This is a genomic window from Streptococcus mitis bv. 2 str. SK95 (assembly GCF_000222705.1).
Classification (GTDB): Bacteria; Bacillota; Bacilli; order Lactobacillales; family Streptococcaceae; genus Streptococcus; species Streptococcus mitis_AY.
The window spans coordinates 1-57,671 of sequence record NZ_AFUB01000057.1 but is presented as its reverse complement, the minus strand read 5'-3'; the positions used below and the strand labels follow the sequence as shown (position 1 = coordinate 57,671).

At 42.5% G+C, this 57,671-nt stretch carries 48 protein-coding genes and 1 pseudogene (1 of these 49 running past the window's edge); 7 read left to right on the top strand and 42 right to left on the bottom strand.

Annotated features, from left to right (window positions below; all coding sequences use genetic code 11):
- The 3 genes in view from HMPREF9965_RS11345 to HMPREF9965_RS11335 are tightly spaced (at most 1 nt apart) and all read right to left on the bottom strand, a layout consistent with a single transcriptional unit that may run on beyond the window.
- Positions 1-316, bottom strand: partial view of a hypothetical protein gene (locus tag HMPREF9965_RS11345; protein ID WP_000588281.1) — the 5' end (the start) only. It extends 407 nt beyond the left edge of the window; the window shows 316 of its 723 coding nt (coding positions 1-316); it begins with the start codon at positions 314-316; the stop codon falls past the left edge of the window.
- Positions 316-1,104, bottom strand: a complete 789-nt coding sequence (locus tag HMPREF9965_RS11340; protein ID WP_000665380.1) for a lantibiotic ABC transporter permease — start codon at positions 1,102-1,104, stop codon at positions 316-318. The genes HMPREF9965_RS11345 and HMPREF9965_RS11340 overlap by 1 nt, the downstream gene beginning before the upstream one ends.
- 1 nt (position 1,105) lies before the next feature.
- Positions 1,106-1,813, bottom strand: coding sequence for an ABC transporter ATP-binding protein (locus HMPREF9965_RS11335; protein ID WP_000400709.1), 708 nt, complete (start codon positions 1,811-1,813; stop codon positions 1,106-1,108).
- A 263-nt stretch (positions 1,814-2,076) separates the two neighbouring features.
- Here HMPREF9965_RS11335 and HMPREF9965_RS11330 point away from each other — a divergent pair, with 263 nt between their 5' ends.
- On the top strand, positions 2,077-2,559 hold the full coding sequence (locus HMPREF9965_RS11330) for an S-ribosylhomocysteine lyase (RefSeq protein ID WP_000032553.1): 483 nt from the start codon (positions 2,077-2,079) through the stop codon (positions 2,557-2,559).
- Between the two features lie 55 nt (positions 2,560-2,614).
- Here HMPREF9965_RS11330 and HMPREF9965_RS11325 read toward each other — a convergent pair whose 3' ends face one another.
- Both HMPREF9965_RS11325 and pflB read right to left on the bottom strand, forming a co-directional pair.
- On the bottom strand, positions 2,615-4,720 hold the full coding sequence (locus tag HMPREF9965_RS11325; protein ID WP_001063361.1) for an ATP-dependent Clp protease ATP-binding subunit: 2,106 nt from the start codon (positions 4,718-4,720) through the stop codon (positions 2,615-2,617).
- Positions 4,721-5,137: 417 nt separating this feature from the next.
- Positions 5,138-7,453: a formate C-acetyltransferase gene (pflB, locus tag HMPREF9965_RS11320; protein ID WP_000260639.1), complete on the bottom strand. Its 2,316-nt coding sequence runs from the start codon at positions 7,451-7,453 to the stop codon at positions 5,138-5,140.
- Positions 7,454-7,689: 236 nt separating this feature from the next.
- Here pflB and dinB point away from each other — a divergent pair, with 236 nt between their 5' ends.
- Positions 7,690-8,751, top strand: a complete 1,062-nt coding sequence (gene dinB, locus HMPREF9965_RS11315) for a DNA polymerase IV (RefSeq protein WP_000904539.1) — start codon at positions 7,690-7,692, stop codon at positions 8,749-8,751.
- Between the two features lie 34 nt (positions 8,752-8,785).
- Here dinB and HMPREF9965_RS11310 read toward each other — a convergent pair whose 3' ends face one another.
- Together HMPREF9965_RS11310 and HMPREF9965_RS11305 are read right to left on the bottom strand one after the other, a co-directional pair.
- On the bottom strand, positions 8,786-9,631 hold the full coding sequence (locus tag HMPREF9965_RS11310) for an undecaprenyl-diphosphate phosphatase (protein WP_000273571.1): 846 nt from the start codon (positions 9,629-9,631) through the stop codon (positions 8,786-8,788).
- 61 nt (positions 9,632-9,692) lie between these two features.
- On the bottom strand, positions 9,693-11,582 hold the full coding sequence (locus HMPREF9965_RS11305) for a DUF2207 domain-containing protein (RefSeq protein WP_000750668.1): 1,890 nt from the start codon (positions 11,580-11,582) through the stop codon (positions 9,693-9,695).
- A gap of 134 nt (positions 11,583-11,716) precedes the next feature.
- Here HMPREF9965_RS11305 and HMPREF9965_RS11300 point away from each other — a divergent pair, with 134 nt between their 5' ends.
- Positions 11,717-13,279: an ABC transporter substrate-binding protein/permease gene (locus HMPREF9965_RS11300; RefSeq protein ID WP_000732051.1), complete on the top strand. Its 1,563-nt coding sequence runs from the start codon at positions 11,717-11,719 to the stop codon at positions 13,277-13,279.
- The gene (locus HMPREF9965_RS11295) at positions 13,279-14,019 is read left to right on the top strand and encodes an amino acid ABC transporter ATP-binding protein (protein ID WP_001075500.1); all 741 of its coding nucleotides are present in this window, start codon (positions 13,279-13,281) and stop codon (positions 14,017-14,019) included. The genes HMPREF9965_RS11300 and HMPREF9965_RS11295 overlap by 1 nt, the downstream gene beginning before the upstream one ends.
- Positions 14,020-14,112: 93 nt before the next feature.
- Here the strand turns inward: HMPREF9965_RS11295 and HMPREF9965_RS11290 are convergent, their stop codons facing one another.
- The 27 genes from HMPREF9965_RS11290 to HMPREF9965_RS11160 form a co-directional block, all read right to left on the bottom strand.
- Complete coding sequence (locus HMPREF9965_RS11290; protein ID WP_001130035.1) at positions 14,113-14,328, bottom strand: hypothetical protein; 216 nt, start codon at positions 14,326-14,328, stop codon at positions 14,113-14,115.
- 102 nt (positions 14,329-14,430) lie between these two features.
- Positions 14,431-15,327 carry an SPFH domain-containing protein gene (locus tag HMPREF9965_RS11285; protein WP_000242875.1) on the bottom strand — a complete coding sequence of 299 codons (897 nt, stop codon included), beginning with the start codon at positions 15,325-15,327 and terminating at the stop codon, positions 14,431-14,433.
- A 77-nt stretch (positions 15,328-15,404) separates the two neighbouring features.
- Positions 15,405-16,655 carry a threonine ammonia-lyase IlvA gene (gene ilvA / locus HMPREF9965_RS11280; protein WP_000947307.1) on the bottom strand — a complete coding sequence of 417 codons (1,251 nt, stop codon included), beginning with the start codon at positions 16,653-16,655 and terminating at the stop codon, positions 15,405-15,407.
- A 79-nt stretch (positions 16,656-16,734) separates the two neighbouring features.
- Complete coding sequence (gene ilvC, locus HMPREF9965_RS11275) at positions 16,735-17,757, bottom strand: ketol-acid reductoisomerase (RefSeq protein WP_000290683.1); 1,023 nt, start codon at positions 17,755-17,757, stop codon at positions 16,735-16,737.
- A 65-nt stretch (positions 17,758-17,822) separates the two neighbouring features.
- Complete coding sequence (gene ilvN / locus HMPREF9965_RS11270) at positions 17,823-18,299, bottom strand: acetolactate synthase small subunit (protein ID WP_001253806.1); 477 nt, start codon at positions 18,297-18,299, stop codon at positions 17,823-17,825.
- A complete protein-coding gene (locus HMPREF9965_RS11265) occupies positions 18,292-19,992 on the bottom strand; it encodes an acetolactate synthase large subunit (RefSeq protein ID WP_000411729.1) in 1,701 nt (566 codons plus the stop codon). The genes ilvN and HMPREF9965_RS11265 overlap by 8 nt, the downstream gene beginning before the upstream one ends.
- Positions 19,993-20,255: 263 nt before the next feature.
- Positions 20,256-22,337, bottom strand: coding sequence for an elongation factor G (fusA, locus tag HMPREF9965_RS11260; protein ID WP_000090337.1), 2,082 nt, complete (start codon positions 22,335-22,337; stop codon positions 20,256-20,258).
- Positions 22,338-22,724: 387 nt separating this feature from the next.
- Positions 22,725-23,195, bottom strand: a complete 471-nt coding sequence (rpsG, locus tag HMPREF9965_RS11255) for a 30S ribosomal protein S7 (protein ID WP_000087874.1) — start codon at positions 23,193-23,195, stop codon at positions 22,725-22,727.
- A 19-nt stretch (positions 23,196-23,214) separates the two neighbouring features.
- Positions 23,215-23,631, bottom strand: coding sequence for a 30S ribosomal protein S12 (gene rpsL, locus HMPREF9965_RS11250; RefSeq protein WP_001142333.1), 417 nt, complete (start codon positions 23,629-23,631; stop codon positions 23,215-23,217).
- A gap of 317 nt (positions 23,632-23,948) precedes the next feature.
- A complete protein-coding gene (locus HMPREF9965_RS11245; RefSeq protein WP_000772056.1) occupies positions 23,949-24,548 on the bottom strand; it encodes a response regulator transcription factor in 600 nt (199 codons plus the stop codon).
- A gap of 1 nt (position 24,549) precedes the next feature.
- A complete protein-coding gene (locus HMPREF9965_RS11240; protein WP_000890230.1) occupies positions 24,550-25,647 on the bottom strand; it encodes a sensor histidine kinase in 1,098 nt (365 codons plus the stop codon).
- 4 nt (positions 25,648-25,651) lie between these two features.
- Positions 25,652-26,386 carry an ABC transporter permease gene (locus HMPREF9965_RS11235; protein WP_000794227.1) on the bottom strand — a complete coding sequence of 245 codons (735 nt, stop codon included), beginning with the start codon at positions 26,384-26,386 and terminating at the stop codon, positions 25,652-25,654.
- 12 nt (positions 26,387-26,398) lie between these two features.
- A complete protein-coding gene (locus HMPREF9965_RS11230; RefSeq protein ID WP_000216043.1) occupies positions 26,399-27,274 on the bottom strand; it encodes an ABC transporter ATP-binding protein in 876 nt (291 codons plus the stop codon).
- The gene (locus tag HMPREF9965_RS11225; RefSeq protein WP_000709164.1) at positions 27,261-27,455 is read right to left on the bottom strand and encodes a hypothetical protein; all 195 of its coding nucleotides are present in this window, start codon (positions 27,453-27,455) and stop codon (positions 27,261-27,263) included. Before HMPREF9965_RS11225 ends, HMPREF9965_RS11230 begins: the two co-directional genes overlap by 14 nt.
- On the bottom strand, positions 27,452-27,658 hold the full coding sequence (locus tag HMPREF9965_RS11220) for a hypothetical protein (RefSeq protein ID WP_025170873.1): 207 nt from the start codon (positions 27,656-27,658) through the stop codon (positions 27,452-27,454). Before HMPREF9965_RS11220 ends, HMPREF9965_RS11225 begins: the two co-directional genes overlap by 4 nt.
- Before the next feature lie 122 nt (positions 27,659-27,780).
- Positions 27,781-28,350 (bottom strand): SP0191 family lipoprotein, encoded by a 570-nt coding sequence (locus HMPREF9965_RS11215; protein WP_000756546.1) that lies wholly within the window; start codon positions 28,348-28,350, stop codon positions 27,781-27,783.
- Between the two features lie 7 nt (positions 28,351-28,357).
- Positions 28,358-30,025, bottom strand: a complete 1,668-nt coding sequence (locus tag HMPREF9965_RS11210; protein WP_000036652.1) for a DAK2 domain-containing protein — start codon at positions 30,023-30,025, stop codon at positions 28,358-28,360.
- A 2-nt stretch (positions 30,026-30,027) separates the two neighbouring features.
- Positions 30,028-30,393: an Asp23/Gls24 family envelope stress response protein gene (locus tag HMPREF9965_RS11205; RefSeq protein ID WP_000216441.1), complete on the bottom strand. Its 366-nt coding sequence runs from the start codon at positions 30,391-30,393 to the stop codon at positions 30,028-30,030.
- Between the two features lie 152 nt (positions 30,394-30,545).
- Positions 30,546-30,734, bottom strand: coding sequence for a 50S ribosomal protein L28 (gene rpmB, locus HMPREF9965_RS11200; RefSeq protein ID WP_001140948.1), 189 nt, complete (start codon positions 30,732-30,734; stop codon positions 30,546-30,548).
- A gap of 105 nt (positions 30,735-30,839) precedes the next feature.
- On the bottom strand, positions 30,840-31,514 hold the full coding sequence (locus HMPREF9965_RS11195) for a LiaF transmembrane domain-containing protein (RefSeq protein ID WP_000725754.1): 675 nt from the start codon (positions 31,512-31,514) through the stop codon (positions 30,840-30,842).
- A gap of 5 nt (positions 31,515-31,519) precedes the next feature.
- Positions 31,520-31,966: a LytTR family DNA-binding domain-containing protein gene (locus HMPREF9965_RS11190; RefSeq protein WP_000776576.1), complete on the bottom strand. Its 447-nt coding sequence runs from the start codon at positions 31,964-31,966 to the stop codon at positions 31,520-31,522.
- Between the two features lie 113 nt (positions 31,967-32,079).
- Positions 32,080-32,583, bottom strand: coding sequence for a phosphatase PAP2 family protein (locus tag HMPREF9965_RS11185; protein WP_000800919.1), 504 nt, complete (start codon positions 32,581-32,583; stop codon positions 32,080-32,082).
- Between the two features lie 97 nt (positions 32,584-32,680).
- Positions 32,681-34,441 (bottom strand): ABC transporter ATP-binding protein, encoded by a 1,761-nt coding sequence (locus HMPREF9965_RS11180; protein ID WP_000428265.1) that lies wholly within the window; start codon positions 34,439-34,441, stop codon positions 32,681-32,683.
- Positions 34,431-36,200, bottom strand: a complete 1,770-nt coding sequence (locus HMPREF9965_RS11175; protein WP_000731800.1) for an ABC transporter ATP-binding protein — start codon at positions 36,198-36,200, stop codon at positions 34,431-34,433. Before HMPREF9965_RS11175 ends, HMPREF9965_RS11180 begins: the two co-directional genes overlap by 11 nt.
- On the bottom strand, positions 36,184-36,645 hold the full coding sequence (locus HMPREF9965_RS11170) for a MarR family winged helix-turn-helix transcriptional regulator (RefSeq protein WP_000360514.1): 462 nt from the start codon (positions 36,643-36,645) through the stop codon (positions 36,184-36,186). Before HMPREF9965_RS11170 ends, HMPREF9965_RS11175 begins: the two co-directional genes overlap by 17 nt.
- Before the next feature lie 179 nt (positions 36,646-36,824).
- On the bottom strand, positions 36,825-37,541 hold the full coding sequence (locus HMPREF9965_RS11165) for a YebC/PmpR family DNA-binding transcriptional regulator (protein WP_000532895.1): 717 nt from the start codon (positions 37,539-37,541) through the stop codon (positions 36,825-36,827).
- A 102-nt stretch (positions 37,542-37,643) separates the two neighbouring features.
- A complete protein-coding gene (locus tag HMPREF9965_RS11160; protein WP_001036200.1) occupies positions 37,644-39,008 on the bottom strand; it encodes an MATE family efflux transporter in 1,365 nt (454 codons plus the stop codon).
- A 109-nt stretch (positions 39,009-39,117) separates the two neighbouring features.
- Here HMPREF9965_RS11160 and HMPREF9965_RS11155 point away from each other — a divergent pair, with 109 nt between their 5' ends.
- Positions 39,118-39,672, top strand: coding sequence for a GNAT family N-acetyltransferase (locus tag HMPREF9965_RS11155; protein ID WP_000060279.1), 555 nt, complete (start codon positions 39,118-39,120; stop codon positions 39,670-39,672).
- A gap of 56 nt (positions 39,673-39,728) precedes the next feature.
- Here HMPREF9965_RS11155 and recA read toward each other — a convergent pair whose 3' ends face one another.
- The 8 genes from recA to rpoB all read right to left on the bottom strand — a co-directional run bounded on the left by recA (position 39,729) and on the right by rpoB (position 52,490).
- On the bottom strand, positions 39,729-40,871 hold the full coding sequence (recA, locus tag HMPREF9965_RS11150; protein ID WP_001085444.1) for a recombinase RecA: 1,143 nt from the start codon (positions 40,869-40,871) through the stop codon (positions 39,729-39,731).
- Positions 40,872-40,925: 54 nt separating this feature from the next.
- On the bottom strand, positions 40,926-42,182 hold the full coding sequence (locus HMPREF9965_RS11145) for a competence/damage-inducible protein A (protein ID WP_000642696.1): 1,257 nt from the start codon (positions 42,180-42,182) through the stop codon (positions 40,926-40,928).
- 73 nt (positions 42,183-42,255) lie between these two features.
- Entirely contained in the window at positions 42,256-43,290 is a 1,035-nt protein-coding gene (gene brpA / locus HMPREF9965_RS11140; RefSeq protein ID WP_004244126.1) for a biofilm formation/cell division transcriptional regulator BrpA, read from the bottom strand.
- A gap of 4 nt (positions 43,291-43,294) precedes the next feature.
- Entirely contained in the window at positions 43,295-43,816 is a 522-nt protein-coding gene (locus tag HMPREF9965_RS11135) for a GNAT family N-acetyltransferase (RefSeq protein ID WP_000455507.1), read from the bottom strand.
- On the bottom strand, positions 43,806-44,249 hold the full coding sequence (tsaE, locus tag HMPREF9965_RS11130; RefSeq protein ID WP_000288227.1) for a tRNA (adenosine(37)-N6)-threonylcarbamoyltransferase complex ATPase subunit type 1 TsaE: 444 nt from the start codon (positions 44,247-44,249) through the stop codon (positions 43,806-43,808). The genes HMPREF9965_RS11135 and tsaE overlap by 11 nt, the downstream gene beginning before the upstream one ends.
- 103 nt (positions 44,250-44,352) lie before the next feature.
- Positions 44,353-44,976, bottom strand: coding sequence for a hypothetical protein (locus HMPREF9965_RS11125; protein WP_000597398.1), 624 nt, complete (start codon positions 44,974-44,976; stop codon positions 44,353-44,355).
- 204 nt (positions 44,977-45,180) lie between these two features.
- Positions 45,181-48,846, bottom strand: a complete 3,666-nt coding sequence (gene rpoC / locus HMPREF9965_RS11120) for a DNA-directed RNA polymerase subunit beta' (RefSeq protein WP_000228785.1) — start codon at positions 48,844-48,846, stop codon at positions 45,181-45,183.
- 32 nt (positions 48,847-48,878) lie between these two features.
- Positions 48,879-52,490, bottom strand: a complete 3,612-nt coding sequence (gene rpoB / locus HMPREF9965_RS11115; RefSeq protein ID WP_000907171.1) for a DNA-directed RNA polymerase subunit beta — start codon at positions 52,488-52,490, stop codon at positions 48,879-48,881.
- Positions 52,491-52,930: 440 nt separating this feature from the next.
- Here rpoB and HMPREF9965_RS11110 point away from each other — a divergent pair, with 440 nt between their 5' ends.
- Positions 52,931-56,647, top strand: coding sequence for a pullulanase (locus tag HMPREF9965_RS11110; RefSeq protein ID WP_000723749.1), 3,717 nt, complete (start codon positions 52,931-52,933; stop codon positions 56,645-56,647).
- 309 nt (positions 56,648-56,956) lie between these two features.
- A pseudogene (locus HMPREF9965_RS12900) lies at positions 56,957-57,603 on the top strand (transposase).
- The last annotated feature ends 68 nt before the right edge of the window (positions 57,604-57,671 follow it).

Genomic DNA, 57,671 nt, shown 5'->3' with positions numbered 1-57,671 from the left:
GCAACAAGCTCAAAAATAAGATTTTCCCAGCCAACCAAACTTTTCTATTTGATACAGCTAAAAAATTCGTTCGCATCCCTGACTTGACAAACTCTTGCGCAAAATAGAGCGAAGTGAAGATAACGACAACAGGCTGTGCCAGATAGAGAGCATGCAAAGCCTCACTCAGAGCCTTTGCCTGGCCAACTGCTGTCTGACTGTAGTCAAGATTCATCAGAAAAAATGGAACAGCTACTAGAGCTACCAAGGCTGCACCAAGAGCGAGATAGTAAGAACGAAACTTAATCCATTCACTTCTAAGCAAAGCTTTTATCATCAGTAGCGTCCTCCTAAATCCGTCTTCAAAAAGCGCAGAGAGGCCATGCCGCCGATGACTAGCAACCATGCACCAAGTATCAAGAGCCCTTGCAAGGGATTGTTGACATATTGGGAAGTTGGCGTTGCAGTAAACAATTCTCCTGCTGGCTGGGGCAAATAAGCTCCCCAACTCGTGTGAGCTGCCAGATAGTTTCCCAGATTATAGATCTGGGGTACGAGAAAAAGCAGAGGAACTAGCATGGTCCGAGCCAATAAACCTAACAAAAACGAAAGGATTCCCAATAAGGTCAGAGATAAGGTTTTCCACAAAATCAGACTCCAAGCTGCCTGATTGAGCAGAATCGGATCAAGCCCTTCCTTTCCTAAAGCCATGTGCATGGCCATATAACTAAAGCAAATTGATAAAAAGCTAGTAGCAAGAGAAAAGCAAGCAAAGGTCATGAGTTTCCCCACAAGCAGCTTCAGGCGGTTATTACAGGTCAAGAGGCTAGTTCTCAAGCTATGAGACTGAAATTCCATAGCTCCCAAAATTCCAGCTAGAATGACCAAAACCATGCCTGCCATGGAGGCTCCGTTGAGACCCAGATATTCCAGCGGATCAATGGCATTTATCAGATTAGGAACCGTCTCAGGCGTAGCATCCAAGCCGATAGACAGATACTGTCGGCCCTCCAACCAGGATACGACAGGCACCAATAGCAGCATGAAGGACACACTCACTTTGAAAGCCTTGATTGAGCGGATTTTCAACCATTCTGAATGCAATAAAGACATCGTTTCTTTCATCTTAAACCTCCTCTGTCAAATCAAAGAAGAGATCTTCTAGACTGTCTGAATCTTGCAGCACCTCTTCCAATCGTCCTTGCTCAATAATTCGCCCATGATGAATCAAGACCACATCATCTGTCACCATTTGCACCTCTGACAGGATGTGGGATGATAGAAGTACCGTTTTCCCTAAATCAGCCTGCTGACGGATGAACTTTCTAAACCACTTAATCCCACTTGGATCCAGTCCATTGGTCGGTTCATCTAATATAAGAAACTGAGGATCACCTAGCAAAGCTGCTGCCAAACCCAACCGCTGACCCTCCCCCAGAGACAGGCTTGACAAGAGGTCCTTCCTCTTATGAGCGATTCCAGTCATCTCCAAAACCTCATCAACCCGAGACTTGGGAATAGCATTACTCGCCGCAATAATTCTCAAGTGGTCATAGACCTTTCGATTTGGCAAACCGCCAATGCCGTCAAAGGCTGCACCTACCGTTCTGAGCGGATAGATCATTGACTGATAGGTTTGCCCATCAAAAGTCGCCGCTCCTGCTGTCGCCCGATCTAACCCCAAGAGAATCCTCAAGGTCGAACTTTTCCCTGCACCATTCGGGCCCAGAAAAGCTGTAATCCGCCCGCTTCTAGCTGTAAAAGAAATATCTTCTAAAATCTGCTTACTGCCATGCTTTTTGCAAACGCCTTCTATTTTCACCATATGTTCCATACTGAACTCCTTTATCTTTATTTTCTACAGTATATCCAATCTAGTTCAGAATTAGTTCAGAAATCAAGCAAAAATTCTAAAAGTTAACTCCACCTTTCAAAAGTCGCTCTAGCTTCATTAGAAAGAACTCAGTTTTTCTTTATAATTCTGCGAGTTTTGTATGGAGACTTTGTTATAATGCTAGTCTCAAAAAGTCATTTATCAAACCTCATCAAGAGCAGTCTTTATGATATAATGAAAGAAGAAAACGGAAAGGAACTACCATGTCAAAAGAAGTTATTGTTGAAAGTTTTGAACTTGACCACACCATTGTCAAAGCACCCTATGTCCGCTTGATTGGGGAAGAAACAGGGCCAAAGGGAGATGTCATCTCCAACTTTGATATTCGCTTGGTGCAACCAAATGAAGACTCTATCCCATCCGCTGGCCTTCACACTATCGAGCACCTCTTGGCCAAACTCATCCGTACCCGCATTGATGGCATGATTGACTGCTCACCCTTCGGTTGCCGTACAGGTTTTCACATGATTATGTGGGGTCACCATACCAGTGCTGAAATCGCGGCTGTTATCAAGGATTCGCTCAAGGAAATCGCTGAAACCACTACTTGGGAAGATGTCCCTGGAACAACCATTGAATCTTGCGGAAACTACAAGGATCACAGCCTCTTTTCTGCTAAAGAATGGGCGAAACTCATTCTGGAACAAGGAATCTCAGATGATGCCTTTGAGCGTCATGTCATCTAAACAAAAAAGGAACCAGCTTTTAGCTAGTTCCTTTTTTTATTCTCAAAATCGCGAGTTAGGCTTTTTCACGAATGACCAAGACACCATCTTCCATATCCGCTTCCAGATGTTTAGCATCTAGATGATCCAAGTGGAAGTCCGTCACCTTATCACGGATTTGTTGTTCAACCACACGGCGGAGTGGACGAACACCCATGACTTCGTCATAGCCTTCTTCTGTGATAAAGTCCTTAGCTGCTTGGCTGACTTCCAAATCAATGTCTTTCTTAGCCAAGGTTTGATTGACTTCAGCCAACATCAAGTCCACAATCTTAGAAAGATCTTCCTTATTCAAGTGGGAGAACTCGATAACTGCATTAAAGCGGTTAAGGAACTCTGGACGGAAGAATGGTTTCAAACGATCCATCAATTCTGGTTTATCCGCATCTTCTGTCAAGTTGGCTTCATAGCCAAATCCAGCATTTGATGTTGCGATAATGACAGTGTTTTTAAAGTTAACGGTATTTCCTTGACCATCAGTCAAACGACCATCATCTAGGACTTGGAGGAGAAGGGTAATTACTTGAGGATCAGCCTTTTCAATCTCGTCCAAAAGAATGATAGAGTAAGGATTGCGACGAACACGTTCTGTCAAGGTATTGCTATTGTCATCATAACCCACATAACCTGCTGTTGTACCGATCAGCTTAGATACAGCTGTGCGGTCACTGTATTCAGACATATCCAAACGGATAATCGCATCCTTAGTTCCAAACATATCCAGTGCCAATTGTTTAGCAAGTTCTGTCTTACCAACCCCAGTTGGACCTACGAAGAGGAAGCTACCGATTGGGCGATTGCCTTCATCAAAACCAGCACGGTTACGGCGGATAGCACGAGCCACTGCTTCTACTGCCTTATCTTGGCCGATAACCTTGTGTTCCAAGCGATGGGCCATATCTTTCAAACGTTCGATGTCTGACGCTCCCATTTGTGATACTGGGATACCCGTCATTCGTTCTACAGATTCGGCCACATCATTGACAGTGGCAGTCACTTTCATATCTTCTGTGTGGTTTTCAACTTTTTTCTCTAATTCTGCAATGCGTGTCTTAGCATTGAGAGCTGCTTCAAAGTCCTCTGCCTCAACCGCTTTTTCTTGCTTGTCTTTTTCTGCCTCAATTTCACGTTCAACAGCATGAACATCTGTTACTGGATGTTGAGCTGCCAAGTGAGCCGCCGTTACATCGACAAGGTCGATAGCCTTATCAGGCAAGCTACGTTGAGGAATATATTGGATTGAGTAATCCACTGCTGCCTTCAAGACTTCATCTGGCAAGATAACATTGTGGTGTTGTTGATAGAGGTCACGAATTCCTTGAAGGATTTTAAAGGTATCCTCAGCTGAAGGAGCATTGACCTTAACTTCGTTGAAACGACGAGCAAGAGCTGCATTCTTCAAGATAGTATTACGGTATTCGTCCTGAGTTGTTGCCCCAATAACGGTCAACTCACCACGAGAGAGGGCTGGCTTGAGAATGTCCGCAAGTCCCTTAGAACCACTGTCTCCACCAGTGCTACCAGCACCGAGAATTTGGTGAATTTCATCAAAGAAGAGGATAATATTTCCTGCTTCTTTTACTTCGTTGACTAGATTTTGCACATTTTCTTCAAAGCTACCACGGTATTGAGTACCAGCCTCAAGACCTGAGATATCAATGGAAATGATTTCCTTGTTCTTAATAGCGGCTGGAACATCTCCATTCACAATAGCTTGTGCCAAGCCTTCGACAACTGCGGTCTTACCAACACCTGCATCTCCGACCAGAACAGGATTATTTTTCGTACGACGTGAAAGGATTTCAGATGTTTCTTGAATTTCCTTGTTTCGTCCGATAACAGGATCCAACTTGCCCTCACGAGCTTCCGCTGTCAAGTTACGACCTAGTTTAGCAAGGACACCGTCTTGTTTCATACCTGAAGCGTGTTGTTGCATTTGTGCATCAGATTCTGCATTTCCTGGTAATTGACCAGTTGCACGATAGTGAGCAAATTCCTCAGGTGTCACTTCGCGTCCATTAATCAAGTAGCGACGGTTTTCAGAACTGTATCCTCGCATACCACCCATCAATTGGTTAAACAAATCATCCATGTTGTTAAAGTTATTAAAGTTGTTATTCATATTCTTTACCTCGTTTATTGTTAATTATTTACGATCTCTGATATTGACTATCTTTGACCTTTGTTTTAAAAATTTTAGACTAGCTAACTCGCTACTCTACGTATAATTTCTGGTTTTTCTTTTTAAATAAGCCTTCTATCATCTTCTTTTCAAAATCTGTTAGATTTAACATAGGCCTCACCCCTTTCTAGGGTATCTATCGTACATTTTCAAGAAATAGAATCATTGGAAATGTAGTTTTCTAAGGAATTCATTTTCCTTATGTTTCTACTATATCACATTGGTCAGTAAAAGTCAACACTTTTTTGACTAAATTTGACTATTTTTTAAAAAATTTTTGAAGTCTTGAATAGATAATGTAAGTGCACAAAAAAAGCCAGTCCTATAGACTAGCTTTCTTTCTATTCTAATTGAATCTTAGCTCAATGCGTCATCCATTGAAAGAACTTCGTGGAAGACACGTTGTGTCAATTCAGTTTTTTGTTCTGGAGTGAGGTATTTAGTGTTTACACAGTATCCAGAGATACGAACGATAACATCTTCACCTGACATGATCTTTTCGTAAACATCGTTCAAGTCCATAACGTTCAAGTTAACGTGTTGTCCACCGTTTTCGAAGTAACCATCAAGGATTGTTACCAAGTTATCAACTTGTTCGTCACGAGTCTTACCAAGAGCACGAGGTGATACTTGAGTAGTCAATGAGATACCATCAGCTGCGTAACTGAAGTCAAGGCTAGCAAGTGAATTCAAGTTTTGCAACCATCCACCTTTAGCTTTGTTAGATGGGTTAGCACCTGGTGAGAAGAATTCAAGTTTAGACAAGTTCACAGAACCATCTTCGTTGAGGTATACACCCTTGTGGACTGGTGAGTTACCAGTTTGTTTAGAGTAAGCAACGTTAGATGTGATGGTCAAAAGTGATACTGTAGCTTCTGCGTCTTTGTATAGTTTGTGGCTACGTAGACGAGTTGTGTAAGCTTCGATCAACCATTCTGCTAATTCGTTTGAACGTGGGTCATCTTCACCCCAACGTGGGTATTCACCGATTGTTTCGTAATCGTAGATGTATCCATTTTCGTCACGGATTGGTTTAACTGTAGCGTACTTGATCGCTGACAATGTATCAACAGTGTTTGCAAATCCACAGATACCGAATCCCATGTTGGCACGTTGTTTAGTTGGCAAGAATGCCATTTGAACAGCTTCGTAGTTGTACTTGTCAGTCATGTAGTGGATGATGTTCAAAGCATCTACGTAAGTGTCAGTCAACCAGTCAAGAGATTTTTCAAAGTTCGCTTTAACTGATTCGAATTCAAGAACTTCGTCACGGATAGGATCGATGTCAAATACTTTGTAGTCTTTATGAACATCGTCGTAACCGCCGTTCAATCCAGTAAGAAGAGCTTTAAGAACGTTTACACGAGCACCGAAGTACTGGATGTTGTGGCGTTGTTCTTCGTTTTCTGGGTCAAGTGGTGACACACAACATGAGATACAGCTCATTTCTCCGTATCCGTCTTTAGCCATTGTTGTTACACCTTCGTATTGGATTGAAGAGTGTTTGTGGCTCATATGCATACAGTAGCGACGGAAGTTGTATGGCAATTTATCAGTCCAAAGAACTGTCAAGTTTGGCTCTGGAGAGTTACCGATGTTGTCAAGAGTGTTCAAGAAACGGTAGTCCATCTTAGTAACACGGTGACGACCGTCGTTACCCATACCAGCCATAGAAGTTGTGATGAAAGTTGGGTCACCTGAGTACAATTGGTCATAAGCTTTTGTACGAGCAAATTTAACTGTACGAAGTTTCATAACGAAATCATCAACGAATTCTTGGATTTCTGATTCAGTAAATGTACCACGAGCAAGGTCACGTTCTGCAAAGATGTCCAATACGATTGGCACACGTCCGAGAGATGTAGCAGCACCGTTGATAACACGGCAGACAGCCATGAAGGCGATGTTAACCCATTGGATCGCTTCTTTAACGTTCATCGCTGGTTTACGAACATCAACTCCGTAAAGATCACCCAAGCGAACAACTTGTTGCAATGCTTGGTATTGAAGGTTTACTTCTTCACGAAGACGGATTGTTTCTTCATCAATTTCTTTGATTGCATTCCAGTCGTTTACTTTTTCTTGCATCAAATAGTCTGCCCCGTAAAGAGCAAGACGTGCGTAAACACCGATAATACGTCCACGTGAGTAGGCATCTGGAAGACCAGTTACAGTGTGAGCGTGACGAGCGCGACGGATGTTTGAAGTGTAGGCACGGAAGATACCGTCGTTAACTGTTGTTACGTATTTAGTAAAGATTTCGTGAACAGCTGGGTCTGGTTCGTATCCATTTTCTTTCAAAGTCGTTTCAGCCATACGGATACCACCTTTTGGCATGAAGTTCAATTTGAAGAGTTCATCGTTTTGGATACCGAAGATAACTTCGTTTTCTTTGTCGATAAATCCAGCAGGAATATCAGCAATAGATGTTGGACGAGTGTCCATTGGGAAACGAGTTTCTTCGTAGTGAGCCTTAGTTTCTTCTACAATCTTTTTGATGTGAAGTGAACGTTCTGTTGGTCCAGCAAGGAAGCTTTCATCTCCATCGTAAGGTGTGTAGTTAGCTTGAACGAAGCGAGAAACGCTTGCCTTTTCTTTCCAATCTACGCCTTTGAAGCCTTCCCAAGCTTTGTCAAAAATGTCTTGTGCTTCAACAACTGTCTTAACAACCATGTTAATGTCCTCATTTTTCTTTCTAGCAACAGTCATCTGTTACATTCATGAGATCAGTATACCATACAGTAACCGATTTCAACAAGCGAAAGAAGGCTTTTTTATCACTTTCTTTTCTAATACAGTCTGTTTTTCGGCGCAATCTGTGTTATATATTTGAAAGAGTAAGTACTCTTTTCCATTTTTTCAGAAAAAAAGGTATAATGAATAAAAAATGACATTAGAAAGGAAGCAAAATGCTCATATTTCCATTGATTAACGATTTGTCCAGAAAAATCATCCATATCGACATGGATGCCTTTTTTGCTGCGGTGGAAATAAGAGACAATCCTAAGTTAAAAGGAAAACCTGTCATCATTGGGAGCGACCCCAGACAAACTGGCGGACGGGGAGTTGTGTCTACTTGTAGCTACGAGGCGCGAGCCTTTGGCATTCACTCTGCCATGAGTTCTAAAGAAGCTTATGAGCGTTGTCCTCAAGCCATCTTTATCTCCGGAAATTATGAAAAATACAAAACTGTGGGACTTCAGATTCGAGCTATTTTTAAACGTTATACTGATTTGATTGAACCTATGAGTATTGACGAAGCCTACTTGGATGTAACAGAAAATAAACTCGGTATCAAGTCAGCTGTTAAAATTGCCCGATTGATTCAACAAGATATCTGGCAAGAACTGCACTTGACTGCTTCTGCTGGCGTTTCTTACAATAAATTTTTAGCTAAAATGGCCAGCGATTACCAAAAACCACATGGTTTGACAGTCATCCTCCCTGACCAAGCCCAAGAATTTCTCAAACAAATGGATATTGCCAAATTTCATGGTGTAGGTAAGAAAACAGTAGAAAAGCTTCATGAAATGGGCATTTATACTGGTGCAGACTTATTGGACGTCTCAGAAGTTACTTTAATCGATCGCTTTGGCAGGCTTGGTTATGATCTTTATCGAAAGGCTCGTGGTATTCACAATTCTCCAGTCAAGTCCAATCGCATTCGTAAGTCCATTGGCAAGGAGAAAACCTATGGGAAGATTCTTCGGGATGAAGAAGACATCAAAAAAGAGCTGACTCTTCTCTCGGAAAAGGTAGCTCTCAATCTCAGTAAGCAAGACAAAGCTGGAAAAATCATCATCCTAAAGATTCGTTACGCTGACTTCTCCACTCTAACTAGGCGGAAAAGCCTCCCGCAAGCTACACAGGACGCTAGTCTGATTTCTCAAATTGCCCTTCAACTCTACGAAGAACTAGCTGAAAAAGAGAAAGGCATTCGTCTACTAGGAATTACAGTGACAGGATTTTAAAAAGCTTGAAGGAATCTCCCTTCAAGCTTTTTTCTTATACAAATAAACGCACAAAACTATAGAGCAACAAGACACTACCGAGTACGATACGGTATTTCCCAAATAGTGTAAAGTCGTGCTTCTTCACATAGCTGGTCAAGAAACGAATAGCAACCATGCTGACCGCAAAGGCTACTCCCATAGCAACCAAGAGCAGGAATAATTGCCCAAAACTCAAGAGCTGACCTGCCTTAATAAATTTGAAAATCTTTAAAGCACTAGCTCCGAACATAACAGGAATTCCGAGATAGAAGGTAAACTCCGTTACAACAGAGCGGCTTGTTCCATTCAACAAACCACCGACGATAGTAGCACCTGAACGGCTCGTTCCTGGAAAGAGGGCGAGGACTTGGAAGAGTCCAATGTAAAGGGCTGTTTTATAAGGCAACTTGTCTAAATCAGTTACTGTTGGCTCAATAGCTTGGGCCTTATTTCTTTTTTCAAGATAGATAAAGGCAACACCATAGATAATCAACATAATGGCAACCGAAACCATGTTATGGAAGTTGGCATCAAACCAATCATCTAGTTTAAAAACCAATAGTAAAGGCAAGGTTGCAACGAGAACTTTTGACCACAATTGCCAAGTTCTACGAACTTCTACCTTAGTTTTACCAGGTTTGAAAGGATTAAGCTTGTTAAAGTAAATCACCATAACTGCTAAAATAGCTCCCAGCTGAATGACAACATTAAACATAGACATGAAGGCTTCATTCTGGTCCTTGTATTGGACAAATTCTTCAACCAGGATCAAGTGGCCAGTACTTGATATAGGCAACCATTCTGTAATTCCTTCAACAATCCCAAAAAAGATTGACTTCAAAATTTCAATAAAATACATACATTACTCCTTTTTCTGTCCTCTATTATAGCATAATTTCGGATGTTGCGATAGATTTTTTCTAGAAGGCTCCGATACTACCACCGCCTCCGCCTCCTGAGAATCCTCCGCCAGAACTTCCACTTCCAGAAGAGACGGAGTAGGTACTTGCTGTGTTTGCAATACTAGCATAGTGACTCATTTGAGCAGTTGAATGATAAAACATACTGTGCCAGCCATAAGCTACGTAAAGATTGATATCTGGGTTCTCAACTTGAATCTGATAAGATTTCATCAAATGACTCACCTTGTCCGCATAACCAAATAAAGTAGCATAGACAAGGAGGCGATTCCAAAGAACAATACTCTCTAATTCGGCCTTGTCTAGATGGGCGATATCGCGAAGCATGTTTTCAAAACTAGTCCAGAGATAGTATGCTTCTAGTCCTTCTTCGTTTAAAACACCATCACGAGTATCAAATCGGGTCGTCCAATAATAGACGGCAGCTAACATCAAGCTCACAAACCCAAGGATAGGAAGTGGCAGAGAAAGGTACCCGTGAGCATCCAAACTATACAAGAACCAGCCAAAACCAACGAAAGCAGGTAGAAGCGTAGAGACACCTATCGTCAATCGCAGGATTTTTTCCCCATTACTCAGTGGACGATAATAATCTGGAAGTTGCAAAGAGGAAACCCGCTTTCTCACCCCATCCTGCATCTGCTTCAGAGCTTGCTCGAAAGAAGACTTAAGCTTACGTCCTGTTTTCTGAATCCTTTTTTCATCAGCTGCTTTGGCACCTTGGTAAAGACTAGTTGACACTTGGTAATCTGCAAACAAATCTGAAACAAGCACTTCTTCTCTTCCTGAAAAGGCCAAATTAAGGCAATCTTTTTCAAAACTTGCCAATCCTTTTTCTTTTACGACTTTTAGACGGACCTCATCTCCATTTGAGATGATTGAAACATTTCCACGGTCAATCACATCCAATAAAGTGGCCTGAACGAGTTGGTCAAAGGTGAACTTCCCTCCTCCCTTGGTCAAGGGGCTGACTTCCTCTAAAGAAGTAGAGTAAACAGCTTCCGATAAAACCATCGGTTCTAAGTCCATTGGCGGTTCATAGAGACGGTGATTTTTGGCATATTTCTTCGATGGGAAGGTTTTTCTTCTGTAAATGTGGTAGAAAATGGCACTTAAGACTAAAGAAATCGAGAGCAGTAAAGGGATGATCCACATAGCCAGAGCTTTACTTTGAGCTTTTTCAGCAGTGATGGATTCCTCTATTTTTTCAAATTCTGCTAAACGATTGCCTTTCAGTCCCTGATCCAAAGCTGTTTCAAAATCTTTTCTAGGCCAATAGGCATGCAATTCAACCCCACGCTGACGAGGTAGGTTCTGTAAATGAACACGATAAACACTATCTATCTTCTCTACCTTGCCCTCTGTAAAGAGTTTCCCTGTATGAAAGAAAAGTTTTTCTGCTCCATTAAAGCCCGTTACTCGAAACTCAAAATTTTCGATAGGTTCTGAACTATCCGTCAGAGGTTGCCAATTAAGTTCCGCGATATCATCATATAGAAATAGGAGATTTTTTAATTGCCATGTGATTACCACTTCAACGGTATCCCCTTCTTGGCCTGGATTATACACTTTTACAGTATAACCTTCCGATTCTTCTATCACTTCACTATTGACATTCTCAATGGCACTAGCATTTTTCCATACCTGAACCTTTGGACTGGAATCTATTTCAAAGCCCTTTGGCATCTTACCAGAACGGCCAAGTCCTACTAGTTGTCCATTAAAATCCTCATCAAAATGATAGACTACTTTCTCCCTGAATTCTGCTGTATTATCTGCATGAATATACAAATCGCCTTGATAAGAGCGAATCTTGAAATCAACCGCAAAAACAGAGAGTGGTAAAATACAAAACAAGCTAAATAAAAGCACGAAAAAAGTCTTTTTCACAACACAAGCCCCCCTTTTTATCTTCGCTATCATTATATCATTTTTTAAAAGTAAAGGCTTACTTGTATTGAAAATCTCACTATTTTTAGATACAATAGAGAGAAGTCATTTTTAGACTAGAAATAGGAGAAAACATGAAAAAATTATGCTTATCTATCCTTGCTAGCCTAGCCCTTACCTTAGGACTAGTTAGCCAAGTCCAAGCCGACGAATATTTACGCATCGGGATGGAGGCAGCTTACGCCCCCTTCAACTGGACCCAAGACGATGATAGTAACGGTGCTGTTAAAATTGACGGTACCAACCAATATGCCAATGGCTACGATGTCCAAATCGCTAAAAAGATTGCCAAAGATCTAGGTAAGGAACCTTTGGTCGTTAAAACCAAGTGGGAAGGACTTGTTCCTGCTCTTACTTCTGGCAAAATCGATATGATCATTGCAGGTATGAGCCCAACGGCTGAACGTAAACAAGAAATTGCCTTTTCAAGCAGTTACTATACTAGTGAACCTGTTCTATTGGTCAAAAAGGACTCTGCCTATGCCAACGCCAAATCTTTAAACGACTTTAGCGGGGCAAAAATCACTTCTCAACAGGGTGTTTACCTTTATGACCTGATTTCTCAAATTCTAGGTGCCAAAAAAGAAACAGCTATGGGAGACTTTGCCCAAATGCGTCAAGCTCTAGAGGCTGGTGTTATTGATGCCTATGTTTCTGAACGACCTGAAGCAATGACCGCTGAATCTGCCAACGCTAAGTTCAAAATGATTCAACCCCAACCAGGTTTCAAAACTGGCGAAGAAGACACCGCTATTGCCATTGGTCTTCGCAAGGACGATAGTCGCATCAGTCAAATCAATGCCAGCATTGAAACCATTTCTAAGGACGAACAAGTAGCCCTCATGGATCGCATGATTAAAGAGCAACCAGTGGAGGCGACAACAACGGAGGAAGAAAGCAGCTTCTTTAGTCAAGTCGCTAAGATTCTTTCTGAAAACTGGCAACAACTCCTGCGTGGTGCCGGTATCACACTCTTGATCTCCATTATCGGGACCATAGCAGGGCTTATTATCGGGCTTGCAATCGGAGTCTTCCGTACAGCCCCTCTGTCTGAAAACAAGACAATCTATAGCTTGCAAAAACTACTTGGCTGGATCCTCAATGTCTATATTGAAATTTTCCGTGGTACGCCAATGATTGTTCAATCGATGGTTATCTACTACGGTACAGCACAAGCCTTCGGAATCAACCTTGACCGTACACTGGCTGCTATCTTTATCGTCTCAATCAACACGGGTGCCTACATGACAGAAATCGTCCGTGGAGGTATCCTAGCAGTCGACAAGGGACAATTTGAAGCCGCAACTGCTCTTGGTATGACCCATAATCAAACCATGCGCAAGGTTGTCCTCCCTCAGGTCGTTCGCAATATCTTACCTGCTACTGGTAATGAGTTTGTCATCAATATCAAAGATACCTCTGTACTGAATGTTATCTCTGTGGTGGAACTCTACTTCTCTGGTAATACTGTGGCCACCCAAACTTATCAATACTTCCAGACATTTACAATCATCGCCGTGATTTACTTTGTCCTCACTTTCACAGTGACCCGTATCTTGCGCTTCATCGAAAGACGCATGGACATGGATACCTACACTACAGGTGCTAATCAAATGCAAACGGAGGACTTGAAATAATGAATCAACCCATTCTTGAAATTAAACACCTCAAAAAATCCTATGGACAAAACGAAGTCTTAAAAGACATGTCTCTATCAGTCCACAAAGGAGAGGTTATCTCCATCATCGGCAGCTCAGGAAGCGGAAAATCAACCTTCCTACGTTCTATCAATCTACTTGAAACACCTACTGAGGGGGAAATTCTCTACCGCGGACAAAACGTCCTTGCAAAAGGCTATGACCTTACTCACTATCGTGAAAAGCTCGGAATGGTTTTTCAATCCTTCAATCTCTTTGAAAATCTCGATGTTCTCGAAAATACGATCGTCGCCCAAACGACTGTCCTTAAACGAGAACGCTCTGAAGCTGAAAAAATTGCCAAAGAAAATCTTGAAAAAGTTGGCATGGGAGAACGCTATTGGCAAGCCAAACCAAAACAACTCTCTGGTGGCCAGAAGCAACGTGTGGCCATCGCACGCGCCCTCTCCATGAATCCTGACGCCATCCTCTTCGACGAACCAACATCTGCCCTTGACCCAGAAATGGTCGGAGAAGTCCTTAAAATCATGCAAGACCTGGCTCAAGAAGGTCTGACTATGATCGTCGTCACCCACGAAATGGAGTTCGCCCGCGATGTCTCACACCGTGTCATCTTTATGGATAAGGGTGTCATTGCCGAAGAAGGCAAGCCAGAAGACCTCTTCACGAACCCTAAAGAAGAACGGACACGAGAATTTCTTCAGCGCTATCTCAAATAACAAACAAAGGCTGCATAAAATATGCAGTCTTTTTACTAACTCTTTTCAAAACAAAAGGCAGATCCATTTTAAGAATCTGCCTGTAAGCCTAATTTAATCTTCAAATTTTTCATGATTCTTGTCATAAAAATCAATCAAGCCTAGGGCTGTTTCAAATGAAATATTTTTCACTTTTGCACGACCTTGTGCCAAAGCAATAATTGACATTTCACGTGCATTTGTTTCCTTAGAGATACGGTAACCTGTGATTTTCTTATCACGAACCCAGCCAACAACTGATTCTACTTTTTCAAAGTTTGATTTAGCCATGTTCTTCTCCTATTTTGTTCTTTACGATACTGAAATATATCCATTCTTTTAGGATTATCCAAAAAAAACATCTACTTATTGAAAACAAATAATGAATTGTTATTACTTAGCTTTTAAAGCTGATAATATGCTTGTTCGTATATCTTCAACTCCATCAGGATTTGCTGGTAGGAAGATAGTGTTATTGCCCTTATTGTCTGCGAAATTATTCAAAGTATCCAAATACTGATTTGTTAATAGAATGGACATAATCTGGGCTTCCGTGAGTTCAACATTGGCTCCTTTTAATTCTTGAATAGAATCAGCAAGTCCGTCAACAATAGCCTTACGCTGTTCTGCAATCCCTACCCCGTGTAGGCGATCTTTTTCTGCCTCTGCTTCTGCCGCTGTCACGATTTTAATCTTATCTGCTTCTGCAAGTTCTTGCGCAGCGACTCTCTTACGTTGGGCAGCGTTGATTTCGTTCATTGATTGTTTTACTTCGGCGTCAGGCTCAACCTTCGTAATCAGTGTTTTTACAATGATGTAACCATATGTAGACATTTCTTCTGCTACTTGTTTTTGAACTTCTAATGCGATTTCATCTTTTTTCTCAAATAGTTCATCCAAGGTCAATTTCGGTACAGACGAACGCAAGGCATCCTCAATATAGGATTTGATTTGAGCTTCTGGTCTCATTAGTTTATAGTAAGCATCTGTGACATTGTTCTCATTCACTCGATACTGGGTCGCCACATTCATGGTCACAAATACATTATCTTGTGTTTTTGTTTCCACGATGATCTCACTTTGCAATAGACGCAACTGCACCCTGGCCGCAATTCTATCAATTCCAAAAGGTGCTCGTACATGAATACCACTATTACTCAACTTTTGGTATTTACCAAAACGCTCGATAATAGCGACAGACTGTTGCCTTACAACGTACACAGAGCTGACAATAATCGCTGATGTAATCAGCACTAGAATAAAGAGAACAAGTAAAACATGTAAAACCATGGGAATCTCCCCCTTTCGTCACAATCATTATAGCATCATTATAGGAAATTGGCAAATAATATGATAGCAAATTTATTTTAGACTAGCATATTATACAAAGTCTCATTTCCGTTCAGATTGATATAAGATGGGTCAAACTTTTCCATCCGATGAATCAAGCCAGCATAATCATGCTTATTGGCGAGAGCAATCCCAATCAATACCGGCCCTGTCCCCTTGCTGGCTCGTTTGATATACTCAAAACGAGTGATGTCATCATTTGGTCCCAAGATGTCATTTACAAACTCCCGTAGAGCTCCTGGACGTTGTGGGAAATTGACTACAAAGTAATGCTTGATGCCATCATAAATCAAGGCACGTTCTTCCATCTCTGGCATACGGTTGATATCGTTATTTCCCCCAGAAATGATACAGCAAATCGTCTTGCCTTTGATATAGTCTGATAGAACTTCCAAGGCTGCAATGCTGGCCGCTCCAGCAGGTTCGGCGACAATCCCTTGCTTAGAATAAAGATCAATCAAGGTCTCCGAAATCAAACCCTCATCTACTCCAATAAGTGTTTCAACATTCTTACGTGTCGCTTCATAGGTCAACTGCCCAACTTTCTGCACAGCTATTCCATCAGCAAACTTATCAATTTCTTTGAGCTTAACTGGTCCCCCAGCTTCAAAGGCAGCTTTCATCGAACGAGCTCCATTAGCTTCTACACCAATTACTTCGATAGCGGGATTGGTTTCTTTGATATAGGTCGAAACCCCTGCAATCAGTCCGCCACCACCTACCGGAACTAGTACTGTATCAAAATCAATAGACTCTTTACGGGCTTCTTCAAGAATTTCGTAGGCCACAGTTCCTTGACCGGCCTGTACATGCGCATCATCAAAAGGATCGATAAAGGTTCTATTTTCTGAAACGGTAAATTCTTGTGCTGCCTTAGCAGAAGCATCAAAGGTATCCCCAACCAATTTGATTGTCACAAACTCTCCACCGAAAAAGCGAACCTGCCCAATCTTTTGTTGCGGTGTTGTGATGGGCATAAAGATCGTTGCAGGAATCTTCATCTCATTACAGGTATAGGCGACACCTTGGGCATGATTTCCCGCAGAGGCACAGACTACACCACGCTCACGTTCTTCTTTTGACAGTTGAGAAATGGCATAATAAGCTCCGCGAATTTTAAAAGAGCGAACTCGTTGCGCATTCTCCTTTTTTAAATAGATTTTAGCTCCATATTTCTCTGATAAATAATGATCATATTCTAGCGGTGTATTGACTACTACACCACTTAAAACTTTGTGGGCTTTCACCACATCTTTTGCACTTAGCATTGTCTCCTCCTCAAATACTTTTTAAGATAAAAAGCGAGTTAGGTACCCCCAACTCGCCTTCTGTTTTTCTTCACAAGAATTAGTTGTAGATTTTGAATGCGTCGTCGTCGTTTTTACCAACGAATGGCATTGCTTTACGCAATTCAGCACCAACTTTTTCAATTTCAAGGTTAGCTGCTTGTTCACGGTAAGCTGTGAGTTTTGGACGACCAGCCTTATAGTCATTTACAAAGTCATTTGCAAATTTACCATTTTGGATATCTGCAAGAACTGCTTTCATGTTTTCTTTAACTTGCTCAGTAATCACACGTGGACCTGATACATAGTCACCGTATTCAGCAGTGTTTGAAATAGATTGACGCATTTTCTTGAATCCACCTTCATAGATCAAGTCAACGATCAATTTCATTTCATGAAGAACTTCAAAGTAAGCCAATTCTGGGGCATAGCCTGCTTCTGTCAAGACTTCAAAACCTGCTTCGATAAGGGCAGTCAAACCACCACAAAGTACGGCTTGTTCACCAAACAAATCTTCTTCAGTTTCTTCTTTATAAGTTGTTTCAAGCAAACCAACACGAGCTGCCCCAACACCTTTACACCAGTCCATAGCAATGTTTTTCGCATTTCCTGTGGCGTCTTGGTAGACTGCATAAAGAGCTGGAACACCAAATCCTTCTTCATAAGTACGGCGCACCAAGTGTCCTGGCCCTTTAGGAGCACACATGAAGACATCTACATCTGCAGGAACTTTGATAAATTCAAAGTGAATGTTGAAACCATGAGCAAATCCAACTGCATTTCCAGCTTCCAAGTTTGGAGCGATTTCTGCTTCGTACAATTCTTGTTGAATTTCGTCTGGTGCCAAGATCATGATAACGTCAGCCAACTTAGTTGCTTCTGCTACTGTGTACGTGTCAAAGCCATCTTCTTTTGCTTTGTCAAAAGATTTACCTGGACGCACACCGATGATGACATCACGACCTGAGTCACGCAAATTTTGCGCATGCGCATGTCCTTGTGAACCATAACCGATAACGGCGATTTTTTTACCGTCAAGCGCTGCTACTTTAACATCTTTTTCGTATTCCATTTGAACTGCCATAGTTTTTCTCTCTTTTCTATTATTTATTGCCTCTTAGGCGATTTTACCAAATTTAAGCTGGATTTTTAATCGCGGGTAAATCCAGTTGCACCCGTACGAGCGATATTTTTAATACCGTATGGTCGAATCACTCGCAATAAAGCTTCACTCTTTTCAGCATTTCCCGTCATCTGAATAGTGATGGAGCTTGGAGCCACATCTACTACCGTTGCACGGAAAGGTTGGATAATAGCCAAGATTTCTGCACGCTTTTCAGCAGGAGCAGATACCTTCACCAAGATAACTTCTCTTTCCAAGTGTGGTTTATCTGTGATATCTCGAATGCGAATCACATCAATCTGACGATTGAGTTGCTTGATAATTTGCTCCACTTCATCATGAGAAGCCACATCAATAATGATGGTAATCCGTGATACATCAGGATTCTCTGTCGCACCAACTGAGATACTCTCAATGTTGACCTGACGACGAGAAAGGACACCTGTAAAGCGATTGAGGACTCCTGAACGATTTTGTAGTTTTGCTGTTAACATTCTACGCATGGAACTTCACCCCCAACATCTCATGATTGCTCTTACCGGCTGGTACCATTGGTAAAACTTGTTCCTTACGAGAAATATCCACCTCGATAAACATCGGCACATCTTCCAGAATGACTTCTAAATCCTTCTCTATCGTCTCTGGATTATCAAATTTATAATTTTTGATGCCGTAAGCCTGTGCCATCAGCTGGAAGTCTGGAAGTGTATCAAAGACTGATTCGGAAGTTCTACCCTCATAGAAGGATTCCTGCCACTGACGGACCATTCCTAGGGAGTGGTTATTCAACATGACAACCTTAATCGGCACCTTGTAGATGTTTAGGATAGCTAGTTCTTGGTTGGTCATTTGGAAGCCACCGTCACCGACAAAAAGGATAACTTCTTTTTCTGGATTGGCAATCTTGGCTCCGATAGCTGCAGGAACTCCGAATCCCATGGTACCCAAACCACCTGAAGTGACTAACTGACGCTCATTTTGGTAAGGATAATACTGAGCCGTCCACATTTGGTGTTGTCCTACGTCTGTGACAACAATGGCATCTCCATTCGTCAACTCGCCGATGCGTTCAATAACGGCCTGAGGTTGAACCACACGTTCTTTCTTATCATAAGAACGAACGCGGTTCTTGTCCTTGGTGACTTTGTCAATCCACTTTTCAGTATTGTTATGAACAGTTGGTTCTGCTAAAAGCATCTGCAAGGCTTTCTTAGCGTCCCCAACCACTGGAATATCTGCACTGATAATCTTACCAATCTCAGCTGGGTCAATGTCAATATGAGCAACCTTAGCATTCTTAGCAAAGGTCTTAGGATTGCCAGTCAGGCGGTCATCGAAACGGCAACCAATACTAATCATAAAGTCCGCTTCGGTCATTGCAATGTTGGCCGCGAAAGAACCGTGCATACCTCCCATTCCTAGGAAGAGCGGATGGCTAGTCGCAATCGTACCTTGCCCTAAAAGACTGGTCACCACTGGAATTTGGTAACGTTCAGCAAATTCATTGAGCTCGGCAGCTGCTTCTGCATAACTAACCCCACCACCAGCTAGCAATACGGGTTTTTTAGCCTTTGACAATTGTTTCAAGATTTTCTTGATTTGCATGTCATTCGGATCAAGCGTTGGTTGGTAACTTGGTAAATTCACCTCTGGTGAATAGATGAAATCTGTCTCTAGAGCTGATACATCCTTTGGCAAGTCAATTACAACTGGACCTGGACGACCAGTCGTTGCGATATGCACAGCTTCCGTAATGATACGAGGAATGTCAGCCGTTTCACGGACTTGGTAATTGTACTTGGTAATGGGCATGGTAATACCGACAATATCCGCCTCCTGAAAGGCATCCTTCCCAATGCCTGCTCGAGCGACTTGTCCCGTAAAGACCAAGAGGGGAACGCTATCGCTCATGGCATCCGCGATTCCTGTAATGGCATTTGTTGCTCCTGGTCCACTCGTGACGACGGCAACGCCCAATTTTCCAGTTGATTTGGCATAACCTTCAGCTTCATGTAAACACCCTTGCTCATGGCGACCTAAGATGTGGCGTATACCTTTGAAATTATAAATCGCATCATATAAAGGCAAGACAGCCCCACCAGGATAACCAAATATGGTATCAATTCCTAAATCACGGAGGGTTTCCAAAACTAGATCCGATCCCGTCTTAGGAGCGTCTAAACTGATTTTCTCCATTGTTCCCCTTTCTCTTCTCTTAAAAATAGCTTGTTACTATCATACCATTTTTTCAAAAATTTTAAAGACAAAAGAAGCAATTTTCTGAATTTTCTATCTAAACGTGTTTTTATGAATGTTTTTCCTATTTTTATAAATATGAATAGGGAATTGAACGATTTTATTACTACCAAATTTAGTTTAGGGTATATTTTTCTAACCTTCCTTGATATAGAACATAAAAAGGAAGCCACTAAGTGACTTCCTTCTAGAGTGAGGACTGATTAGTCTTCACCTTTGTTTTTCTTAATGATTTCTTCTTGTACTGACTTAGGTACATCTTCGTAGTGGTCAAATACCATCATGAATGTACCACGTCCTTGAGATGCAGAACGAAGAACTGTTGCGTAACCGAACATTTCAGCAAGTGGAACGTAAGCACGAACGATTTGGCTGTTACCGTGTGCTTCCATACCATCAACACGTCCACGACGAGCAGTTACGTGACCCATAACATCACCAAGGTTTTCTTCAGGAACAGTGATGGTTACAAGCATCATTGGCTCAAGGATAGCTGGTTGTGCAGTCTTAGCAGCTTCTTTAAGAGCAAGTGAAGCCGCGATCTTGAAGGCAGTTTCAGATGAGTCGACATCGTGGTATGAACCATCGTAAAGTTTAGCTTTAACGTCAACCATTGGGTAACCTGCAAGAACACCGTTAGCCATAGATTCTACCAAACCTTTTTCAACCGCTGGGATAAATTCACGAGGAACCACACCACCGACGATTGCGTTTTCGAATTCGAATCCTTTACCTTCTTCGTTTGGACTAAACTCAATCCATACATCACCAAATTGACCTTTACCACCAGACTGACGTTTGAAGAATCCACGTGCTTGAGTAGAAGCGCGGAATGTTTCACGGTAAGATACTTGAGGAGCACCTACGTTCGCTTCAACTTTAAACTCACGACGCATACGGTCAACAAGGACGTCAAGGTGAAGTTCACCCATACCTGAGATAACTGTTTCACCAGTTTCAACGTTTGTCTCAACGCGGAATGTTGGATCTTCTTCAGCCAATTTTTGAAGGGCGATACCCATCTTATCTTGGTCAGCTTTAGATTTTGGCTCAACCATCAACTGGATAACTGGTTCTGGAACGTGGATTGACTCAAGGATGATTTTAGCTTTTTCATCTGTCAATGAATCACCAGTAGTTGTATCCTTCAAACCAATAGCAGCTGCAATATCACCAGCATAAACAGTTTCGATTTCTTGACGACTATTGGCATGCAATTGCACAAGACGTCCGATACGTTCACGTTTACCTTTAGAAGTGTTCATTACGTAAGAACCTGATTGAAGAACACCTGAGTATACACGGAAGAATGTCAAACGACCTACAAATGGGTCTGTTGCAATCTTGAAGGCAAGAGCTGCGAATGGCTCTTCGTCAGATGCTGGACGAGTTTCTTCTTCGTCTGTATCTGGGTTGATACCTTTGATTGCTGGGATGTCAAGTGGGCTTGGAAGGTAGTCGATAACCGCATCAAGCATCAATTGAACACCCTTGTTCTTGAAGGCAGAACCACACAATACTGGGAAGAATTCAACGTTGATAGTTGCTTTACGGATAGCAGCTTTCAATTCTTCGTTAGTGATTTCTTCACCTTCAAGGTATTTCATCATCAAGTCTTCATCAGTTTCAGCAACTGCTTCAACCAATTTTTCACGGTATTCTTGAGCTTGGTCAAGGTATTCAGCTGGAATATCTTCTTCAAGGATATCTGTACCAAGGTCGTTAGTATAGATTTCAGCTTTCATCTTGATCAAGTCGATGATACCACGGAAGTCATCTTCAGCACCAATTGGCAATTGGATTGGGTGTGCGTTTGCTTGAAGACGGTCGTGAAGTGTGCTTACTGAGTAAAGGAAGTCAGCACCGATTTTGTCCATTTTGTTAGCAAATACGATACGTGGAACTCCGTACTCAGTTGCTTGACGCCAAACTGTTTCAGTTTGAGGCTCAACACCTGATTGTGAGTCAAGAACAGTAACCGCACCGTCCAATACACGAAGAGAACGTTGTACTTCGATTGTGAAGTCCACGTGTCCTGGTGTGTCGATGATGTTTACGCGGTGGTTGTTCCATTGAGCTGTTGTCGCAGCAGATGTGATTGTGATACCACGTTCTTGCTCTTGCTCCATCCAGTCCATTTGTGACGCACCTTCGTGAGTTTCACCGATTTTGTGGATTTTACCAGTGTAGTAAAGAATACGCTCAGTAGTTGTTGTTTTACCAGCATCGACGTGAGCCATGATACCGATATTACGAGTTTTTTCAAGTGAAAATTCGCGTGCCATGAGGTTAGTTTCTCCTATTTTTTATTTTACAATCTATTATAACATTATTTAGAAAAAACGGATAGGCAGGACCTACCCGTTCTCAATGTTTATCTTGTTTTTGTTGGTTTCAACTTACGAGCTGGTAAGTTGAATTGAACTCGGGCTATAGTTAGCCGATTTGATCTGGAACGGGATGCTGGGTGAAAAAGATAAACTTCCTTGTATTCATCGAATACTGCGTCAGTTTCCTATTTTCACTATGCATCCTTACCGTTCCTAGCATCATAATCTAGTTGAGCTCAAGCTAAAAGTCTGGAGAAAAAGATGAATCTCATTGGTTGCAATCGCAACCTGCTTTGATTCCCTATTTTCTCTGGGACTTTCTTAACGCTTTCGCATCCTATCTTACCAACGGAAGTGTGCGAAGGCACGGTTAGCTTCAGCCATACGGTGAGTGTCTTCACGTTTCTTAACTGCTGCACCAGTGTTGTTCGCAGCATCCATGATTTCTTTTGCAAGACGGTCTTGCATTGTGTGTTCACCACGAAGGCGAGCGATTGTTACCAACCAACGAAGTCCAAGTGTTGTACGACGTTCTGGACGAACTTCAACTGGGACTTGGTAGTTAGATCCACCAACACGACGTGCACGTACTTCAAGTACAGGCATGATGTTTTCCATAGCTGTTTCAAATACTTCAAGTGCATCGTTACCAGTAGCTTCTTTGATTTGCTCAAAAGCACCGTAAACGATTGAAGCAGCTGTACCACGTTTACCGTCAAGCATAACGCGGTTGATAAGACGAGTAACTAATTGTGAATTGTAAAGCGGATCTGGCAATACATCACGTTTTGGAGCTCTATTTTTACGACTCATTTCTCTTTATCCCCTTTCCTTATGCTTTTTTCGGACGTTTAGTACCGTATTTAGAACGGCCTTGTTTACGATCGTTAACACCTGCAGTATCAAGTGCACCACGGACGATATGGTAACGTACCCCTGGAAGGTCTTTTACACGTCCACCGCGAAGAAGCACCACGCTGTGCTCTTGCAAGTTGTGTCCGATACCCGGGATGTAGGCAGTAACTTCGATAAGGTTGCTCAAACGTACACGAGCGAATTTACGAAGGGCAGAGTTAGGTTTTTTAGGTGTCATTGTTCCAACACGAGTTGCTACACCACGTTTTTGTGGTGAAGAAACGTTTGTTTGAACTTTTTTATGACTGTTGTAACCAACGTTCAAAGCTGGTGATTTAGATTTTTCTACTTTTGATTTACGCGGTTTGCGAACCAATTGGTTAATTGTAGGCATCTACATTCTCCTGTGTTTTTTTATTTTTGGTGATGATACACTTGGTGACAGCTACCATCTGTGTGTACTTTTGCAACATTTGTCAGCACGTCCCTGTACACTTTTGAGAGACCAAAAGTAAAAAGTACCGTCTATTATTGTAACACAATTTTTCCTTCATTGTCAAGATATTTTTCATTTTTATTCTGATCTTTTAACTCTTTGACACTAGTTCTTACCGCTTTTCTAAACCAGAAAAGGAGGCAAAATTGCCTCCTCCTTTCTTGTATGGATTTCCTTCGATTAAGCATTCGTTTGGGATATTTTTATCTTTCTTATCAAAGCCAACCAGATTCTTTTGCGATGTTGGCTGCCTCTGTTCGATTACCAGCATCTAGTTTCGAAAGAATATTGGTGACATAGTTTCGGACGGTTCCATTTGATAGATAGAGCTGATCTGCGATTTCTTGGTTAGACAAGCCCTGAGCGATTCCCTTTAAAACAGCGATTTCTTGCTCTGTTAACGGATTGGGGTGCGTCATCACCACTTCCATCAATTCAGGCGAATATTCCTTGCGTCCTTCGAGAACAGTATGCAAGGTTTGCATGAGGTCTGCAATGCTTCTTTCTTTTAAGACATAAGCATCCACTCCAGCCTTGACCGCACGTTCAAAATATCCGGGGCGCTTGAAGGTCGTCACCACAACCACCTTTGTTTCTAGCTTTTCTGCTCGTATCCACTCCAAGACTTCGAGGCCGGTCTTAACAGGCATTTCTACGTCAAGAATGGCGATATCCACAGACTCTTTTGCTAAGAGTTGGATTGCTTCTTGGCCATCCTTGGCTTGTAGGACAGAATCTACATCTGGTTGAAAGGTAAGCAACTGGCACATAGCATCTCGCAACATACTTTGATCTTCTGCAACAAGTAATTTCATCTTAGTTTCTCTCCTTATAAGGTAGCCGAACCTGCACTTCAGTCGGATGTTTCTGACTGATCACCTTCACTTCTCCTGAAAAAGGAAGGACACGGTCTCGAACAGTATGGAGTTCATCTCCTTTTAGAGAAGCAAAGCCACAGCCATCATCTCTCACTGTTAGAATGAGTTCTTTCTCTGTCCGTTCTAATTTTAAGTAGGCTTTAGACGCTTTGGCGTGTTTGATGATATTGGTCACTAACTCAAGCAAAATCATGGAGGCTGTTGACTCTAATTCCTGAGTTAAGCTAGCTGTATCTAGTTGATTAGCTATTTCCACCTCAATTCCAGCAATTTCTAACATCTTTTTCAAAGTCTCTAGTTCTGATGTCAAAGTTCTAGACTTAAGATTTTCCACAATGGTTCGAACTTCACGCATTGATTCTTTGCTAATTTGCTGTATTTCTCTTAATTCCTTTTCCACCTGTGGATAAGCCTGCATCTGAAAAAGTTGGAGGGCAAGATCCGTCTTCACACTCAACATAGCAAATGTATGGCCTAGACTGTCATGGAGATCCTGACCGATACGATTGCGTTCATTTTCAGCCAAGAAAAGATTAAGCTTAGCATTTTGCTTTCTCTTTTCTTCTTTTATGTCCTCCGACAATCGAATTCGATAAAGACCAAAGGTCATTGCATCGGAAAAGATAAAGGTCACCAAGAAAAAGAGTAGCTGCCAGGGACTAACATGATTGACCATATAGATTCCGGTCAGAATGAACGGTTGCAGGACAATAAAACTGACAAAACGCCAAGAGTGAAAAGAAATCTCATCCAGCTCATAAATAAGGAGATTGGATAAATAGAAGATAAACCAGGTGAAACCCGAACTCAGCCAAACCGATGTATAAAAAATGTAGGCAAGCATGATCCACCAAGCCATCCACAGCACAGTGCGACTCTGACTGGCTAAAACCGAATAGAAGGCAAGTACAAATAGTAGGGTCCATAGCAAGGTTAAAAGCGGGTAATCTCCAACGATGACACCCGCTATAGGAAAGATGATAAACACTATTGAAATATGAAACATATAATGAATGTTTTTAAATTTTTCCAACATAGATTTATTTTACCTCAATCCTTTTTTTCAGCTGGATTACCAGTACACCAAAGAAAACTGTATAGCCTAGCACAACCAAGGCAGAAAGAATATTAAATTCATGGTGTTCCAAATAAGTAGAGACGACCTGCATCAGTTGATAGGTTGGAGTCAGCTTTCCAATAGATTGGAGCCATTCTGGGAAGGAATCCAAGGGGAACCACAGTCCACCTAGAACAGCCAAAGCAATATAGGCAATATTTCCAACAACCGTCATCAGTTGAGCACTGGGTAGCAAGCTCACCAAGACCCCCATGCTGATAAAGACCACGCTTCCGATCAGCAAAATAGCACCAATTACCATCCAGTCAAGCCAAGGCAGAGTCACTCCACGGACAAAATGACCAACTGAAAAGACAACTGTAATTGATAACAAGAAAGTCAGTAGGGTACTGAACAGTTTTGATACATAATATTCTACCATAGATACGGGAGAATGTTGAATCAATTTTTGCCAGTTGTTTGTCTTATCAGACTCGAGTGTGCTTGGGATACTGAAAAAAGCACTTGACATGATACTAAAGAGCGTCATGGCAAAAAGATAGGCTTGAAGAGCAATTTCTGGAATATCTGACCCTGACATCATACCAGAAAAGATAAGGTAAAACACACTTGGAAGTCCGATGGATAGCAAGTAGTAGACTGCTTGCCGTTTCATCAGAATGATTTCCACTTTCATGAGACTTGTCATATTTTTCATCGTCAATCTCCTTTAGTCTTGAGTCGTTTCGAAGATACTGTCTAAGAGAGTTCGATTGCGAACTTCAATTTCTTCGATCATGCAGCCCTGTTCTTGCAAGACTTTCCATACCTGGCTGGCTTCTTTGGTTGTGAAGGAAAGAGCATTTTGCTTGATTTCAAGCCCTTGAATCTGGTCCAAAGTGCTGATAACTTCCTGATAAGTTAGTGGTACCGTAAAATGTTTTTCTTGTTCTTCACCACGCATGGCATAAGGTGTCGTATCCCGGATCAATTCACCCTTGTGGAGGACCAAAATGCGGTCAGCCGTATGTTCTACCTCTTCGATATAGTGAGAAGAGTAGACAATGGTGACACCATTTTTCTTTAACTGATTGACAATTTCCCAAAAATGCTGACGTGTCGAGGTATCCATGGCAGCAGTTGGTTCGTCCAAAAATAGAATTTTCGGACGACCTATTAGTGCCAACACGAAAGAGAACAAACGTTTTTGCCCACCAGACAACTTGCCCGCTAGCTGATTTTTCTGTTTGTCCGAAAATCTCAGCAAGTCATCAATTTCTTGATTGGAGAGACTGTTTGGATAGATTGATTGAAAGAAGGATAAGAGTTCTTTCACTTTCAAGTCTTGAACCACCGTATTTTCTTGAGGTAAGATAGAAATAAGTTGCTTTAATCGAGGATCTGTTGGTGCAAAGCCTTGAATGGCTATTCGACCTGAGCTCATGAACTTGTCTCCCAAGAGGCAATCAATCAAGGTTGTTTTTCCTGCTCCGTTAGGCCCGATCAAGGCGACACATTCACCATCGTTGATTTCAAAAGAGATGTTCCGCAGGATTTCCTTGTCTTTTATTTTCTTACTTAATTTCTCAACTTTAATCACAGTCATGAGATTCTCCTTTCAACCACTTCATTCCCATAGGGAAAACAACGAAAATCATAAATCCAAAACCCCAAGCACCACGAATGAATTGGCCAAGCAAGGTTTGATCAAACCAACCAGTAAACATTTCCACTAACCATACCAAGAGTGACAGGCCGATAAAGAAATAAATGATTGCTTTTTTCATTCCTCAAACTCCTTTTTCACATCTCTGACCAATTTCAAACCTTCTCTGACAAGCCAAGACATCATTCCAAAGCCAGCAAAGAGCTCCCAAGGAAAATGATAGAAGCCTTCATCCAATCCTGAAAACATGAGATAAGTCATGACTCCTGCTGCTACTAAACTCATTGCGACAATCATTTTATTTTTCATTTCTTCTTCCTCCAGTTCCTACTTCAATTATAGCCTTTTGAAGTTAGCGGAGCTAGATGCTTCTGTCACTAGGAAATATGACAAATGTCATAAAAAAAAGAAAGTTGAAAAATCAACTTTCTTATTCAACGATATTTTTATACAGCAGAGGTTGTACTCTCTTCTTTGAAACCTTCAACTTTTAATCCAGCGATGAAAATATTAGGTTTTTTAAAATCTTCTACATCCTCCAGAAGATCCTTAAAATAATAAGTATTTTTAATCTTATCTACATTTGCCTTTTCAAAATCAAGACTAAGTATCGCTTTCCAGTTTTTGTCTTCTGTGACAAAATAGTCCATAGAAACCCCTGGTTCATCTTTAATTTCTAAATATTCTGGACTAGTAGCCATTTCCCCACGCAGAAGAGCTTGCAATTCCTCTGCACTCACTTCGGCAGGGATTTCATTTCCAAAATCACCCATCAGTTCCATCGTAAATTGTTTGACAACATCTGTGTAAACAACCATTATACGAGCATCGGTATCTGCGACTTTTCCTACAAAGACTTTGGTTGTTTCCTTGATTTCTTCTTTTACCTGACTGGACTGACTAGATGAATCAACCGAACTTGCTGTACTACTTGACTCTGTTGTTGCGGTATTGGTTTGACCACAGCCAGCAAGAGCAAGTAACGCTGCAAAAATCAATCCTAAAACTTTTTTCATAAATCTCCTATTCCACACTAAAAAGATATGGATATACAGGTTGTTGACCTTGGTGGATTTCGACTTCAACGTCTTCAAATTCTTCTGCGATTTCTTGGGCAATTTCATTGGCAAGTTCTTCGCTTCCGTCTTCACCGACATAGAAAGTCACGATTTCACTATCTTCGTCCAACATATGTTTCAAAGTTTCGGTCAAGGTTTGGTGCATGTCAGGGTTTGACACAAGGATTTTCCCATCTACCATACCAAGATTGTCATTTTCATGAATTTCCAAGCCATCGATAGTTGTATCACGAACGGCTGTTGTTACACTACCGCTGATAACATCACCAAGGGCTGAAGTCATGCGTTCTTGGTTTTCTTCGATTGATTTGCTTGGATCAAAGGCAAGAAGGCTCGTCAACCCTTGAGGAATTGTACGTGCTTCTACCACAACAGCAGGTTGTTCCAATACCTCTGCGGCAGATTGAGCTGCCATAAAGATATTTTTGTTGTTTGGCAAGAAGATGATGTTGCGAGCATTGACCTGTTCAACAGCCTTGATAAAGTCCTCTGTTGAAGGGTTCATCGTTTGACCACCTTCGATGACATAATCCACACCTTGAGCACGGAAGATATCTGCCAAGCCTTGACCAGCTACTACTGCGATAAGGGCATATTCCTTCTCTTCAGCTGGCTTGCTGACTTGTGCTGCTTCTTTTTCAACTTGTGCTTCGTGTTGGTTGCGCATGTTGTCCACTTTAACCTTGACCAAGCTACCATATTTAAGCCCTTCTTGCATGACAAGACCTGGATCTTCTGTATGGACGTGAACTTTGACAATCTCATCATCGTTGACGACAAGTAGAGAATCCCCTAGGTCATTCAAGTAGTTGCGGAATTCATCATAGTCAAAATCTTTGGCATAAGTTGGACCTTGTTTAAGGGCAACCATAATCTCCGTACAGTAACCAAATGTGATGTCTTCTGTTGCAACATGACCAGCTACAGACTTGTGGTGTTCAGCATTGATCATTTCACTCATGTTGGCAGGCGTTGCTACAAAGTCCTCAGAAGCGCTGTATTCACCAGTAAGAGCTGAAAGGAATCCTTCGTAGATGAAGACCAAACCTTGACCGCCTGAGTCTACCACACCAACTTCCTTAAGAACTGGAAGCATTTCCGGTGTCTTAGCTAGAGCCCTCTTAGCACCTTCTAAGGCTGCTTGCATGACCTCAACAGCATCATCTGTCTCCTCGGCTTTTTTCTTAGCCCCAATGGCCGCACCACGAGAAACTGTCAAAATAGTTCCCTCAACTGGTTTCATAACTGCTTTATAAGCTACTTCGACACCAGATTGGAAAGCAAGAGCCAAGTCTTGACCTGTTAACTCGTCTTTATCTTTGATAGCTTGGGAGAATCCACGGAAAAGTTGAGACGTGATAACTCCTGAGTTTCCACGCGCACCCATTAAGAGCCCCTTAGCAAGAATGCTCGCCACTTCTCCAACTGTAGAAGCTGGCTTGTCTGCTACTTCTTTAGCACCATTCTCGATGGTCATTCCCATGTTTGTCCCAGTATCTCCATCTGGAACTGGAAAGACGTTTAATGAGTTGACATATTCTGCTTGCTTATTCAAACGAGTTGATGCAGCCTGCACCATCTCTTGAAATAAGCTGGTAGTAATTTTTGACACGATTATTCTCCTACAACTTTGATATTTTGAATGTAGACATTCACAGTCTGAGCAGTGATTCCTAGTTGGTTTTCCAAACTAAAACGAACACGCTCTTGGATGTTTTTTGAGACTTCACTAATTTTTGTTCCGTAGCTCAAGACGGTATAAACATCAACTGCAATGCTGCCATCTTCGGCTGCCTTCACGACAACACCTTTTGCATAATTTTCCTTACCAAGAAGGGCTTGGAAATTATCTTTGAGGGTATTTTTGCTAGCCATACCGACCACACCAAAAATCTCAGTTGCTGCACCGCCTACAACGGTTGCAATCACTTCATCTGTCAGTTCGATTTGACCATCTTTTGTATTAATTTTTACAGTCATTTTTTTTACCTCAACTAGTTGATACTCTATTTTATCATATTTCATTCCAAGTGTAAAAGCAGAATGCTGTATCGGCAGATATTTACTCTATTTTTCAAATGGTTTTATCTATAGAGCAAAAGAAAAAGACCAGTTAGGTCTTTTCATTTTTATTAAACGCGTTCAACTTTACCTGATTTCAAAGCACGAGCTGAAGCCCAAACTTTTTTAGGTTTACCATCAATAAGAACAGTAACTTTTTGAAGGTTTGGTTTTACGGCACGTTTTGTTTGGTTCATCGCGTGTGAACGGTTGTTTCCAGATACAGTCTTACGACCTGTAAAGTAACATACTTTAGCCATTATGTTTTCCTCCTATTAGATCTAATATAGCGGATGTGCTAGCACCACATACCGTACTATGTTATCACACTTTCTTGAATTTATCAAGAGAATTAAAATATTTTTTTATTTGACGTAAACAACACCAAGTTTACCAAAAGCGACTTCTCCACGGATAATCAAGGTTTTGTTAGTCGGCGCTACAGGAGCGTCCGCCTTGGCTGCACCAAAGGATGTTTCTACTTTCAAGTCTACACGCCAGTGTTGTGGAACATAGACAGTTGCATTACCAAAAGCCACTTCGATATTCAGAGTGGCAAAATCACCTAACATCTCTGCGTTATCATAGTAGATTTTTGCGTCACCAAAAGCGACTTCCACCTGATCGTCGACAAGATCTTGATCTTGTTTATAGAAGGTTCCACTACCAAAAGCGACTTCCTTATCCGTGATGACTGTTCGCTCACCACTGTACCACCATTTTTTGCCATACCAAAACTTACTTGAGTGAGTGAGATAGCCGACACCTAGCACTGCTAAGATGCTAGCCCAAAACAAGGACTGGTTTGGAATAGGAAAAATTTTATAAAAATGATTCGCAATCATTAAGGCTACTAGAGCGGTAAAAACTGCCGATGTCAGGTGACGACGAAGCAAAGCTTCAACTGATTGGTAGGCAAAAAAGACGATACCAAGTAAAGGCCATATTTTACCATCCAAAGAAGGAATGCCAAAATTTCCTTGCAGCAAGATCCAAGCTGCTAAAACCAATAAAACAATACCAAATGCTTTCTTTTTCATGTTTTTTACCTCATGTTTCTTAGATTTTCTTTTAGGAGGGATTGGTAATGCCGTGAGACATGAACCTCCTTGTGCGTCTGATAAAAGGAAATGGTGCCCGTTCCTGAAAAGGACTTGTCCACTGAGTAAATCTGACGGATGTTTGCGATAGTTGACTTGGACACTCGACTAAAATAACGAGGCAAGATGGACTCCAACTCATAGAGTTTGAGGCGAACCTCATAGGCTTCCTTATGGGTATGGGCGTAGATTTTGCTACCATCCGTTTCAAAGAAGAGAATCTCTGATAGGTCTAGATAATATTCACCTGTCCCCTTGTAAAAAATCAACCTCGGAGCTGTCGACTCCTGCAAGAGCCGTTGCAAGTCCGCAATTTCATCTGTCAAAGCAGGGGTCTTGATGACAATTTCAGTTTCTTCTAAATTGTCGTCAATCTCAATTCGTAACTTCATCACATCTCCTTTCTGACTCTACTATATCAAAGCTGAATTAGGAAAACAAGGGCAAAAAAGCAAGTGGTCAATATGAAGCAGTAAGTGGTTGTAAGACTAGCTTGACTTACATGTCAGAATAGGAAGAAAAGGAACCCCCACATGAGACCACAAGCGTAACCAACGAGCACATCCTTGGGATAATGAACACCACCTAGCACTCGAACTAAGGCTAAGATTCCTGAGCAAAAGAGCAAGATAGCTCCTATCAAAGTCCAAGCATGGAAACAGGCCATGGAGATGATAGTTGCCGAAAAGACATGGCGACTGGGCATCGACCGTCCCGAGCTATCCTTATCAAGAAGGGGACGGATGTTCCAAGTTTCATAAGGTCGCGGGTGATTAATTTTCTTACGAAACAGTGATAACATCACAAAGCCTGTTGCAGGGATAAGCACATAAACCCCAACTTGCTGACTAAGTCCTAGTTGCAGGTAAGTGGTGACTAGCAAGATCAGATAGACCAGGGGCATGGCGACTGTCATCAAACGATTGAAACTGCGTAGTAGAAATAAAAGAGGGGGATGGCTGGTGAGTCTGGAGCTGATATTTTGATACCATTCTTGATAATTTTTCATTTATACTTCTCATTCATTACCTTGTTTTCGTCTACAGGTGAGACGTTTGTCTTCTAGTATAGTGCAGAAAAAGAAGGCCGTCAAGCCTTCTTTAGATTTATTCTTCTGCTTCGTCTTCTGTAAACTGGCTATTGTACAAGTCAGCGTAGAAGCCGCCTTGCGCCATCAGTTCCTCGTGATTGCCTTGCTCGATGATATTCCCATCTTTCATGACAAGAATCAAATCAGCATTTCGGATAGTGGACAAGCGGTGGGCGATGACAAAGGAAGTTCGACCCTCCATCAAACGGTCCATGGCTTTTTGGATCAATTCCTCTGTCCGTGTGTCAACAGAAGAAGTCGCTTCATCCAAAATCAAGAGCGGTGCATCCTTGAGAAGAGCACGAGCGATGGTCAAGAGCTGTTTTTGTCCAACAGACAAGGTTACGGTGTCATCCAAAATAGTATCGTAACCATCTGGCAAGGTCATGATAAAGTGGTGGATTCCCACAGCCTTGCTAGCTTCCATCATTCGTTCATCACTGATGCCCGTTTGATTGTAGATGAGATTTTCTCGAATGGTTCCTTCAAAGAGCCAAGTATCTTGCAAGACCATTGAAAAGGCATCGTGTACTTCTGAGCGCTTCATATCCTTGGTATCGACACCATCGATACGGATACTTCCCTTATCAATCTCATAGAACTTCATCAAAAGATTGACAATGGTTGTCTTACCAGCTCCAGTCGGCCCAACGATAGCGACCTTCTGGCCTGCATGAGCTGTCGCAGAAAAGTCATGGATGATGGTGCGTTCTGGTGTATAACCAAAGGATACGCGATCAAAGACCACTTCTCCTCTCATGCCAGTCAATTGTCTTTCCTTATGGGATTCATCCTGCATCTCAGCTTCACCTAGAAATTCAAAGACACGTCCCATGGCTGCACTCGCTTGTTGTAAGCTCGTAATCCCTTGGGCAATCTGTGACAGGGGTTGAGAGAAGGTCCGTACGTAAACCATAAAGGCTACAATAATCCCTATAGTGATATGCCCTTCTAGAGCAAGCGCGGCCCCAACGATGATGACCAAAACATAGCTAAAGTTTCCAACAAAGAACATGGCTGGCATCATGATACCAGAGATAAACTGAGATTTCCAGATGCTGTCGTGCAAGTTTTGGTTTAAACCTGCAAATCTCGCTTTGGAGGTGTCCACTGCGTTGTAGCTGGTCACTACATTGTGGCCAGAGTACATCTCTTCCACATAACCATTGACGGCTGCTAGATTATTTTGTTGGGCTTTAAAATAACCCTGTGACTTGGCCATAATTACTGAAACCGCCGCAAAACCAACAAACGTAGAAACAACCGTTACCAGAGCTAAAATCCAGTTCATACTAAACATGGTCACCAAAACAGCAATCAACAAGAAGCTGGCTGAGATAACTGTTCCGAGACTTTGGTTGAGAGATTGCGCCGCCGTATCCACATCATTGGTCACACGAGATAGAGTGTCCCCTTGCGAATGACGATCAAAATAGCCAAGGGGCAAACGATTGATCTTTTCAGCGATTGCTGTCCGCAAGCGTTTTGAAAAATGTTGGATACTTGTTGAAAAGATATAGGCCTGTGTATAGTTAAGGATAGCACCAAGTACATAGAGAATCACTAAAAAGCTAGCAATACTTGAAACAGCCTCTAAATCAATTCCTGCCATCAAACCATCTGAAATCAAGTTGGTAATTTCCTTAATCTTGGTTGGTCCATAAACAGTGATGATGCTTGAACATACAGCTGCTACAACCGCTACTAGTAGGGGAATTTGGAGACCTGCTAGAAAAGGTTTATAATATTTCCCAAAAGACATTTTCTTATTTTCCATGTTCCAATTCCTCCTTCGATAGTTGTGAGTAGGCAATTTCTTGGTAGACTTCGTTGGTAGCTAGAAGTTCCTTATGGGTGCCTTGTCCCACGACTTTTCCTTGATCCAAGACTAAGATCAGGTCAGCATCCATAATGGTAGAAATCCGCTGCGCTACGATAAGCTTGGTCATGGATTTTGTTTTCTCAGCTAGCTCTTGGCGTAGGACACGATCTGTCTTGTAGTCCAAGGCTGAGAAAGAGTCATCGAAGATGAGAATTTCTGGTTTACGAGACAAGGCACGCGCAATGGCCAAACGCTGTCTTTGTCCTCCTGAGAAGTTGGTTCCACCTTGAGCCACCTCTGAGTCCAGACCTGCTTCCTTGTCCTCGATGAAGCCTTTAGACTGGGCCAATTCAAGGGCTTGCCACATAGCAGCTTCGCTTAGAGGAGTTTCTTTGCTCTTACCAAAATCTAAGTTCTCCTTGACATCTCCAGAAAAGAGCACGGCTTTCTGCGGAATATAGCCGACCTTATTGCGCAGGTCTTCCAAGTCGTAATCTTGCACATTGACACCATCTACTAGGATTTGACCAGCTGATACATCGTAAAAACGAGGAATCAGATTGACCAAGGTAGATTTACCAGAACCAGTTGAACCGATAAAGGCAACTGTTTGACCCGCTTCGGCTTTAAAAGTAACATGTTCCACAACTGCTTCTGAGTTGTTAGAGTAGCGGAAGGTTACGTCACGGAATTCCACTTGTCCCTGAACTGAGGGATTCGCTGTCTGTGCATGACTAGGATTTTCAATAGAAGAATGCAGATCCAATACTTGATTGATACGTCCTGCCGAAACCAAGGTACGTGGAAGAACGATAAAGAGTGCTCCCATGAGAAGGAAGCCCATCACGACCTGCATGGCATAAGACATGAAAACCACCATATCACTAAAGAGCGGCAGACGTTCTGTCAAACTTGCCTCGTTGATGATATAGGCACCAATCCAATAAATAGCCAAGGTCAAACCGCTGGAAATCGCCATCATAATAGGATTCATAATCGCCATCAAACGGTTGACAAAGAGATTAAGTCGAGTCACCTCATCATTGGCCTCTTCGAATTTCTTGTCTTGATAATCTTCGGCGTTATAAGCACGCACCACTCGAATCCCTGTCAAACTTTCACGGGTGATGCTATTGAGTTTATCTGTCAATTTTTGAATGACAGATTGTTTTGGAAAGGCCAGAGTCATGAGAACAGTGGTCATCAAGACATTGACAATGACTGCCACCACTACTGCCCAGAGCCAGTATTCCGACTTCCCAAGGATTTTTCCAATAGCCCAGATGGCCATGATAGGCCCACGAGTCACTACCTGTAAGCCCATGGTAAAGAGCATCTGAATCTGAGTGATATCATTGGTCGTCCGAGTCAAAAGACTTGGGATTGAAAAACGTTTGATCTCTGTCTGCGAAAAATCCAAAACCTGATGAAATACATCAGTGCGTAGATGGGTTGTATAGGATGCTGCAACGCGAGCGGCAAAGAAACCAACCATAACAGATGAAAAGAAAGCCAATAAAGACAAACCAATCATCTTCGCAGCTGGTGACCAGAGTGCATCCAACTGCGTTCCAGACGTTCCGAGTAACTCTGTAATTTGTGAAATGTAGGTCGGTACCTCTAACTCGAGATAGACCGAGAAACAAGTGAAAAGAATCGTAAGGACAATCATCCCCCACTCTTTTCCTGTAATACGTTTAGCGAGTTTCTTCATTCTCTCCTCCTATCTTCTCAACATTTTCTTGCAACTGACCAAGAACCTTTTCAAAAATTGCCAAGTCTGACTTTGAAACCCCGTCTAGCAGACTCTGATCAATCCGATCAAAAAAAGCCTTAACTTCTTGCATCTGCGAACGCGATTTCTCCGTCAAGCGAACAAATTTTGCCCGCTTATCACTCGGGCTCGCCTCTAGCTCAACCAAACCATTTTGCACCATGCGCTTGACTAAATTACTCGCCACAGATTTGGTAATATTGAGTTCCTGCTCGATATCTTTAATCAGGACCAGTTCCTCTTTTTGCTCACAATGATCTAAAAAACGCAGAACTTGCCCTTGCGGTCCACCCATAAATTCAATGCCGCAACGCTTGGCTTCTTTCTGTACCATCAGGTGAACCTGGTGCCCAAAGCGTTTAAAAATCAACATCGGCTTGTCCATGATTGCTCCTTTCTCACGATTTTATATAGTTCTCTGGAGAACTATTCAGTTTCCATGAGAACTATTTTACCACTTTGAAAAGAGGTGTCAAGAAAAAAGTTTCCTAGAGAACTATTTTATTGATAAAAAATATCCCAAGCAAGTTTATTCTCGCTTAGGATGATCTTCTCTTCTTCAAATTAGAATCCATCTACGTTTGTGTAGATCTTTTGTACGTCTTCGTCGTCCTCAAGAACGCTGTAAAGTTTTTCAAAGGTTTCAAGGTCTTCGCCTGACAATTCCACTTCTGACTGAGGAATCATTTCCAATTCTGTCACTTGGAATTCTTCGACACCTGACTCACGAAGGGCAACAATAGCCTTGTGAAGGTCTGTTGGAGCTGTGTAAACAGTGATTGTTCCTTCTTCTGCTTCTACATCGTCCACATCAACATCTGCTTCGAGCAATTGCTCAAAGACTGCATCTGCATCTTCACCTGCAAATACGATAACACCCTTATTGTCAAAGAGGTAAGAAACTGAACCAGAAGCACCCATGTTTCCGCCGTTTTTACCAAAGGCTGCACGAACATTAGCTGCGGTACGGTTGACGTTTGAAGTCAAGGTATCAACGATTAACATAGAACCGTTTGGTCCAAATCCTTCGTAACGTCCTTCTGTAAAGGTTTCGTCTGTGTTTCCTTTTGCTTTATCAATCGCTTTATCGATAACGTGTTTTGGCACTTGGGCTTGTTTAGCACGGTCGATAACAAATTTCAAAGCAGTGTTTGATTCTGGGTCTGGATCACCTTTTTTAGCTGCTACATAGATTTCTACACCAAATTTTGCATATACTTTAGAGTTAGCTCCATCTTTAGCCGTTTTCTTGGCTACGATATTGGCCCATTTACGTCCCATTAGGAATCTCCTTTTTTCACATTTTAATCTTTCTTATTATAACACAAGTTTTTTCGATTTTCACTAGAGGAAATGGATTTTCTTTCTTAAATCCAGCTAGGATTATCCTTTAGCTGCCAAGATTGCCTTGCCTTCTTTTATCAGGGGATGGCGGAAAAGTGAAAAATACAGTTGGGTGGTCATGGCAACCCAGATAAGGGGTTCGCAAAGGATAACTCCCCTATACCCTGCCCAAGGGATAATCAAGACCACAAAAACGATTTTGCCGATTAGTTCAATAAAGCTAGAAACTAGAGGGAGAACTTTCTGACCCAAGCCCTGCAAGCAATTGCGATAAATCAGCAAAAGGCTCAAAATCGGATAAAAGACTGAACTGATTTGCAGGTAGAGGCTACCGTTTTCTACCAAGTAACTATCTGTCGAACTGGCCAAGAAGGAAACCAAGGTCGGACTAGCAAAAAAGAGGAAAATACAAACAAAACCTGCCCAGGACATGCTCAGGCGACTGCCGATTCGAAGACCTTGAACAATGCGGTCTGGTCGCTCAGCCCCGAGATTCTGAGAGGCAAAGGTCGTCATGGCAGAAGAAACAGCCGTCATCGGAAGCAAAGCAAAGGCCATAATGCGTCGAGCCGCTGTTTGCGCACTTATAATCACGGCTCCAAAAGTATTGACAGAAGATTGTAAAATCACACTACCGATGGATACAATCGAACTCATCAAGCCCATAGCCAAACCTTGCTCCAAAAGATCCGCATACAAGGCCTTGTCCCATTTGAAATGCTTGAGTTGAGGGAGCAGTTCTGGAACACTCTTACGGATATAGAAAAAGCAAAGAACCGCTGACAAACCTTGTGAAATAATAGTAGCAAGCCCCGCAGATTGAACTCCCAGATGCAGTTGCGTAATGAAATAGAGATCCAGAACCACATTGACCAGGGCAGAAAAAATCAGGAAGCCAAGAGCTGCTAGACTGTCTCCAATGGACCGCAACAAACCTGCAAAGAGATTATAAGCGAAGCTGACGCCTACACAAGTCACAATCATAGAAATATATTGATAGGATTGAGGAAGGATTTCTGCAGGGGTATCTAAATATTGCAAGAGTGGATACAGACCAACAAAGCCCATCAGCATGACCACAATGCTCAAAAGAACGCCTAAAATCCAGGTGGCTGCTACTGCTTCCTTGATTTTGGTGAAATTACGAGCCCCATAATAGCGGGCAATGACGATCCCCATGCCATTTCCAACACCAAGCGTAAAGCCTATAATCAAGTCAAAAATGGCAGTTGTCGCCCCTACGGCAGCCAAGGAATCTTGACCAAGAAAACGCCCAACAATCAAGACGTCAGCTGTATTATAAAGCTGTTGAAAGATATTAGACAGTAAGATTGGAAAGGCAAAGCTTAAAAGCGAAGGAAGGATTGGACCATTGACCAAATCCACTTTTCTTTTCTTATTCATAAAGCTATTATATCAGCTTTCTAAAGGAGCGACAAGAATTGCTTGGATTTCTTAAAATCAATTGCTTACAGAGGGACAATTTGCTATAATCAAGAAAAGGAGGTCATTTATGAGTTTGACCAGTCAATTAATAACCGATGCATTTCCGGATCTTGATAAGGTTGAAAAGCTAAACAAGGAAGCTTTCCCTGAGGAAGAACGAGTCCCTCTGTCAGAGTTTTTACGCTATCAAGACCGAGATGACGCCCACTTCTTTGCCTTTTATAACCAGGAAGAGTTTGTCGGCTTTGCTTTCTCTATTTCCAACCCCAAAGCTTTCTATATCAGCTTTTTTGCCATCATGCCCCACCTGAGAAGCCACGGGTACGGAAAGGAAATTATCGAAAAGCTGACTGATTTTTACCAGCGAACCATGTTGCTTGAAGTCGAGCGATTAGATGAAGAATGCGATAACTTGGAGCAAAGGAAGGCTAGAATGGACTTCTATCGCCAAAATGGTTTCAAAACAGCCAACGCTTTTCTAGAGTACGATGATTTGAGTTTTGAAATTCTCTACCGCGGTGACCATTTCGACGAGGAAGCCTATCGCGACATCTTCCAGAAGTTACAGGATGAACATTACTTTGACTTTCATATCGAGTATCGTCGTTTTAGTGACCATTAGTTCTTTCATCTGAAACAAACATAAAAAGTAGCAGTTCCTATCTGCTACTTTTTATGTTATTCTTCGATTTCAAGTCCATCGCCTAGGTCAAGTGTTACTTCTTGGTTAGGTGCTAGATCCTCAACGCCAGAAGTAGGAGTTGTCCCTTCTTCATCTTCAATCAAGCCATATTGAACACGAACTTGATGGTCGATGGCATCAAAGATCTCTGGGTGATCTGCCAAGTATTTCTTAGCATTCTCCGATCCTTGTCCGATTTTTTCACCCTTGTAAGAGTACCATGCTCCCGCTTTTTGGATGATATCGAGATCACTTGCGATCTTCAAGAGCTCACCAGTCTTAGAAATTCCTTCTCCGTACATGATTTCAACAAAGGCTTCCTTAAATGGTGGAGCCACCTTGTTTTTCACGACCTTGATCTTGGTTTCCTTGCCGACATTGGTATCTTTTTGGTCACCAGTTCCCTTGATTTGTGTGCTTCCACGAACATCCAAACGGACTGAAGCGTAGAATTTCAGAGCACGTCCACCAGGGGTTGTTTCTGGGTTTCCAAACATGACCCCAACTTTTTCACGTAATTGGTTGATAAAGATAGCAATTGTTTTTGTCTTATTGATAGAAGCTCCAAGTTTACGCATGGCCTGACTCATCATACGAGCCTGCAAACCAACGTGGCTGTCTCCAATGTCCCCATCAATTTCCGCACGAGGTACAAGAGCCGCAACCGAGTCGATAACGACAAGGTCAACTGCACCTGAGTCAATCAATTTCCCTGCAATTTCAAGACCTTGCTCTCCTGAGTCTGGTTGTGACAAAAGCAACTCGTCAATGTTCACCCCAAGGGCTGCTGCATAAGCTGGATCCAGAGCATGCTCGGCATCGATAAAGGCCGCAATGCCACCTTCTTTCTGTGCTTGCGCTACTGCGTGAAGGGCAACTGTTGTTTTACCAGATGATTCTGGTCCATAGATTTCGATGATACGTCCCTTAGGATAACCACCTGATCCAAGTGCAATATCCAGAGCCAATGAGCCTGAGCTCATCACTTGCACTTTTTGCTCCGCACGCTCACCCAAGCGCATGATTGAACCCTTACCAAAGTCTTTCTCAATCAATTTAAGGGCATCGTTCAAAGCCTTTTCACGATCTGCTCCAAATTTTTTTGAAATTTCATCTAATTTTTTTGGTTTTTTCGCCATTCTATTCTCCTGTATTCTAATAGTCCTAAGACCTATCTACTATTATATCAAAAGTTAGTCACTTAATAAAGCCTTGCGAACTAGGTTAAAGGCATGCATAACCGCAATCTGACGAACATCTGCTCGGCTCCGCCCTGCGATATTGGCTTTGATAACCTCTGTCCCTTTTGCATGTGCCAATCCGATAAAGACCGTTCCAGCTGGATGCCCCTCTAGGCTATCTGGTCCTGCCACACCCGTCAAACTGACTCCATAATCAGACTGAGTCTTGAGTCGTGCCTGCTCTGCCATCTTTTTAGCCGTAAACTCTGAAACGACACCATGTTTCTTTAGCTCTTGCTCGGAAATATCCAGCATCTTGGACTTTTCTTCTAGACTGTAGGTGACAAAACCGCCATTAAAGATGGCTGAAACGCCTGAAAAGTCCGCTAAAGTAGCCTGAAAGAGGCCTGCAGTTAAGCTCTCTGCTGCCGTAATGCTTTTCTGTCTCTTCTTAAGCTCTTCTACAACGACACTTGCTAGACTGGTTTCTTCCCCATATCCATAACAGATATCTCTCAAAGAGAGTCCCTCGAAAGTCTGGCGATCTAAGATTTGATTTTCCAAGGTATCCAAGGCTTGATCAGCCTTTTCTTGACTGACTGCTTTTGTGGACAAGCGCAAGGTCACTTCTCCCGTTTTGGCATAAGGTGCCAAGGTCGGATCGGTTTGATGGTCAATCAAATCCGCCAAAATGGTCACCAACTGACTTTCACCAATCCCAAAGAAACGGAGCACTCGTGAGTACAACTTAGCACCCGTCATTAACTTGGGTAAGAGCTGATTTAAGACCATGGGTTTCAACTCACTAGGAGGTCCTGGAAGGACTACGTAGGTCACGCCATCTACTTCCGATACCCCTCCTACCGCTAAGCCTGTCTCATTTGGCAGTGGAGTTGCCCCTTCTACAATTTGTGCTTGCCTCTCGTTATTGGGTGTCCGAGCATAGTCTGGCCTTTGAGCAAAAAAGACATCCAGTTTCTCTTGCGCTTGAGGGTCAAACACTAAGTTTTTTCCCAAAAATTTTGCCAGAGTTTGTTTGGTTAAATCATCCTCAGTTGGCCCCAAGCCCCCTGTCAAAATGACTAGACTGCTACGCAAGCTCGCAATCTCTAGTAAGGACATGAGACGCGCTTCATTATCTCCGACAGCTGTTTGGAAGTAGACATCTACTCCAATTTCTGCTAGCTTTTCTGACAAAAACTGGGCGTTGGTATTGACGATCTGCCCTGTCAAAATTTCCGTTCCTACAGCAATAATTTCTGCTTTCATCTTTCCTCCTACCTATCTATTCGGATTCTTTTTGAAAAAATCGCAGGAAAGTCCCACGATTTGATTTTTCTTTTTATTCTATTTCCTCACTTGAAGCATTTGTTGAAGGCGCTGTTCGACCATAAAGATGCTCATACAGAACAGCGTTGGTCTCCAACTCTGCTACGTCCTCTCTCCCTAGGGAACGACGCAAGAGATTTTGCATTTCCAGCATATGCTCTCTCGTTACGATTTGGTAAGAGATTCCTTGTAACTCAGCATCTTCACCACGAAGTTGATGTGTTTCGATGTTTTTAAAGGAATCTTGGTAACCAAGTAGTTGTGGGATACTGGAGGCAGACAAATCAACATTTGTCTGCATATTATCACTAAGCGCTTTTAAGATAGCTTGATAATGACTGATACTATTGAGGCTCAAGACCTTTTCCATAATCTTTTGAATGACTTCACGTTGTCGTTTTTGACGACCATAGTCTCCCTCAGGATCCTGATAACGCATCCGTGAATAGACCAGAGCTTCCTCACCATTCAAAGTTTGCTCACCGACTCCAATCGAGATTTTATTAAATTCTTCCTGATCAGCAATCGAAATTGGAAAACCGAGTGTGTTGTTGACTGTGATGCCCCCAACTGCATCAACTAGCTGTTGGAGTCCTTGCATGTTGACCATCACATAACGATCAATATGAATGTTCATCATTTTTTGAATGGTTGAAATAGCCAACTCTGCACCGCCATTGGCATAGGCAGCATTGAGTTTTGCTTCCTGAACTTGGCCGTTTCCAGTCTCAATCTTGGTCAAAATATCCCGTTCTAAACTCATCATAGTGGTTTTCTTGGTTTTCGGATTGACTGTCAGAAGAATCATGGAATCACTATTCCCCGCCCAAGGGTCTGTACGTTCTACATTTCCCGTATCTACCCCCATCAAAAGAATGGTCAAAGGCTCTGTCGCCTCAATCACGTTGGTTTCTTCACCAATTTTCTTATAAGTTTTTTTACTTAAGGTTTCAGTTCCTTGATAATAAATAGTATAGGCATATGCACCCACACCTAAAGCCGTTACTGCTAGAAAAGCTAGTAGCATTCCGATTATTTTTTTTACCATCTTATCATTTATCTATCAGTCTACCCATCAGGTAAACGTCTAAAAATATCCCTTCTTTTAAATAGGCTCCTCTTTCTTGTAAGCCTTCTGTAACAAATCCAAATTTTGAATAGAGGTGGATAGCCGCCTCGTTGCGCTTTTGTACACTGAGCTGCAAACGACGCAGAACTCCACTGGTTTTAGCCCACTCAATTCCCTCTTCAAGGAGTATGCTTCCTAAGCCATGATTCCAAAACTTCCTTTGGATGACCAAAAAGATATCCCCAATGTGACGAATCCGTATACGTTGCTCTGCCGTGATGTTCAAAACACCTGCAATTTCATCATTCAGGAGGGCTAGGAGAGTGATTTGATTATCTGAAGTCGCTTGCTTTTCAATAAAAAGCGCCATTTCAGATTCTGTCATCAGGATACCATTTTCATCCAGACTGGTGAAATCTGTCTCCTGTCCAACTAAATCCAAGAATGCAACCAAAGCAGCTGCATCATGAGCTTCAGCCTCACGAATACAAAGTTCATACTCCATCTTGAAGCTCCTTAATCAATTCCACAGCACGAGAACCCTGAGCGGTAAAATAGAGGCGACGACCCTCAGCCTCTTTCAAGAGTTCCAACTCCAAGTAGGAATCTGGCAAATCCTCACCCAAAAGATGTCCCCACTCGATAACGGTCACACCACCACCAAAGAGAAACTCATCCAAGTCAATCGAATCAGCATCCCCTTCAATCCGATAGACATCCAAGTGGTAAAGTGGAAGACGACCTTCATACTCTCTCACGATGGTGTAGGTTGGACTTTTGATCATCTGACGAATCCCCAAGCCCTTGGCAAGACCCTTTGTAAAGGTTGTTTTACCAGCACCCAATTCCCCAGACAAGATCAAAACATCATTTTTTTGGAGCAAGGTTCCTAGGCGTTCTCCCAGATTAATCAGCTCTTCTTCATTTTTTGTGTACATGCTACTATTATACCAAAAAGTTTTCTTTTGTGTGAATTTTTCTTACAAACTTACTATAACAACTTTGGTAAAATAAGGGATTTTTATTGATAGACAAGTGTTTTTAAAAGAATATACACATGGCGCTAACAAGTAAAATATCTCGGATCACATGACCGTAAAAAGAAAATTCTCTTCTCATAGATTTTGGAAATAAAAATCGAGCAAAAATGAATCCCAAACCAACATAAAAAACAATAGATAAAACCGTCATTGGATTTCTTAAGAACAGCAAGGTTGCGAGAACTGTCAGGATAACTGTTTTTTTCTTATTGAGAGTGGTTCCCAAATCTCGGCTGTATTTTTCAAACGGTAAAAAGACAAGTAAATCAATGCCAAACAAGAAAAAGAAGGAGGGCAAGAAAAGATCTACCAGCTCTTGCTGAAAAGCTGTCTGTGTCAAAATAGTCTCCGACAACACCAGACAGACACCTACTAGGTTTAAAACCAACAAGGTACTATAAAATAGTTTCACTTTTTTCTGACTATTTATAATGCTATGGACATCCTGATCTTGGGTATAAAAGAAATTCATCCCCGCGCACAGACCTGATGCCAATACGATAAACACTAGAAAATAGGCGCTTGATTGCTTTAAGGTTAAGATGGCTCCCTTCCACAGTAAACAGCTACTCAGACTAATCTGGATCAAAGCCAGCAACAATAAGATGCGAATTGATTTTATCATTTTCAGTTCTCCCTTCGTATACATGATTATACTCTGCGAGAAAGATAAAAATTCCCCTCTCGTCTCAAATGTCCAATTTTGACGCTCAACTGACAAAAATGAAAAACAGTTGAAGCGATTTGAGAGATATTGCGTCGTGCTCACCTAACCCCAATAGGCAGAAGTGTAAAACAAAAGAGAACCCAAAGGTTCTCTCGTTTGCTTTTATTCTACTGTTTCTTCAACTTGGATTTCCACAGTTTCGTCTACTGGAGCATTTTCTGTCTCTTCTTGTTCTGGAGCCAGATATGCTGCTTCATTGATAGCCTGTGGTTCAAGGTTACGGTAGCGAGCCATACCAGTACCTGCTGGGATGATCTTACCGATGATAACATTTTCCTTGAGTCCAAGGAGATGGTCTTTCTTACCACGGATGGCCGCATCTGTAAGGACACGAGTTGTTTCCTGGAAGGAAGCCGCTGACAAGAAACTGTTTGTTTCAAGTGAGGCTTTGGTGATTCCCATAAGAACTGGGCGACCAGTCGCTGGAACTCCACCTGCGATAAGAACATCCTTGTTAGCATCTGTAAAGTCGTTGATATCCATGAGGGTACCCATAAGAAGATCTGTGTCACCTGGATCCATGACACGAACTTTACGGATCATTTGACGAACCATTACCTCGATGTGTTTGTCACCGATTTCTACCCCTTGGCTACGGTAAACTTTTTGTACTTCACCGAGAAGGTAAGTTTCAACTGATAAGACATCACGAACAGCAAGGAGACGTTTTGGTTGGATAGAACCTTCTGTCAATGCTGCACCGCGAGAGACTTGGTCTCCAACTTCAACACGCATACGTGCTGTAAATGGAACCACGTACTCACCTTCGCCAGTTTCACCCTTAACAAAGACTTTCTTGGTACGAGTTGACGCGTCTTCTTCGATGGCAGTAACTTGTCCTTTGACCTCTGTGATGACCGCTTCCCCTTTAGGATTGCGGGCTTCAAAGATTTCTTGGACACGAGGAAGACCCTGAGTGATATCGGTATTTGAGGCAACCCCACCCGTGTGGAAGGTACGCATTGTAAGCTGTGTACCAGGTTCCCCGATAGATTGGGCAGCGATTGTACCAACTGCTTCACCAACTTCAACCGCATCACCTGTCGCCAAGTTGATACCGTAACAGTGACGGCAGACACCATGACGAGTGTTACATGTAAATACGGAACGGATGGTTACTTCCTCCACGCCAGCATTAACAATTTCACGCGCCTTGTCTTCTGTAATCAACTCATTTGGACCGATGATCACTGCACCAGTTTCTGGATGTTTAACAGTTTTCTTGGTGTAACGACCATTGAGACGCTCTTCGAGTGACTCGATCATCTCTTTTCCTTCTGCGATAGAACGGATCAAGAGACCACGGTCTGTTCCACAGTCGTCCTCACGGATGATAACGTCTTGGGCAACGTCAACCAAACGACGAGTCAAATAACCTGAGTCGGCTGTCTTAAGGGCCGTATCGGTCATACCTTTACGGGCACCGTGAGTTGAGAAGAACATTTCGAGTACTGACAGACCTTCGCGGAAGTTTGAAAGGATTGGCAATTCCATGATACGTCCGTTCGGAGCGGCCATCAGACCACGCATACCGGCAAGCTGTGAGAAGTTTGAGATGTTACCACGGGCTCCAGAGTCCATCATCATAACGATTGGGTTCTTAGGATCTTGGTTGGCAACCAAACGTTTCTCCAATTTTTCACGGGCTGCACGCCATTCAGCTGTAACAGCGTTGTAGCGCTCGTCGTCTGTGATCATACCACGACGGAATTGTTTGGTGATTTGTTCTACACGTTTGTGTGATTCTTCGATGATTTCGGACTTGTCTTCAACGACTGGGATATCGGCAATACCCACTGTCAAACCTGCAAGAGTTGAGTGGTGGTATCCGAGGTTCTTCATGCGGTCAAGTAGGGCAGAAGTTTCTGTCGTACGGAAACGTTTGAAGATTTCAGCGATGATATTCCCAAGATTTTTCTTCTTGAATGGAGGGTTGAGTTCAAGATTGCTGATTGCTTCCTTGATATCTCCACCTAGTGGCAAGAAGTATTTAGCTGGAACACCTTCTGTTAAGTTGGCATTTGTTGGTTCTTGCAAGTAAGGCAGACCCTCTGGCATGATGTCGTTGAAGAGGATTTTACCAACTGTTGTCAGCAAGACCTTGTGTTTTTGCTCTTCTGTCCATGGTTTGTTGAGGCTATCTGTTGCAATACCAACACGTGAGTGAAGGTGAACATAGCCATTGCGGTAAGCCATAACAGCTTCGTCACGGTCTTTGAAGACCATTCCTTCACCCTCACGACCAGCTTCTTCCATAGTCAAGTAGTAGTTCCCCAAAACCATGTCCTGAGATGGAGTAACAACTGGTTTACCATCTTTCGGGTTCAAGATATGCTCAGCAGCCAACATCAAGATACGCGCTTCTGCTTGAGCTTCTTCTGAAAGCGGTACGTGGATGGCCATTTGGTCCCCGTCAAAGTCGGCATTGTAGGCTTCACAGACAAGCGGGTGCAAGCGAAGGGCCTTACCATCAATCAAGACTGGTTCGAAAGCTTGGATACCCAAACGGTGAAGGGTCGGTGCGCGGTTCAAAAGAACTGGGTGTTCTTTGATTACTTCTTCAAGGATATCCCAGATGCGTTCGTCTCCACGTTCCACCAAGCGTTTAGCCGCTTTGACGTTCTGCACGATGTCACGGGCAACGATTTCACGCATGACGAATGGTTTAAAGAGCTCGATAGCCATTTCACGTGGCACACCACATTGGTACATCTTAAGAGTTGGACCAACGGCGATAACGGAACGTCCTGAGAAGTCAACACGTTTACCGAGCAAGTTTTGACGGAAGCGCCCTTGTTTCCCTTTAAGCATGTGGCTCAATGATTTCAGTGGACGGCTACCTGGTCCTGTAATCGGACGACCACGACGACCATTGTCAATCAAAGCGTCAACCGCTTCTTGAAGCATACGCTTCTCATTTTGAACGATGATACCAGGTGCATTCAACTCAAGCAAACGAGCCAAACGGTTGTTACGGTTGATAACACGACGGTAAAGGTCGTTCAAGTCAGATGAGGCAAAGCGGCCACCATCCAACTGCAACATCGGACGAAGGTCTGGTGGAATAACTGGAAGAATGTTGAGAATCATCCATTCAGGTTTGTTTCCAGACTTATAAAAGGCATCCAAAACATCCAAACGACGGATGGCTTTGACACGTTTTTGTCCAGTAGCTGTTTTCAACTCTTCTTTGAGTTCAGTAATTTCTTTTTCAAGATCTACTTGTTTCAAAAGGTCTTGGATGGCTTCGGCACCCATCTTGGCAACGAATGATCCATAGCCATACTCACGCAAGCGCTCACGGTATTCGCGCTCTGTCATGATTGACTTATGCTCAAGTGGAGTATCCTTCGGATCAATCACCACATAAGCCGCAAAGTAGATAACTTCCTCGAGGGCACGAGGGCTCATATCAAGGGTCAAGCCCATACGGCTTGGAATCCCCTTGAAGTACCAGATGTGAGATACAGGAGCTTTCAACTCGATGTGCCCCATACGCTCACGACGAACTTTCGTACGCGTTACTTCAACCCCACAGCGGTCACAAACAATCCCTCTGTAACGAATGCGTTTGTACTTCCCACAAGCACATTCCCAGTCTTTTGTAGGACCAAAGATGACTTCGTCAAAGAGTCCTTCACGTTCTGGTTTCAAGGTACGGTAATTGATTGTTTCAGGTTTTTTGACTTCTCCATAAGACCATGAACGGACTTTGCTTGGAGAAGCTAGGGTGATTTGCATACTTTTAAAACGATTTACATCAACCACTATTTCTTCCCTTTCTATTCTAAGTGAACTGCTTATTCTTGTTCAGCAGCTTCTTCTGTTGCTTCCGCTTTTGTTGCTTTCTCAGCTTCTTCTGCTTCAAAAGCTGCTTTTGCCTCTTGGGCTGCTTTTTCGCGGGCTTTTTCAAGATCATCTACGTGGATGACATCTTCGTCCATTCCTTCATCCAAGTCGCGAAGTTCTACTTCTTGGTCATCTTCGTCAAGGACACGCATGTCAAGACCAAGAGATTGCAATTCTTTGACAAGAACTCGGAAGGATTCTGGAACACCTGGTTTTGGAATTGGTTTTCCTTTTGTAATAGCTTCATAAGCTTTCAAACGTCCGTTGATATCGTCAGACTTGTAAGTCAAGATTTCTTGAAGGACATTTGACGCACCATAGGCTTCAAGAGCCCAAACTTCCATCTCACCGAAACGTTGTCCACCAAACTGAGCTTTACCTCCAAGTGGTTGTTGAGTAACGGTTGAGTAAGGTCCAACTGAACGAGCGTGCAATTTATCATCAACCATATGGTGGAGTTTGATCATGTACATGACACCAACTGATACACGGTTGTCAAACGGCTCACCTGTACGTCCATCGTAAAGGATTGTCTTGGCATCACTGTCCATACCTGCTTCTTTAACAGTGTCCCAAAGGTCTTCCGAACTTGCTCCGTCAAAGACTGGTGTTGCGATATGAATACCAAGAGTACGAGCTGCCATCCCAAGGTGGAGTTCCATAACCTGACCGATATTCATACGGGATGGCACCCCAAGTGGGTTCAACATGATATCGACTGGAGTTCCGTCTGGAAGATAAGGCATGTCTTCTACAGGAACGATACGAGAGACAACCCCTTTGTTTCCGTGACGTCCGGCCATCTTATCTCCGACCTTGATCTTACGTTTTTGAGCGATGTAGACGCGAACCAGCATGTTAACACCTGATTGCAACTCATCTCCATTTGCACGGGTAAAGATCTTAACATCACGAACGACACCATCGGCACCGTGAGGTACACGAAGAGAAGTATCCCGCACTTCACGAGACTTGTCTCCAAAGATAGCGTGCAAGAGACGTTCTTCAGCTGAAAGGTCTTTTTCACCCTTAGGTGTTACTTTACCTACAAGGATATCGCCTTCTTTGACCTCAGCACCGATACGGATAATTCCCATCTCGTCAAGATCTTTGAGGGCATCTTCACCAACGTTTGGAATTTCACGAGTGATTTCTTCAGGCCCAAGCTTTGTATCGCGTGTTTCTGATTCGTATTCCTCGAGGTGGACAGATGTGTAGACATCGTCTTTGACCAAGCGTTCGCTCATGATAACGGCATCCTCGAAGTTGTAACCTTCCCATGTCATGTAGGCAACGATTGGGTTTTGTCCAAGCGCCATTTCCCCTTTTTCCATAGAAGGTCCGTCAGCAATAAAGTCGCCTTTTTCAACGACATCACCAACCTTAACAAGTGTACGTTGATTATAAGCAGTACCTGAGTTAGAACGACGGAATTTTTGGATGTGGTAAACGTCTAGCGAACCATCTTCACGGCGTACTTCTACCTTGTCAGCATCTGCGTAAGTAACTTTACCACCATACTGAGCAATCACAGCAGCACCAGAGTCATGAGCTGCTTGGTATTCCATACCAGTACCAACGTAAGGTGCTTTTGGATCAATCAAAGGCACAGCCTGACGTTGCATGTTGGCACCCATGAGGGCACGGTTTGAGTCATCGTTTTCCAAGAAAGGAATACATGCTGTCGCAACGGCAACTACTTGTTTTGGTGACACGTCCATGTAGTCAACCACTTCTGCTGGATACTCTTGGTTTACCCCTTGGTGACGTCCCATGACAACTTTCTCAGCAAAAGTACCGTCCTCGTTGAGGCGAGAGTTAGCCTGCGCTACAGTAAATTCATCTTCTTCATCGGCTGTCAACCAAACGATTTCGTTGGTCACAACACCTGTTTCACGGTCAACCTTACGGTATGGTGTTTGAACAAAGCCATACTTATTCAAGTGTCCGTAAGATGACAAGTTGTTAATCAAACCGATGTTAGGTCCTTCAGGTGTCTCGATTGGACACATACGACCATAGTGAGTGTAATGCACGTCACGTACTTCATATCCAGCACGGTCACGTGTCAAACCACCAGGTCCTAAGGCTGACAAACGGCGTTTGTGAGACAACTCAGAAAGCGGGTTGTGTTGGTCCATAAACTGTGACAACTGTGATGAACCAAAGAATTCTTTAACTGCAGCTGTTACAGGACGGATATTGATGATTTGTTGTGGTGTCAAGACTTCATTGTCTTGAACAGACATACGTTCACGGACATTACGTTCCATACGAGAAAGTCCAAGACGTACTTGGTTGGCAAGTAATTCACCAACTGCACGGATACGACGGTTCCCAAGGTGGTCGATATCATCCACACGTCCAATGCCTTCCGCCAAGTTGAGGAAGTAGCTCATCTCAGCAAGGATATCTGCAGGAGTTACAACACGAATCTTGTCGTCTGGGTTGGCATTTCCAATGATGGTTACAACACGGTCTGGGTCCGTTGGAGCAACAACCTTGAATTTTTGAAGCACAACTGGTTCTGTCAGAACAGCTGCATCGTTTGGAATATAAACAATCTTGTTCAAGTCGCCATCCAAGTGGTGCTCAATGCTCTCAATCACACTACGAGTCATAACGGTGCCAGCTTCTACCAAGATTTCACCAGTTTCAGGGTCTACCAATGGCTCCGCAATGGTTTGGTTGAGCAAGCGTGTTTTAACATTGAGTTTTTTATTGATCTTGTAACGACCAACTGCGGCCAAATCGTAGCGGCGTGGGTCGAAGAAACGTGCCACAAGCAAGCTACGTGAGCTCTCAGCAGTCTTAGGCTCACCTGGACGAAGGCGTTCGTAGATTTCTTTCAAGGCTTCGTCTGTACGAGAGTCCATTGGATTCTTGTGGATATCTTTTTCAACAGTATTGCGAACCAATTCGCTATCACCAAAGATATCAAAGATTTCATCATCACCTGAGAAACCAAGCGCACGAACCAAGGTCGTGAATGGAATCTTACGAGTACGGTCGATACGAGTATAAGCGATGTCTTTTGAGTCGCTTTCAAGTTCCAACCAAGCTCCACGGTTAGGGATAACAGTTGAGCCGTAGCCTACTTTACCGTTCTTGTCTACTTTGTCATTAAAGTAAACACCTGGTGAGCGGACCAACTGAGAAACGATAATACGTTCACCACCATTGATGATGAAAGTACCCATTTCTGTCATGATTGGGAAATCACCAAAGAAGACTTCTTGGGTCTTGATTTCGCCTGTTTCTTTATTGATCAAGCGGAAGGTTACAAAAATGGGCGCTGAGTAGCTAGCATCGTGGATACGTGCTTCTTCGAGCGTGTATTTTGGTTCCTTAATCTCATAGCCAACAAATTCCAGCTCCATTGTGTCTGTGAAGTTTGAAATCGGCAATACATCTTCAAATACTTCCTTAAGTCCGTGGTCTAGGAAATCCTTGAATGAATCCGTTTGAATTTCAATCAAATTTGGTAAGTCAAGAACTTCTTTGATTCTTGAAAAACTACGACGGGTACGATGTTTCCCGTATTGAACGTCATGTCCTGCCAAGATGATTCTCCTTTTTAAATAAGTTCCAAGCCTCGTCAATCAGGCTTTTCTAATCGTCATATGGTTTTAAAACCCCTATCACCGTGTCCCTTTGATGAATTTTCAGAATCTTTAAATCTTTGTTACAAGTACTCGAAAATCTGAAAAAAAGCACAAAAAGAGCAGCTAAATCTGACTTTTTCAGAAGATTTAACTGCTGTGAGTCTTGTCTGGACAATATTTCAGACAAAACCTACGACAAATGATTATTCATATTATACCTTATTTAAGCAGATTTTTCAAGATTTTTTACTATTTTTTAAACAATCTTTTCCTATATATTATTTTAAAATTTCAAGAGAATGAAGCATTATATTTTCTCTCAAAAACTAGGAAAACGCTTGCGCTAATGTTTACCTCGTGCTATACTGATAAGGAACAACTACACAAGGAGAATTGTGATGAAAAAGATCCCATCTCAAACTGAGAAAAAAATGATTTACGGTATCCGTTCTTTGAAAAACGGAACTGGTTCTGTCCTTATTGGTGCCAGCATTGTCTTGCTTTCTGCTGCAATGCCAACTATTTCGGCTAATGAAAACCTTCCCCAAACTCAGGAAAAGACTAGCGTTGTGACCAAGGCCCCTACTGAGACTGAAACTAGTCAAACTCAAAAGGAAACGCCGATTTCTGAACAAAAGAATGCAAACGCTTCCCTTGACGCTAAAAAAGAAGCTCCAGCTGTGGAAACTACAACAGCAGCAGAAACACCTAAAACAGAAGATGCTACTACAAGCCAGGCTAACAGCAAGGAAGAGAATGTAGATGTCAGCACTTCGACGCCAACTTCAGATCAAAAACCACAAGCAGACACATCTTCTGAAGAACCCATCGCAGACAACCACTTCCGCATCCATGTAAAAAAACTCCCTGAAGAAAACAAAGATTCTCAAGGTCTTTGGACTTGGGACGATGTTGAAAAACCGTCTGAAAACTGGCCCAATGGAGCCAAGTCCTTCAAGGATGCCAAGCAAGATGACTACGGCTATTACCTAGATGTAAAACTCAAAAATGAGAAAGCCAAGAAAGTCAGCTTCCTTATCAACAATGCCAAGGGGGATAACCTGACAGGGGACCGTTCTGTAGAGCGCCTCTCTCCAAAAATGAACGAGGCCTGGCTAGATGAAAACTATAAGGTATACAACTACCGTCCTCAGCCAGCAGGTACTGTTCGTGTCAACTACTACCGCACCGATGGCAACTATGACAAGAAATCTCTTTGGTATTGGGGCGATGTCAAAAACCCAAGCAGTGGAGAATGGCCTGACGGTACTGACTTTACTGCAACTGGAAAACATGGCCGTTACATTGATATCCCACTCAATGAAGCTGCAAGAGAATTTGGATTTTTATTACTAGACGAAAGCAAGAAAGGCGATGATGTGAAAATCAGAAAAGAAGATTATAAATTCACTGATCTAAAAAATCACAGTCAAATCTTCCTCAAAGATGATGACGAAACCATCTATACCAACCCTTACTATGTACACGATATCCGCATGACTGGTGCCCAACACGTGGCTAAATCTCGTATCGAAAGCAGTTTTTCTACCCTCGTTGGGGCTAAGAAAGACGACATCCTCAAACACTCCAGCATCACTGATTACCAAGGGAATAAAGTAGCTATCACAGACGTGGAAGTGGATGAGGCAGGTAAAAAAGTGACCTACATCGGCGACTTCTCTGACACCCAACACCCGTACACTGTCAGCTACAATTCAGACCGCTTTACCACACGTTCAAGCTGGCGCCTCAAGGATGAATCCTACAGTTACGATGGGCCACTCGGCGCAACTCTAAAAGAAGATGGCAAGCGTGTTGACCTTACCCTCTGGTCTCCAAGTGCTGATAAGGTTTCCGTTGTTGTCTATGACAAGAAAGACCCTGAAAAGGTAGTCGGAACTATCGCCCTTGAGAAAGGAGAAAAAGGAACCTGGAAACAAACTCTGGATGCAAACTCTGGTCTCGGTATCAGCAACTACACTGGCTACTACTACCACTACCAAATCGAGCGCCAAGGTAAAACTGTCCTCGTTCTTGACCCTTATGCCAAATCATTAGCGGCTTGGAACAGTGACCTAGCAAAAACAGATGCCGCTCATAAGGTCGCTAAGGCTGCCTTTGTCGATCCAGCGAAGTTAGGTCCGCAAGACTTGACCTATGGAAAGATTCGTAACTTCAAATCACGCGAAGATGCCGTTATCTATGAAGCTCATGTACGTGACTTCACTTCGGATCCTGCCATCGCAAAAGACTTGACCAAGCCATTTGGTACCTTTGAAGCCTTTATCGAAAAACTAGACTATCTCAAAGACTTGGGTGTGACTCATATCCAACTCCTTCCTGTCTTGTCTTACTACTTTGTCAATGAATTGAAAAATCATGAACGTTTGTCTGCCTACGCTTCAAGCAACAGTAATTACAACTGGGGATATGACCCTCAAAACTACTTCTCCTTGACTGGTATGTACTCAAGCGATCCTAAGGATCCAGAAAAACGAATCGCAGAATTTAAAAACCTCATCAACGAAATCCATAAACGTGGCATGGGTGCCATCTTGGACGTGGTCTACAACCATACTGCAAATGTTGACATTTTTGAGGATATTGAGCCAAACTACTATCACTTTATGGATGCTGATGGAACTCCACGGACTAGCTTTGGAGGCGGCCGTTTGGGAACTACCCACTACATGTCTAAACGTGTCTTGGTAGACTCTATCAAGTATCTGGTTGAAACCTACAAAGTGGATGGTTTCCGTTTCGATATGATGGGTGACCACGATGCGGCTTCAATCGAAGAAGCATACAAAGCTGCACGCGCCCTCAATCCAAATCTTATCATGCTAGGTGAAGGCTGGAGAACCTATACTGGTGATGAAAATGCGCCTGTACAACCTGCTGACCAAGATTGGATGAAGAAAACAGATACTGTCGCTGTCTTTTCAGACGACATCCGTAACAACCTCAAGTCTGGCTATCCAAACGAAGGTCAACCGGCCTTTATCACAGGTGGCAAACGCGATATCAATACTATCTTTAAAAATCTCATTGCCCAACCAACAAACTTTGAGGCTGACAATCCTGGAGATGTTATCCAGTATATCGCGGCTCATGATAACTTGACCCTCTTTGATATCATTGCCCAGTCTATCAAAAAAGACCCAAGCAAGGCTGAGAACTATGCTGAAATCCATCGCCGTTTGCGACTTGGAAACCTCATGGTTTTGACTGCTCAAGGAACTCCGTTTATCCACTCTGGTCAGGAATACGGACGTACCAAACAATTCCTTGATCCAGCCTATAAGACTCCTGTCTCAGAGGATAAGGTTCCAAACAAGTCTCACTTGTTGCGTGATAAGGACGGCAAGCCGTTTGTCTATCCTTACTTTATCCATGATTCTTACGACTCTAGTGATGCTGTCAACAAGTTTGATTGGACCAAGGCTACAGATAGCAAAGCATATCCTGAAAATGTCAAGAGCCGTGACTACATGAAAGGATTGATTGCCCTTCGTCAATCTACAGACGCCTTCCGACTCAAGAGTCTACAAGATATCAAAGAACGCGTCCAACTCATCACTGTCCCAGGCCAAAATGGCGTTGAAAAAGAAGACGTGGTCATCGGCTACCAAATCACAGCTCCAAACGGCGATGTCTACGCAGTCTTTGTCAATGCAGATGATAAGGCTCGCGAATTCAACTTGGGAACTGCCTTTGCTCACTTGAGAAAGGCCGAAGTCTTGGCTGATGAAAATCAAGCAGGACCAGTAGGAATCGCTAAACCTCAAGGCCTTGAATGGACTGAAAAAGGCTTGAAATTGAACGCTCTCACTGCTGTTGTTCTCCGCTTGTCTCAAGGTGGCGCCATTGTCGCCCCAGCTGTGGAAGAAAAGCCAGAATTTGATCTTTCTAGCTTGAAAGTCGAACAAGAACAAGATCAAGCCCAAAACCTAGCAGCCAATCCTGAAACTCAAGAAACTGCTGCAGAGGCTCACTCTCAAAACCTCCTTCCAAACACAGGAACTGAGAGTAAATCCCTCCTTGCCCTTGCTGGATTCAGTATCCTTGCCCTGCTCGGACTTGGATGGTTGATAAAAAACAAGAAAAAGAACTAACACTCAATGAAAATCAAAGAGTAAACTAGGAAATTAGCCACAGGCTGCTCAAAGCACAGCTTTGAGGTTGTAGATAAAGCGAAGCTGAAGTGGTTCAAAGAGATTTTCGAAGAGTATAACCTAGCCCTTCTATAGAGAAAACACCCCATGATTAGAAGAATCTTCTAGTCATGGGGTGTTGTTTGCAGATTCTATAATATTTGTAGTTGGTCAATCCCCTATAGATATGATGGAGTCTATTTTGTTGTAGAAAAAAGTCCCATAAGATCTATAATGAAAAGCGATCAAACCATCATTAGAAAGAATCATATGGAACCATTATATTTTATCACAAAACTACTCGATATTAAAGACCCTAATATCCAGATTCTAGATATCATCAATATGGATACTCACAAGGAAATCACTGAAGAAATATGATTTCCAAAAACCGTCTAAGATTCCTTCCCCTGAAACGACTGGCATGCCTACTAGAATTCTCCTTAAAAACGCCGTTTAAAGTGCTATCATTGCTCAAAAACTAGTTGAAAAAACTTCTATGACCGATATCGCTCACCAGCTTTCCATTTCAACTTCAATCGTCATTCGGAAGCTCAATGACTTTAGTCGACTTCATAAGACTATGTCCTGAGACGAGTACGCCTTTAAAATGAGTTTTATCCGTACAAGGCTTTAAGAATCTCAATATTATCACTGTCCTTGAATGCAGAACACAAGCGATTATTCGAAATCACTTTCAGGCTGTCTTTCAAACCTTTCTCAAGGACAAAGAAAAAATCATTACTGCCCTTGAATCACTCTATTCCAAAGCCAAACTGGAAGCAACTAATCATCTCATAAAACTCATCAAACGCAATATCTTTGGCTTTCGGAACTTTGACAATTTTAAAACTAGAATTCTCGTCGCTTTGAATATCAAAAAGGAGAGGACTGATTTAGTCCTCTCCAGAGTATGACTTTTTGGTAATCCACTACAGTTGACAAATAACCAAAAAAAGATACTCACTTAAGTATCTTGGTCAAT

Excerpts from the sequence above, each read along its gene's own strand:
- dinB (WP_000904539.1), top strand. The coding sequence starts at position 7,690 with ATGCTCATATTTCCATTGATTAACGATTTGTCCAGAAAAATCATCCAT.
- HMPREF9965_RS11205 (WP_000216441.1), bottom strand. The coding sequence starts at position 30,393 with ATGACTGTAAAAATTAATACAAAAGATGGTCAAATCGAACTGACAGAT.
- HMPREF9965_RS11170 (WP_000360514.1), bottom strand. The coding sequence starts at position 36,645 with ATGGACAAGCCGATGTTGATTTTTAAACGCTTTGGGCACCAGGTTCAC.
- ilvC (WP_000290683.1), bottom strand. The coding sequence starts at position 17,757 with ATGGCAGTTCAAATGGAATACGAAAAAGATGTTAAAGTAGCAGCGCTT.
- HMPREF9965_RS11195 (WP_000725754.1), bottom strand. The coding sequence starts at position 31,514 with ATGAAAAAGAAAGCATTTGGTATTGTTTTATTGGTTTTAGCAGCTTGG.
- pflB (WP_000260639.1), bottom strand. The coding sequence starts at position 7,453 with ATGGTTGTTAAGACAGTTGTTGAAGCACAAGACATTTTTGACAAAGCT.
- HMPREF9965_RS11110 (WP_000723749.1), top strand. The coding sequence starts at position 52,931 with ATGAAAAAGATCCCATCTCAAACTGAGAAAAAAATGATTTACGGTATC.
- HMPREF9965_RS11235 (WP_000794227.1), bottom strand. The coding sequence starts at position 26,386 with ATGAAAAATATGACAAGTCTCATGAAAGTGGAAATCATTCTGATGAAA.
- HMPREF9965_RS11240 (WP_000890230.1), bottom strand. The coding sequence starts at position 25,647 with ATGTTGGAAAAATTTAAAAACATTCATTATATGTTTCATATTTCAATA.
- HMPREF9965_RS11160 (WP_001036200.1), bottom strand. The coding sequence starts at position 39,008 with ATGAATAAGAAAAGAAAAGTGGATTTGGTCAATGGTCCAATCCTTCCT.
- HMPREF9965_RS11135 (WP_000455507.1), bottom strand. The coding sequence starts at position 43,816 with ATGGAGTATGAACTTTGTATTCGTGAGGCTGAAGCTCATGATGCAGCT.
- rpsG (WP_000087874.1), bottom strand. The coding sequence starts at position 23,195 with ATGAGTCGTAAAAATAGAGCTCCAAAACGTGATGTATTGCCAGATCCG.
- HMPREF9965_RS11335 (WP_000400709.1), bottom strand. The coding sequence starts at position 1,813 with ATGGAACATATGGTGAAAATAGAAGGCGTTTGCAAAAAGCATGGCAGT.
- tsaE (WP_000288227.1), bottom strand. The coding sequence starts at position 44,249 with ATGTACACAAAAAATGAAGAAGAGCTGATTAATCTGGGAGAACGCCTA.
- HMPREF9965_RS11285 (WP_000242875.1), bottom strand. The coding sequence starts at position 15,327 with ATGGTTTTACATGTTTTACTTGTTCTCTTTATTCTAGTGCTGATTACA.
- HMPREF9965_RS11310 (WP_000273571.1), bottom strand. The coding sequence starts at position 9,631 with ATGTATTTTATTGAAATTTTGAAGTCAATCTTTTTTGGGATTGTTGAA.
- fusA (WP_000090337.1), bottom strand. The coding sequence starts at position 22,337 with ATGGCACGCGAATTTTCACTTGAAAAAACTCGTAATATCGGTATCATG.
- HMPREF9965_RS11295 (WP_001075500.1), top strand. The coding sequence starts at position 13,279 with ATGAATCAACCCATTCTTGAAATTAAACACCTCAAAAAATCCTATGGA.
- HMPREF9965_RS11215 (WP_000756546.1), bottom strand. The coding sequence starts at position 28,350 with ATGAAAAAAGTTTTAGGATTGATTTTTGCAGCGTTACTTGCTCTTGCT.
- HMPREF9965_RS11165 (WP_000532895.1), bottom strand. The coding sequence starts at position 37,541 with ATGGGACGTAAATGGGCCAATATCGTAGCCAAGAAAACGGCTAAAGAT.
- HMPREF9965_RS11325 (WP_001063361.1), bottom strand. The coding sequence starts at position 4,720 with ATGAATAACAACTTTAATAACTTTAACAACATGGATGATTTGTTTAAC.
- HMPREF9965_RS11180 (WP_000428265.1), bottom strand. The coding sequence starts at position 34,441 with ATGGAAAATAAGAAAATGTCTTTTGGGAAATATTATAAACCTTTTCTA.
- HMPREF9965_RS11225 (WP_000709164.1), bottom strand. The coding sequence starts at position 27,455 with ATGAAAAAAGCAATCATTTATTTCTTTATCGGCCTGTCACTCTTGGTA.
- HMPREF9965_RS11300 (WP_000732051.1), top strand. The coding sequence starts at position 11,717 with ATGAAAAAATTATGCTTATCTATCCTTGCTAGCCTAGCCCTTACCTTA.
- HMPREF9965_RS11290 (WP_001130035.1), bottom strand. The coding sequence starts at position 14,328 with ATGGCTAAATCAAACTTTGAAAAAGTAGAATCAGTTGTTGGCTGGGTT.
- HMPREF9965_RS11145 (WP_000642696.1), bottom strand. The coding sequence starts at position 42,182 with ATGAAAGCAGAAATTATTGCTGTAGGAACGGAAATTTTGACAGGGCAG.
- HMPREF9965_RS11155 (WP_000060279.1), top strand. The coding sequence starts at position 39,118 with ATGAGTTTGACCAGTCAATTAATAACCGATGCATTTCCGGATCTTGAT.
- HMPREF9965_RS11245 (WP_000772056.1), bottom strand. The coding sequence starts at position 24,548 with ATGAAATTACTTGTTGCAGAAGATCAAAGTATGTTGCGAGATGCTATG.
- ilvA (WP_000947307.1), bottom strand. The coding sequence starts at position 16,655 with ATGCTAAGTGCAAAAGATGTGGTGAAAGCCCACAAAGTTTTAAGTGGT.
- HMPREF9965_RS11230 (WP_000216043.1), bottom strand. The coding sequence starts at position 27,274 with ATGACTGTGATTAAAGTTGAGAAATTAAGTAAGAAAATAAAAGACAAG.
- ilvN (WP_001253806.1), bottom strand. The coding sequence starts at position 18,299 with ATGCGTAGAATGTTAACAGCAAAACTACAAAATCGTTCAGGAGTCCTC.
- HMPREF9965_RS11265 (WP_000411729.1), bottom strand. The coding sequence starts at position 19,992 with ATGGAGAAAATCAGTTTAGACGCTCCTAAGACGGGATCGGATCTAGTT.
- HMPREF9965_RS11125 (WP_000597398.1), bottom strand. The coding sequence starts at position 44,976 with ATGATAAAATCAATTCGCATCTTATTGTTGCTGGCTTTGATCCAGATT.
- HMPREF9965_RS11330 (WP_000032553.1), top strand. The coding sequence starts at position 2,077 with ATGTCAAAAGAAGTTATTGTTGAAAGTTTTGAACTTGACCACACCATT.
- recA (WP_001085444.1), bottom strand. The coding sequence starts at position 40,871 with ATGGCGAAAAAACCAAAAAAATTAGATGAAATTTCAAAAAAATTTGGA.
- rpmB (WP_001140948.1), bottom strand. The coding sequence starts at position 30,734 with ATGGCTAAAGTATGTTACTTTACAGGTCGTAAGACTGTATCTGGAAAC.
- HMPREF9965_RS11185 (WP_000800919.1), bottom strand. The coding sequence starts at position 32,583 with ATGAAAAATTATCAAGAATGGTATCAAAATATCAGCTCCAGACTCACC.
- HMPREF9965_RS11190 (WP_000776576.1), bottom strand. The coding sequence starts at position 31,966 with ATGAAGTTACGAATTGAGATTGACGACAATTTAGAAGAAACTGAAATT.
- rpsL (WP_001142333.1), bottom strand. The coding sequence starts at position 23,631 with ATGCCTACAATTAACCAATTGGTTCGCAAACCGCGTAAATCAAAAGTA.
- HMPREF9965_RS11175 (WP_000731800.1), bottom strand. The coding sequence starts at position 36,200 with ATGAAGAAACTCGCTAAACGTATTACAGGAAAAGAGTGGGGGATGATT.
- HMPREF9965_RS11340 (WP_000665380.1), bottom strand. The coding sequence starts at position 1,104 with ATGAAAGAAACGATGTCTTTATTGCATTCAGAATGGTTGAAAATCCGC.
- brpA (WP_004244126.1), bottom strand. The coding sequence starts at position 43,290 with ATGGTAAAAAAAATAATCGGAATGCTACTAGCTTTTCTAGCAGTAACG.